General features: G+C 64.7%; 52 protein-coding genes (2 of these 52 cut by a window edge). 27 read left to right on the forward strand and 25 right to left on the reverse strand.

From position 1 onward, the window contains the following. Both ACTIFE_RS00975 and ACTIFE_RS00980 read right to left on the reverse strand, forming a co-directional pair. Window positions 1–328, reverse strand: the 5' portion of a protein-coding gene (locus tag ACTIFE_RS00975) for an HAD-IA family hydrolase (protein ID WP_439527289.1). It extends 440 nt beyond the left edge of the window; only the first 328 of its 768 coding nucleotides appear in the window; it begins with the start codon at window positions 326–328; its stop codon lies off the left edge, out of view. 7 nt (window positions 329–335) lie between these two features. Then, a complete protein-coding gene (locus tag ACTIFE_RS00980) occupies window positions 336–2,111 on the reverse strand; it encodes a methyl-accepting chemotaxis protein (protein ID WP_439527290.1) in 1,776 nt (591 codons plus the stop codon). Window positions 2,112–2,313: 202 nt separating this feature from the next. Here ACTIFE_RS00980 and rpiA point away from each other — a divergent pair, with 202 nt between their 5' ends. From rpiA to gor, 3 genes are all read left to right on the forward strand, one after another. Next, window positions 2,314–3,006 (forward strand): ribose-5-phosphate isomerase RpiA, encoded by a 693-nt coding sequence (gene rpiA, locus ACTIFE_RS00985; RefSeq protein WP_439527291.1) that lies wholly within the window; start codon window positions 2,314–2,316, stop codon window positions 3,004–3,006. 68 nt (window positions 3,007–3,074) lie between these two features. Further along, a complete protein-coding gene (locus ACTIFE_RS00990) occupies window positions 3,075–3,590 on the forward strand; it encodes a DUF2059 domain-containing protein (RefSeq protein WP_439527292.1) in 516 nt (171 codons plus the stop codon). Between the two features lie 112 nt (window positions 3,591–3,702). After that, window positions 3,703–5,079, forward strand: coding sequence for a glutathione-disulfide reductase (gene gor / locus ACTIFE_RS00995; RefSeq protein ID WP_439527293.1), 1,377 nt, complete (start codon window positions 3,703–3,705; stop codon window positions 5,077–5,079). A gap of 22 nt (window positions 5,080–5,101) precedes the next feature. On the opposite strand, the gene ACTIFE_RS01000 is transcribed toward gor, so the two are convergent. The 3 genes from ACTIFE_RS01000 to ACTIFE_RS01010 all read right to left on the reverse strand — a co-directional run bounded on the left by ACTIFE_RS01000 (window position 5,102) and on the right by ACTIFE_RS01010 (window position 9,120). After that, window positions 5,102–6,451: a flavin monoamine oxidase family protein gene (locus ACTIFE_RS01000; protein ID WP_439527294.1), complete on the reverse strand. Its 1,350-nt coding sequence runs from the start codon at window positions 6,449–6,451 to the stop codon at window positions 5,102–5,104. Then, a complete protein-coding gene (locus ACTIFE_RS01005) occupies window positions 6,441–7,943 on the reverse strand; it encodes a diguanylate cyclase domain-containing protein (protein ID WP_439527295.1) in 1,503 nt (500 codons plus the stop codon). Before ACTIFE_RS01005 ends, ACTIFE_RS01000 begins: the two co-directional genes overlap by 11 nt. A gap of 403 nt (window positions 7,944–8,346) precedes the next feature. Further along, window positions 8,347–9,120 (reverse strand): VIT1/CCC1 transporter family protein, encoded by a 774-nt coding sequence (locus ACTIFE_RS01010; protein WP_439527296.1) that lies wholly within the window; start codon window positions 9,118–9,120, stop codon window positions 8,347–8,349. Window positions 9,121–9,356: 236 nt separating this feature from the next. Between ACTIFE_RS01010 and ACTIFE_RS01015 the strand changes: the two genes are divergently transcribed. The 4 genes from ACTIFE_RS01015 to ACTIFE_RS01030 all read left to right on the forward strand — a co-directional run bounded on the left by ACTIFE_RS01015 (window position 9,357) and on the right by ACTIFE_RS01030 (window position 14,583). Continuing rightward, window positions 9,357–10,736: a class II 3-deoxy-7-phosphoheptulonate synthase gene (locus ACTIFE_RS01015; protein WP_439527297.1), complete on the forward strand. Its 1,380-nt coding sequence runs from the start codon at window positions 9,357–9,359 to the stop codon at window positions 10,734–10,736. A gap of 224 nt (window positions 10,737–10,960) precedes the next feature. Further along, complete coding sequence (locus ACTIFE_RS01020) at window positions 10,961–11,575, forward strand: response regulator (protein WP_439527298.1); 615 nt, start codon at window positions 10,961–10,963, stop codon at window positions 11,573–11,575. A 51-nt stretch (window positions 11,576–11,626) separates the two neighbouring features. Next, complete coding sequence (locus ACTIFE_RS01025; RefSeq protein WP_439527299.1) at window positions 11,627–13,309, forward strand: NAD+ synthase; 1,683 nt, start codon at window positions 11,627–11,629, stop codon at window positions 13,307–13,309. 68 nt (window positions 13,310–13,377) lie between these two features. Further along, on the forward strand, window positions 13,378–14,583 hold the full coding sequence (locus tag ACTIFE_RS01030) for an MFS transporter (RefSeq protein ID WP_439527300.1): 1,206 nt from the start codon (window positions 13,378–13,380) through the stop codon (window positions 14,581–14,583). 5 nt (window positions 14,584–14,588) lie between these two features. On the opposite strand, the gene ACTIFE_RS01035 is transcribed toward ACTIFE_RS01030, so the two are convergent. Both ACTIFE_RS01035 and ACTIFE_RS01040 read right to left on the reverse strand, forming a co-directional pair. Next, window positions 14,589–15,197: a hypothetical protein gene (locus ACTIFE_RS01035; RefSeq protein WP_439527301.1), complete on the reverse strand. Its 609-nt coding sequence runs from the start codon at window positions 15,195–15,197 to the stop codon at window positions 14,589–14,591. Between the two features lie 53 nt (window positions 15,198–15,250). Continuing rightward, window positions 15,251–15,460 (reverse strand): hypothetical protein, encoded by a 210-nt coding sequence (locus tag ACTIFE_RS01040; RefSeq protein ID WP_439527302.1) that lies wholly within the window; start codon window positions 15,458–15,460, stop codon window positions 15,251–15,253. A 121-nt stretch (window positions 15,461–15,581) separates the two neighbouring features. Between ACTIFE_RS01040 and gltX the strand changes: the two genes are divergently transcribed. Next, on the forward strand, window positions 15,582–16,943 hold the full coding sequence (gltX, locus tag ACTIFE_RS01045; protein WP_439527303.1) for a glutamate--tRNA ligase: 1,362 nt from the start codon (window positions 15,582–15,584) through the stop codon (window positions 16,941–16,943). Here the strand turns inward: gltX and ACTIFE_RS01050 are convergent. Both ACTIFE_RS01050 and ACTIFE_RS01055 read right to left on the reverse strand, forming a co-directional pair. Then, window positions 16,906–18,276, reverse strand: a complete 1,371-nt coding sequence (locus ACTIFE_RS01050) for a DUF2865 domain-containing protein (protein ID WP_439527304.1) — start codon at window positions 18,274–18,276, stop codon at window positions 16,906–16,908. The two genes, gltX and ACTIFE_RS01050, sit on opposite strands and share 38 nt — an antisense overlap. 107 nt (window positions 18,277–18,383) lie before the next feature. Beyond that, window positions 18,384–18,923, reverse strand: a complete 540-nt coding sequence (locus tag ACTIFE_RS01055) for a MarR family winged helix-turn-helix transcriptional regulator (protein ID WP_439527305.1) — start codon at window positions 18,921–18,923, stop codon at window positions 18,384–18,386. A 306-nt stretch (window positions 18,924–19,229) separates the two neighbouring features. Between ACTIFE_RS01055 and ACTIFE_RS01060 the strand changes: the two genes are divergently transcribed. Together ACTIFE_RS01060 and ACTIFE_RS01065 are read left to right on the forward strand one after the other, a co-directional pair. Beyond that, window positions 19,230–20,225 carry an MBL fold metallo-hydrolase gene (locus tag ACTIFE_RS01060; RefSeq protein WP_439527306.1) on the forward strand — a complete coding sequence of 332 codons (996 nt, stop codon included), beginning with the start codon at window positions 19,230–19,232 and terminating at the stop codon, window positions 20,223–20,225. 166 nt (window positions 20,226–20,391) lie between these two features. Then, window positions 20,392–20,922 carry a CreA family protein gene (locus ACTIFE_RS01065; protein WP_439527307.1) on the forward strand — a complete coding sequence of 177 codons (531 nt, stop codon included), beginning with the start codon at window positions 20,392–20,394 and terminating at the stop codon, window positions 20,920–20,922. A gap of 239 nt (window positions 20,923–21,161) precedes the next feature. Here ACTIFE_RS01065 and ACTIFE_RS01070 read toward each other — a convergent pair whose 3' ends face one another. From ACTIFE_RS01070 to ACTIFE_RS01080, 3 genes are all read right to left on the reverse strand, one after another. Further along, window positions 21,162–21,509, reverse strand: a complete 348-nt coding sequence (locus ACTIFE_RS01070) for an ArsR/SmtB family transcription factor (RefSeq protein WP_439527308.1) — start codon at window positions 21,507–21,509, stop codon at window positions 21,162–21,164. A gap of 134 nt (window positions 21,510–21,643) precedes the next feature. After that, on the reverse strand, window positions 21,644–21,832 hold the full coding sequence (locus ACTIFE_RS01075) for a hypothetical protein (RefSeq protein ID WP_106752103.1): 189 nt from the start codon (window positions 21,830–21,832) through the stop codon (window positions 21,644–21,646). Between the two features lie 152 nt (window positions 21,833–21,984). Next, on the reverse strand, window positions 21,985–23,700 hold the full coding sequence (locus ACTIFE_RS01080) for a L,D-transpeptidase family protein (RefSeq protein WP_439527309.1): 1,716 nt from the start codon (window positions 23,698–23,700) through the stop codon (window positions 21,985–21,987). Between the two features lie 298 nt (window positions 23,701–23,998). On the opposite strand from ACTIFE_RS01080, the gene cysS reads away from it, so the two are divergent. From cysS to ACTIFE_RS01115, 7 genes are all read left to right on the forward strand, one after another. Beyond that, window positions 23,999–25,489, forward strand: a complete 1,491-nt coding sequence (gene cysS, locus ACTIFE_RS01085; protein ID WP_439527310.1) for a cysteine--tRNA ligase — start codon at window positions 23,999–24,001, stop codon at window positions 25,487–25,489. A 240-nt stretch (window positions 25,490–25,729) separates the two neighbouring features. Next, the gene (locus tag ACTIFE_RS01090) at window positions 25,730–26,221 is read left to right on the forward strand and encodes a GFA family protein (RefSeq protein WP_439527311.1); all 492 of its coding nucleotides are present in this window, start codon (window positions 25,730–25,732) and stop codon (window positions 26,219–26,221) included. Window positions 26,222–26,224: 3 nt separating this feature from the next. Then, window positions 26,225–27,187 (forward strand): prolyl aminopeptidase, encoded by a 963-nt coding sequence (pip, locus tag ACTIFE_RS01095; protein ID WP_439527312.1) that lies wholly within the window; start codon window positions 26,225–26,227, stop codon window positions 27,185–27,187. Between the two features lie 31 nt (window positions 27,188–27,218). Then, complete coding sequence (gene cimA / locus ACTIFE_RS01100) at window positions 27,219–28,817, forward strand: citramalate synthase (RefSeq protein WP_439527313.1); 1,599 nt, start codon at window positions 27,219–27,221, stop codon at window positions 28,815–28,817. An 84-nt stretch (window positions 28,818–28,901) separates the two neighbouring features. Then, window positions 28,902–29,828 (forward strand): EamA family transporter RarD, encoded by a 927-nt coding sequence (rarD, locus tag ACTIFE_RS01105; protein WP_439527314.1) that lies wholly within the window; start codon window positions 28,902–28,904, stop codon window positions 29,826–29,828. Window positions 29,829–30,166: 338 nt separating this feature from the next. Further along, the gene (locus ACTIFE_RS01110; RefSeq protein ID WP_439527315.1) at window positions 30,167–30,532 is read left to right on the forward strand and encodes an ArsR/SmtB family transcription factor; all 366 of its coding nucleotides are present in this window, start codon (window positions 30,167–30,169) and stop codon (window positions 30,530–30,532) included. Between the two features lie 33 nt (window positions 30,533–30,565). Beyond that, the gene (locus ACTIFE_RS01115; RefSeq protein WP_439527316.1) at window positions 30,566–32,467 is read left to right on the forward strand and encodes an ABCB family ABC transporter ATP-binding protein/permease; all 1,902 of its coding nucleotides are present in this window, start codon (window positions 30,566–30,568) and stop codon (window positions 32,465–32,467) included. Window positions 32,468–32,771: 304 nt separating this feature from the next. On the opposite strand, the gene ACTIFE_RS01120 is transcribed toward ACTIFE_RS01115, so the two are convergent. After that, window positions 32,772–33,875, reverse strand: a complete 1,104-nt coding sequence (locus ACTIFE_RS01120) for a saccharopine dehydrogenase C-terminal domain-containing protein (RefSeq protein WP_439527317.1) — start codon at window positions 33,873–33,875, stop codon at window positions 32,772–32,774. A 108-nt stretch (window positions 33,876–33,983) separates the two neighbouring features. On the opposite strand from ACTIFE_RS01120, the gene ACTIFE_RS01125 reads away from it, so the two are divergent. The 4 genes from ACTIFE_RS01125 (at window position 33,984) to ACTIFE_RS01140 (ending at window position 37,338) form a co-directional block, all read left to right on the forward strand. Then, window positions 33,984–34,424, forward strand: a complete 441-nt coding sequence (locus ACTIFE_RS01125; protein ID WP_439527318.1) for an Lrp/AsnC family transcriptional regulator — start codon at window positions 33,984–33,986, stop codon at window positions 34,422–34,424. Between the two features lie 251 nt (window positions 34,425–34,675). Further along, complete coding sequence (locus ACTIFE_RS01130; RefSeq protein WP_439527319.1) at window positions 34,676–35,599, forward strand: LysR substrate-binding domain-containing protein; 924 nt, start codon at window positions 34,676–34,678, stop codon at window positions 35,597–35,599. Between the two features lie 51 nt (window positions 35,600–35,650). Then, window positions 35,651–36,397: a phosphatidylserine decarboxylase gene (locus tag ACTIFE_RS01135; RefSeq protein ID WP_439527372.1), complete on the forward strand. Its 747-nt coding sequence runs from the start codon at window positions 35,651–35,653 to the stop codon at window positions 36,395–36,397. A 29-nt stretch (window positions 36,398–36,426) separates the two neighbouring features. Further along, window positions 36,427–37,338, forward strand: coding sequence for a CDP-alcohol phosphatidyltransferase family protein (locus tag ACTIFE_RS01140; protein ID WP_439527320.1), 912 nt, complete (start codon window positions 36,427–36,429; stop codon window positions 37,336–37,338). 280 nt (window positions 37,339–37,618) lie between these two features. On the opposite strand, the gene ACTIFE_RS01145 is transcribed toward ACTIFE_RS01140, so the two are convergent. From ACTIFE_RS01145 to ACTIFE_RS01155, 3 genes are read right to left on the reverse strand one after another with little or no spacing between them, the layout of a single operon-like run. After that, window positions 37,619–41,134, reverse strand: coding sequence for an efflux RND transporter permease subunit (locus tag ACTIFE_RS01145; RefSeq protein WP_439527321.1), 3,516 nt, complete (start codon window positions 41,132–41,134; stop codon window positions 37,619–37,621). After that, window positions 41,131–42,234, reverse strand: coding sequence for an efflux RND transporter periplasmic adaptor subunit (locus tag ACTIFE_RS01150; RefSeq protein WP_439527322.1), 1,104 nt, complete (start codon window positions 42,232–42,234; stop codon window positions 41,131–41,133). The genes ACTIFE_RS01145 and ACTIFE_RS01150 overlap by 4 nt, the downstream gene beginning before the upstream one ends. Window positions 42,235–42,270: 36 nt before the next feature. Beyond that, window positions 42,271–42,828: a PadR family transcriptional regulator gene (locus ACTIFE_RS01155; protein WP_439527323.1), complete on the reverse strand. Its 558-nt coding sequence runs from the start codon at window positions 42,826–42,828 to the stop codon at window positions 42,271–42,273. A 586-nt stretch (window positions 42,829–43,414) separates the two neighbouring features. Between ACTIFE_RS01155 and ACTIFE_RS01160 the strand changes: the two genes are divergently transcribed. The 4 genes from ACTIFE_RS01160 to ACTIFE_RS01175 all read left to right on the forward strand — a co-directional run bounded on the left by ACTIFE_RS01160 (window position 43,415) and on the right by ACTIFE_RS01175 (window position 46,293). Further along, window positions 43,415–43,783, forward strand: a complete 369-nt coding sequence (locus ACTIFE_RS01160; protein WP_439527324.1) for a hypothetical protein — start codon at window positions 43,415–43,417, stop codon at window positions 43,781–43,783. Between the two features lie 153 nt (window positions 43,784–43,936). Further along, window positions 43,937–44,848: an allantoinase PuuE gene (gene puuE, locus ACTIFE_RS01165; protein WP_439527325.1), complete on the forward strand. Its 912-nt coding sequence runs from the start codon at window positions 43,937–43,939 to the stop codon at window positions 44,846–44,848. A gap of 72 nt (window positions 44,849–44,920) precedes the next feature. Next, on the forward strand, window positions 44,921–45,802 hold the full coding sequence (locus tag ACTIFE_RS01170; protein WP_439527326.1) for a helix-turn-helix domain-containing protein: 882 nt from the start codon (window positions 44,921–44,923) through the stop codon (window positions 45,800–45,802). Window positions 45,803–45,945: 143 nt separating this feature from the next. Further along, window positions 45,946–46,293, forward strand: a complete 348-nt coding sequence (locus ACTIFE_RS01175) for a hypothetical protein (RefSeq protein WP_439527327.1) — start codon at window positions 45,946–45,948, stop codon at window positions 46,291–46,293. Here the strand turns inward: ACTIFE_RS01175 and pobA are convergent. Continuing rightward, a complete protein-coding gene (gene pobA, locus ACTIFE_RS01180) occupies window positions 46,287–47,456 on the reverse strand; it encodes a 4-hydroxybenzoate 3-monooxygenase (protein WP_439527328.1) in 1,170 nt (389 codons plus the stop codon). The two genes, ACTIFE_RS01175 and pobA, sit on opposite strands and share 7 nt — an antisense overlap. A 378-nt stretch (window positions 47,457–47,834) precedes the next feature. On the opposite strand from pobA, the gene ACTIFE_RS01185 reads away from it, so the two are divergent. Then, the gene (locus ACTIFE_RS01185; RefSeq protein ID WP_439527329.1) at window positions 47,835–48,194 is read left to right on the forward strand and encodes an endonuclease domain-containing protein; all 360 of its coding nucleotides are present in this window, start codon (window positions 47,835–47,837) and stop codon (window positions 48,192–48,194) included. A gap of 546 nt (window positions 48,195–48,740) precedes the next feature. Here the strand turns inward: ACTIFE_RS01185 and pcaB are convergent. The 8 genes from pcaB to pcaD all read right to left on the reverse strand — a co-directional run bounded on the left by pcaB (window position 48,741) and on the right by pcaD (window position 55,640). After that, a complete protein-coding gene (gene pcaB / locus ACTIFE_RS01190; RefSeq protein ID WP_439527330.1) occupies window positions 48,741–50,063 on the reverse strand; it encodes a 3-carboxy-cis,cis-muconate cycloisomerase in 1,323 nt (440 codons plus the stop codon). A gap of 3 nt (window positions 50,064–50,066) precedes the next feature. Continuing rightward, complete coding sequence (gene pcaF / locus ACTIFE_RS01195; RefSeq protein ID WP_439527331.1) at window positions 50,067–51,272, reverse strand: 3-oxoadipyl-CoA thiolase; 1,206 nt, start codon at window positions 51,270–51,272, stop codon at window positions 50,067–50,069. Further along, window positions 51,265–52,044, reverse strand: coding sequence for a CoA-transferase subunit beta (locus ACTIFE_RS01200; RefSeq protein ID WP_439527332.1), 780 nt, complete (start codon window positions 52,042–52,044; stop codon window positions 51,265–51,267). Before ACTIFE_RS01200 ends, pcaF begins: the two co-directional genes overlap by 8 nt. Window position 52,045: 1 nt before the next feature. Further along, window positions 52,046–52,909, reverse strand: a complete 864-nt coding sequence (locus ACTIFE_RS01205; RefSeq protein WP_439527333.1) for a CoA transferase subunit A — start codon at window positions 52,907–52,909, stop codon at window positions 52,046–52,048. A gap of 86 nt (window positions 52,910–52,995) precedes the next feature. Continuing rightward, entirely contained in the window at window positions 52,996–53,622 is a 627-nt protein-coding gene (pcaG, locus tag ACTIFE_RS01210) for a protocatechuate 3,4-dioxygenase subunit alpha (protein WP_439527334.1), read from the reverse strand. Window positions 53,623–53,624: 2 nt separating this feature from the next. Next, complete coding sequence (gene pcaH / locus ACTIFE_RS01215) at window positions 53,625–54,380, reverse strand: protocatechuate 3,4-dioxygenase subunit beta (protein WP_439527335.1); 756 nt, start codon at window positions 54,378–54,380, stop codon at window positions 53,625–53,627. Further along, on the reverse strand, window positions 54,377–54,790 hold the full coding sequence (gene pcaC / locus ACTIFE_RS01220; protein WP_439527373.1) for a 4-carboxymuconolactone decarboxylase: 414 nt from the start codon (window positions 54,788–54,790) through the stop codon (window positions 54,377–54,379). The genes pcaH and pcaC overlap by 4 nt, the downstream gene beginning before the upstream one ends. A gap of 55 nt (window positions 54,791–54,845) precedes the next feature. Beyond that, on the reverse strand, window positions 54,846–55,640 hold the full coding sequence (gene pcaD, locus ACTIFE_RS01225; RefSeq protein WP_439527336.1) for a 3-oxoadipate enol-lactonase: 795 nt from the start codon (window positions 55,638–55,640) through the stop codon (window positions 54,846–54,848). Window positions 55,641–55,766: 126 nt separating this feature from the next. Here pcaD and pcaQ point away from each other — a divergent pair, with 126 nt between their 5' ends. Beyond that, window positions 55,767–56,191 carry the 5' end (the start) of a pca operon transcription factor PcaQ gene (gene pcaQ / locus ACTIFE_RS01230; protein WP_439527337.1) on the forward strand. The gene runs 508 nt beyond the window's last position, so the window shows 425 of its 933 coding nt (coding positions 1–425); its start codon is at window positions 55,767–55,769; the stop codon falls past the right edge of the window.

Genomic DNA, 56,191 nt, shown 5'->3' on the forward strand with positions numbered 1-56,191 from the left:
TGCTGGCATAATGGTCGAGAAACAGCGCCCGCATCGGCGTCAGCTGGGCATCATCCGGGGCAATGCCATTGTGCTCCAGCCCGAGCCGCAGCAGGGGCAGGGCGCCGAAGCCGGCATGCGGGCGTGCGATCTCTTCCGGGACAGGCTGGTGGCCGTGCAATTGCAGCGTTGCATTCAACGCGCCGACAAGGTCGCCGGCTGTATCCACAAGGGTGCCGTCAAGGTCAAAGACAAGCACTGTCACGGCTCTCTCCTTCTGGATCGCGCCTTTGGAGCAATAGGCGAGCCGCTGCCGGGGCGCAACCCCGACGATCTGCTGACCTGTCATGGTCAGGTCAGAGCCGGTACGCCGTGCGCAGACCACCCCAGTGCCGGCCAGCCACGGTGATCGGCACATCCACTTCCTGCATCCAGACGACATTTCCGTTGCCCATGTCGCGGGCATAGGTCTGGATCAGCACAGGGCGGGAGTTGCGTGCAGCGCTCAAGCCGGCCCGGTCGTCGAAGATGCGGCGGTTGCGGCAGTTGGCGGCGTTCCAAGCAGGGTCACCGGGCTTTTGCGGCTTGGAATAGACCTTGTTATGCACCGGCAGATAGCCGTTGCGGTCAACGGCCGCGCAAAAGGCCATGGATGGCTCGCTGCTCAGCAACGGCTCCAGGATGCCGGGCAGGACTTCTTCCAGTCGCGCCAGCGCCCGGGTTTCGAATTGTTGCGGGTTGGTGCCGGCAATCGGCTTGTAGGTTGTGTCGAACAGGTCGGACGGGGTCAACTTGCGACTGTCAAGCAGGCCCTGCATGGCAGCACTGATCCGGGCCGCTCCGTCCTTGGCCTTTTGCACGGCGGCCGCATACTCGCCCTGAAGCCGGGCGATGCGCTTGTCGAGCGCGTCGCTGGTGGCGGCGTCCATCTTGAGGAACTTGCAATGCAAGCCGTTGTCGGAGCGGTTGACGACCTGCAATTCCATTTCCCCGAGCCCGTCCAGCACGAGACGCGCTTCAGCCGGGAAGGGAACTTTTTCGAGGCCTTCCGGCTTCAGAAGCACGCCGGCATGGGAAATATCGCGGGTCTCGATGCGGTGGGTTTCGCCGCGGATGAGCAGCCGGCCGCTGATGCGGGCCGGCAGCCGGTCCTCGACTCGCCGGTCGCCAATGGAACTCTGGCGCACCATTATGGTGAAGCGCGGCCCCAGCCCGGCGGCGGCTTGCGCCATCTTTGCAGCGGCATCCATGGCCTGGCTGCCGCTGCCCTCGGCCCGTGCCGTCGCAGTTTCGATGTCGCCGATCCGGCTTGCCACCTGCTGCACGAAGCGGGCGGTTTCTTCAGCGCGTTCGTTGATCTGGTGTGTGGCACCGAGCTGTTCGCTGACGGCCAGTTCGACATCGGCAAAGGTGGGGCGCAGCTCCCCGATCATGTCGATGATCCGGCTCACCGACTTGATGCTCGCTTCCGCAGAGGCCTGCAGCCGGTCGATGTTCGACACGATGACATCAGTCGCCTTCTGCGTCTCCACCGACAAGGCCTTGACCTCGCTGGCAACGACCGCAAAGCCCTTGCCGGCTTCCCCGGCCCGTGCAGCCTCGATGGTGGCGTTCAGTGCCAGCAGGTTCGTCTGCTTTGCCACATCGGAGATCAGGCGGACGACATTGGCGATGTCGCCGATCGCTGATTTAAGGTCCAGCACCCCGGCATTGGCCTCATCGGCCACGGTACGGGCGTTTTCAGACAATTGCGTCGAGCGTTCCACCTGGCTGCTGATCCGGCCGGAGGCGGCGGCCAGTTCCCCGATGGATGCGGCAAGTTCTCCCGCATTCTGGGTGGCGATGGTCGCCTGGTCGCGCAGCTCCGCCCCATCGCGGCGGATCCCTTCCAGGACCGAAAACTGTTCTGAAATCTGATGCTTGAGGTCTTCCGCCTGCTTGCCGATCGCTGTCGCAGCGGCATTCAGGTCAGACTCGATGGCATCAAAGGTATGTTCAGCCTCGATCCGTTGCTGCTCGGCGTTTTCGGCGCTGTCCGGCGTTTGCATTACGCGGCCGGACTCTTCTGAGGCATTCTGTGCTGCAACGGCAACGTCGCGTGACTTCCGAATTCGCTTGAGAAGGAAGGCCATGGTTGAGGATCCGGATCGAGGAATACTGCAATTTTACATTCTGGGTCGTTGTTCTTTAGGGAGAGTTAAGAGACAGCCCCTGTTTGCATAGCCTTTAGGCAAACATGGCCCGCGCCAGATCGTCTTTGCCCTGTTCGGCCGTGCATGCTAAGCAGCGCCAACACACCGGCGTCCGGCCGGGACCTGCGATCAAGAGGTGACCATGAGCGACGACTGGAAGCGTCTGGCGGCGGAAGCTGCCCTGCAGGAGGTCCGCTCCGGAATGAAGATCGGCATCGGCACCGGATCGACCGCCGAACATTTCGTGCGCGCCCTCGGCCGCGCTGTTGCCGACGGCCTCGAAGTGACCGGCGTTCCGACGTCCGAACGCACGGCTGCCCTTGCGCGCGAGCTGGCAATCCCGCTCTCTACTCTGGACGAGATCCCGGAACTGGACCTCACCATCGACGGCGCTGACGAGATCGATCCGCAATTGCGCCTGATCAAGGGCGGCGGCGGCGCGCATCTGCGGGAAAAGATCGTGGCGGCGGCCTCTGGCACGCTGGTTGTCATTGCCGACCACACCAAGCTCGTTCCCGTTCTGGGCAAGTTCCCGCTGCCGATCGAGGTCGCTCCCTTCGGGCTCGGCGCCACACGCAAGGCGTTGGAAGCTGTCCTCACCCGCCACAACCTGCCGGCCACCCTGTCGATGCGCGGTGGCACTGACCATCCTTTTGTCACAGATGGCGGTCACTACATCCTCGACGCCGCCCTCGGCGCGATCCCCGATCCGGACCAGCTGGCAGCTGATCTGGTTGCCATACCGGGTGTCGTGGAACATGGCCTCTTCATTGGACTGGCGGGCAAAGCCTATGTTGCCGGTCCCGATGGTGTCCGCACGGTGACGGCCGCCTGAGGGCTCTGATCGAGCCCCGGGCAGGTGACCCCTGCGACCCGGTTACTTTTGAGCACTGGAGTTTGACGATGAAACTGATCCCCACCCTCAAGGCCCTGCCGATGCTGGCGGCCGCGATTGTCGCCGGCGGTCTGACCATGCCGATGGCCAGCGCCCAGGAACTCTCCGAGGCCCATCTTGCCGCCGCCCGCCGCGCCGTTCTGGCCGCTGGCGCCCTGCAGAGCTTCGATGAAATTCTGCCGATCCTGGCCGAGCAGACCAAGACCATCTTCATCCAGTCCGATCCGTCCGTGACGCCGGTGATCGAGGAAGTCACCAGCGAAGTGGCTCTCAATCTGGCTGATCGCCGTCCAGACCTGAACAAGGTCGTCTACGAGGTCTGGGCTCGCCGCCTGACCGAGGAAGAACTGACCCAGATCGGTGATTTTTACGAAAGCCCGATCGGTAAGAAGCTAACCGAACTCGGACCGCAACTGACCGCGCTGTCCATTGGCGCTGCGCAGCAGTGGCAGGACGAAATCTCCATCGAGATGGTTCGCGCTGTTCGCACCGAGCTGGAAAAGCGTGGCGTGGTCAAGCAGTAAGGCATCGCCTTCCCTTCGAACGGCCCCGAATTCCGGGGCCGTTTGTGTTTGGAGGGGTTGAAGGCGGACGGCATCCGGACGACATCAGGTGAAACAACGGCAGGACACGGACATGAGCGATTTCGACTATGATCTCTTTGTCATCGGCGGCGGATCGGGCGGTGTACGCGCGGCCCGCATCGCAGCCACCCATGGTGCGCGCGTCGCCATTGCCGAGGAATACCGCTACGGCGGCACCTGTGTCATTCGCGGCTGTGTACCGAAGAAACTGTTCGTCTATGCCTCCCGCTTTTCGGAGGAGTTCGAGGACGCCGAGGGCTTTGGCTGGCACGTTGGCGAGCGCAGTTTCGACTGGTCCCGCCTGATCGCCGGCAAGGACAAGGAAATCGCCCGGCTCGAGGGCATCTACCGTCGCAATCTGGAGCGCACCGGTGTCGAGCTGTTCGACAGCCGCGCCGTGCTCGAAGGCCCGCACACGGTGCGCCTCACGGCCAGCGACCGGATCATTTCCGCCCGCTACATCCTCATTGCCACCGGAGCCACGCCAAATGTCGATCCGGATCTGCCCGGCGGCGAGCATGTCATCACCTCGAATGAAGCCTTCCACCTGGCCGAAATGCCGAAACGCGTCGTTGTGGCTGGCGGTGGGTATATCGCCGTCGAGTTTGCCGGCATCTTCAACGGCCTCGGCGCCGAGACGACGCTGATCTATCGCGGCGAGGAAATCCTGCGCGGCTTTGACGATGACATGCGCAAGGCCTTGCATGAGGAGATGGAAAAGAAGGGCATCCGCATCCTCACCCATGACGCCTTTGTTGCCATCGAGAAGGCGGCGGATGGTTCGGTCATTGGCACCACTCGCAAGGGCGAGACGCTGGCTGCCGACCAGATCCTGTTCGCCATCGGCCGCCGCCCAAACATTGCTGGTCTCGGCCTTGAGAAGGCAGGTGTCGAGGTGACGGATGGCGGTGCGATCCGCGTCGACGCCGCCTCCTGCACCAGTGTTCCCTCGATCTACGCCGTCGGCGATGTCACGGACCGGGCCAACCTGACCCCGATTGCCATCCGTGAGGGTCATGCCTTTGCTGACACGGTGTTCGGCAACAAGCCCTGGACCGTCGATCACAGCCTGATCGCAACGGCGGTGTTCTCGCAGCCGGAGCTGGGCACGGTCGGCCTGTCGCAGGCCGAGGCGCTGAAACGCACGCCGAACCTGGACATCTACAAGACCAGCTTCCGCCCGATGAAACACACGCTGAGCGGCCGCGATGAAAAGATGCACATGAAGCTGATCGTCGATGCCGACAGCGACAAGGTGCTCGGCGTGCATATTCTCGGGCATGATGCCGGAGAACTGGCCCAGGTTCTTGGCATCACTTTGGAAATGGGCGCGACCAAGGCCGACTTCGACCGGACAATTGCCGTTCATCCGACAGTTGCCGAAGAGCTGGTGACGATGCGCGAGCCGACCGAACGCCTGCGCGGCTGATCCCGACAAGAGAACTGACGGCTCAGGCGGACAGAAGCGCCCGGGCCGCAGCCTCGCCGCTCAGCATCGCGCCGTGAACACTGGCGTGATGGGCAAACAGGCAATGTTCTCCGGCAAAGAAAAGCCGCCTGCCATAGGGCTGCGCGAGGGCGGAATAGTCCTTCGCACCACCGCCGGGCAGGGGATGCGAATACGACCCTTGCGTGAAAGGATCGGTGCTCCAGCTTGAGGCCACATGCCACGCCCGGCTTCGGTCGATGGCAGGCAGGCGGAGCCGGGAGAGCAGGGCGGAGGCCGCCGCAAGTGCCGCTTCGACTGGCATCGCTTCAAGCGCCCGTGCCCCGGGTCCGCCGGCCACCAGCATCAAGGCGGGCGACGGTGCCTGGGAAAGGGGATAGAGCCCTGTCCAGGGCGCAAGTGCCGGATCGGCCGGCTGGATCACATCCACATCCGGCAAGGCACCCGATACCGGCACCGCCAGTTTGAACAAGGTGCCCAGCCCGGTCCGCTCCATCGCCTGCCGGCGTTGCCCGAGGCTTGACCCAGGCAACACGACATCGCCTCCCTTCAACACCCCGAGGGGCAGGGCAACGACAACCTGGTCTGCGCCATGCAAGCCCGCTGTCGTGATCACGTCCAGCCCATCTCCGCGCTCCGCGACTTCGACAACCGCTTCCCCGAGCCGGACGTCGAGCCCTTTGGCTAGATGCGCCGGGATTTGATCATATCCCTCAAGGATCCAGTGATCGCCGCCGCCAAAGGCCGCGTCCTCGTCGAAGCTGCCCGCATCAAGCTCGTCCAGATCCGCACCGAGATCGCCGGTGATCTCAAGCCGCAGCAGGGCAGCTACGAGAGGTGGCAACGTCTGGCTGCGCAGGACTTTTGTCATCGCTGCCGCCAGGGACGCCCCGGCAGGGCTGTCTGTGCGGGCATCGATCCGGTCCAGCAAGCCTGTCATCTGGTCCTCGGCCGCCGCGAGCCGCGCAGGCGCAACTGGTCCCCCGCTGGCATCGAGCGCCAGGCTCTTCGCATAGGAAGTGAGGCGCAAGGTCAGCCCGGCTCGTTTGGCAAGGGCTGCAAGCGGATTGTCGGTCACGCCATGGATCCAGCCGGCGCCGCGCTCGATGACAAATCCGGCGCTGCGCGTGGTGTCGATCCGTCCGCCGATGCGCGTCCGGGCCTCCACCACGGTGACGCTGTGCCCTGCATCGGCAATCCGGCGCGCGGCGGCAAGTCCGGCAACGCCGGCCCCCAGGACGAGGATCCGGCGGGCCGGCTTGGCACTGAGGGGCAAGGGCAGGGGGCTGGCCGCGACGACCGTGAGTGCGGCGAGCGCCACGATCAGGTTTCGGCGCCGCGCGTCAGGCGACATTGGAGGACTGGTCTGGACGCGGGTGACCGCGCCTCGCGGGGCCAGGCTCGGAGTCCGGTGCCGCCATGGGCCCCCGTCCGCGATCGGCTGCCGCCTTCAACGCCTCCGTGTCCGCATCGCCGGCAAAGACGAATGAGCCAACCTGGCGCGCCTTTGCCGCATAAAGCGCGGCATCTGCTGCTGCCAGCAGCACCTCGCTGTCGGCGTCGCCGGTCTCAGCGATGGCAATGCCAAGCGACAGGCCGAAATGTGCGGTCGATGTCTCGTTCAGGGGGACAGGGGCCGGAACGGTCAGGAGGATCTGCTGTGCCAGCCGCGTCAGCTTCTTGCGGTCGCAGAATGCCGTCACGAGGATGATGAATTCGTCGCCGCCGAGCCGGCCAACCAGCCCGTGCGAGCCGACCGCATCCTCCAGTCTTCGCGCCACCTCGCGCAGGACCTCGTCGCCCGCGCCATGGCCGAAACTGTCATTGATGGCCTTGAAGCGGTCGAGATCGCAGCTGACCAGGGCAAAGGGCCTTGCGGGCAACCCTGCGACGGCATGATCAAGCGCAGCAGTGATCTGCAGCCGGTTGGCCAGCCCGGTCAGGATGTCGTGTTGGGCAAGGTGGCTGGCTTCCCGTTCCCGTTCCTCCAGCGCCTGTGTCAGCCCACTGATCTTCCAGGCGATCAGCAGCGCCGATACGGCGATGAGACTGCCGAGCAACACGATGGCCGGGACAATCATCTGCCATACGTGCTGTCCCGGGGTCTCGCTGACCCACTGGAAACTGCCGAGCTGGGTGCCGTCCAATGTTGATACGGGCAACCGTGTCAGCCCAAGGGCGGTGGATGTCTCGCGCACGAACCGGATGTCGACAAAAGACAACTGGGCATTCAGATCCGCGACAAAGGCCTCGTCGAGTGCCTTGGCCGAAACCACCACGACGGGCGGTCCGGCCGGCAGTTGCACATCGTGATCGTCCGGTACGATCGGCATGGCAACCAGCAGTGTGACGACACCGTCGAGTTCGGCGAAGCGGTAGACGGCACTTTCCTCGACCCGCGTCGCGGTCAGCGTGCCGGGTGCATCCAGGGTTGCCCCGGTTTCCGCGTGTTTGTGCGCGGTTGCCTTCGCGATCTGCATCAGGGGCGAGGCCGCTGCGAGGGGCTTGCGCCGGAAGCTCGCCTCGCCCAGACGGGATTCGGCAAGCAGGATTCCGGCCGGATCAATCAGGAACGCCTGTTCATGGCCAAAATCATACCAGAGCGAGTCGAAGAACTCGTAGCGGACGAAGCCGGAGTTGAAGCGCAGGGAGATGTTTTCGACCGAGCGGTCCCAGCGCGCCAGTGTGAACTGGTCACGGGCAATCAGTTGGCTGCGGTCGGTCAGGGCATTTTCCAGAAGCCGTACTTCGTTGCGCTGCGCCTGTTCGTCAGCAGCGCGCGAGGCAATGTGCCCGACAAAGACAAGAGACAGGGTCGCCAGGGCAATGAGAACAGCTGCAAGCAAGTAAACCTGCCGCGTCAGCGTCCAGCGGTGCCGCGCTTTGTCAGCGGCTTTATCTCTCGTGTCCCTGCGGGGCACCGTTGAACTCCCTCCTGGGGTCGTGGGCGGAAACAGTCAACGGTTTTGCCACACGCCGGATTTGTAGACAGAGGATATCCGCCTCCCGTTAATTTCCCATACGGAAGATTGGCAAATTTACCGTTAAGACATTCAATCTGAGGCTATTTATATGGGAGTTCATGCAATTATGTGGTGCATTTCGTCTCGGGATCGAGGCAGTTCGATCCTGCCTCTTTCGCAGTCTCTGGATCGGGTCTGGCAGAACCGGCATCAAGCGCTGCTTCCGGCCCCATGGAGAGGACAAAACGTTGAACCCTGTCAGCAGCCCGCTTTCTCGGTCAGGTCTCTAGCTGATCCCGAACACCCCATGCAGCAAGGCGCCGACGGCCCAGGCGATCCCGGCGGCGGACATGCCGATGGCGAGGGTCTCGTTGCCTGAACTGAGCCAGCCCCGCATTGACCAGCGTGACTTGAGCGAGCCGATGCCGAAGAATGTGAGCGCCGTCAGGCCCGTTGTCACGAGCCCCGGGTTCGCAATCGGATAGCCGGCCGAACCAATCAGAAATGGCAGCAGCGGCACCAGTCCACACATAACGAAGGCGACAAAAGTGGCCAGTGCTGCCGCCATCGGCTGTCGGTGCCCATCGCTGACACCATACTCGCCGGTCAGCATGGTCTCGATCCAGACCTCCCGCCGCGAGGTGATCAGGCTGACCATCTGTTCAAGCTCTGCACCTTCGTAGCCCTTGGCGGCGAAGATCTGGCGGATTTCTTCCCGCTCGCCTTCGGGCGCAAGCTGGATGTGGCGCTCCTCGACCCGCCGCAGGCGCTGATAGTCTTCGCCCTCCGCCTTGCTGCCGGCATAGTTTGCCGCCGCCATGGAAAAACCGTCGGCCAGGAGATTGGCAAAGCCGAGGATGAGGACGACGGATGCCGGCAGCCCGGCGCCAATCGCGCCGGCGACAATGGCAAAGGTGGTGACGGCACCGTCGATGCCACCATAGATCCAGTCGCGCAGGTAGCTGACCTTGGGACCTTCGGTCAGCCGCCGTGCAATCGCGTCCCGGCTGTGGTCATGTTCCAGCTTCTTGTGCGGGCTGGGCGGCGGAGAAGCTGGCATTGGACAACTCGTGGCTTGCGCGGCAGGGGCGCTGGCGGTTAACTCTTCAGCCCGGCTTCTTGCGAGGCCAGGATGCGGCCTTACCTGTGGTCTTGCTACCCGGACCGGTGTATAAGCCGCACGTTTCCTCCACTTCATGTAGGGCGGGCGAAACAAAGTTATCAAGGGAAGGTATCTGGGCCGGACGAAAGACGGAATAGGCACAAGCCCGGACGGTAGTAGTTGGAGAATGTGTGATGGCGGAGAAGTGGACCCCGGACAGCTGGAGATCAAAACCGATCCAGCAGGTGCCGGATTATCCCGATGCTCAGGCGCTCGCTGATGTCGAGACGCGCCTGTCGACCTATCCGCCGCTTGTTTTTGCAGGCGAGGCGCGCGCACTGAAGCGCCAGCTTGCGGATGTTGCGGCGGGCCGTGCTTTCCTCCTTCAGGGTGGAGATTGTGCCGAGAGCTTTGCGGAACATCACCCGGATCACATTCGTGACTTCTTCCGCGTCTTCCTGCAGATGTCGGTGGTGCTCACCTATGCCGCCGCCCAGCCGGTGGTGAAAGTCGGCCGCATCGCCGGTCAGTTCGCCAAGCCTCGCTCGTCCAACATCGAGAAGCAGGGCGATGTCGAGCTGCCGAGCTACCGCGGTGACATCATCAACGATATCGCCTTCACGCCGGAAAGCCGCATCCCGGATCCGAACCGCCTGTCGATGGCCTACCGTCAGTCGGCTGCGACGCTGAACCTCTTGCGCGCCTTCGCCCAGGGTGGCTTTGCCAACCTCGACCAGGTGCATCGCTGGATGCTGGGCTTCGTCAAGGACAGCCCGCAGTCGCATCGCTATCAGGAACTGGCGGACCGGATTTCCGAATCCCTGTCCTTCATGCGCGCCTGCGGCGTCTCGCCGGACAGCGTGCCGCAGTTGCGGTCGACGGATTTCTTCACCAGCCACGAGGCTCTGCTGCTCGGCTACGAGCAGGCCTTCACCCGCGTCGATTCCACCTCGGGGGACTGGTACGCCACCTCCGGCCACATGCTGTGGATCGGGGATCGCACCCGTCAGCCGGACCACGCCCATGTGGAATTTTTCCGCGGCATCAAGAACCCGATCGGCCTGAAGTGCGGCCCCTCGCTCACTGCTGACGGTCTTTTGAAGCTGATCGACACGCTGAACCCGGACAATGAAGCCGGCCGTCTGACGCTGATCTGCCGCTTCGGCGCCGACAAGGTGTTCGAGCATCTGCCGCAGCTCATTCGCGCCGTCGAGCGCGAAGGCCGCACCGTCGTGTGGTCCTGCGACCCGATGCATGGCAACACCATCACCGCTGGCGGCTACAAGACCCGTCCGTTCGACCGGATCCTCAAGGAAGTGGAAGCCTTCTTCGCCGTGCATCGCGCGGAAGGCACCCATGCCGGCGGCATCCACGTCGAGATGACCGGCCGCAATGTCACCGAATGCACCGGCGGCGCCCATGCACTGACCGCCGAGCAGCTCGGCGACCGCTACCACACCCACTGCGACCCGCGCCTCAACGCCGACCAGGCCATCGAACTGGCCTTCCTCGTCGCCGAGAACCTGAAGAAGGAACGCGAAGGCCGCAGCGACAAGATGGTCGTCAACGGCTGACGCCGCGCCAACACGTCGAGTTATTGAGGGCGAGCCACCAGGCTCGCCCTTTTTGTTTGCGTTGCGGCAGTGCACTGGAGACGCAACGTCATATTGTGGAAAACACCTAGATGCCCCGTGAAACCGGTCTTTTCTGCGATTGGCATTTCCAACAGGGGGAAACGTAATCTTGCCTTAACGGAAGATCGCCTAAGGACAGTGCAACAAGCCCGTGGGAGGGTGAGATGCGAACTCGACTAGACCTCAGCAACCTGTCGTTCCTGATCGTCGACGACAACATGCACATGCGTCAGATCCTGCGCTCGATTCTCGCCGGCTTCGGGGGACGACGGATCTATGACGCGGCGGACGGGGCGGATGGTCTGGAAATCGTCATCGACCGGCGTCCGGACCTCGTGCTCTGCGACTGGCTCATGACGCCGGTCTCGGGCGTTGATTTCCTCAATCTGATCCGGGCCGACAAGGACAAGTCGCTGTCGACCACTCCGGTGGTGATCGTCACGGCGCATGCCCGCAAGCCGGTGATTCTCGAGGCAATCCGGATTGGCATTCACGGCTTTGTCGCCAAGCCGGTCGCCCCTGCGGTCCTGTACAACCGCATCGAGACCGCGCTTGTGCATCAGGACCAGCATGGCCGGTCGCGGGGCTCCCTGCGTCTTCCCGGCTCCCGCCCGCTCGACATCCGGGGCCGTGAGGTGATCGACCTGTCGCGTCGCTCCGAGCCGGTAGATCAGCACCCCAGGCAAGCCCAGAAGCTGGCCGGGAAGCCCTCCTCGAAACAGGCCTCGGCGCAACGCCAGACCGATGCCGACCAGCAGCCCGGGCTTGCCTTTCTCTGACGCTGACAGCGCCGATTGCCAGCCTCCGCGCGGTGCGCTACTGCTTTGCCCATGACCGACGCCTCCCTTGCCTCCGCCTCCCGTCTCCGCCTTGCCACAGCCCAGCTCAACCCCGTCGTGGGCGACGTGAAGGGCAATGCAGCCCTTGTGCGGTCCGCGCGGGCCGATGCTGCCGCTGCCGGGGCGGATCTTGTTCTCTTCACGGAGCTTTTTCTCGCCGGCTATCCGACCGAGGATCTGGTGCTAAAGCCGGCCTTCGTCCGCGCCTGCCGCGAGGCGGCCGAGGATCTGGCCAAGGACACCGCCGACGGCGGCCCGGCCGTTCTCGTCGGCCTGCCCTGGTCTGATGGCGCGGGCGTGCACAATTCCGTCGCCCTGCTGGATGGCGGGCGTATCGCTGCTGTCCGGCACAAGGTCGACCTGCCCAATTACGGTGTCTTTGACGAAAAGCGGGTCTTCACCCCGGGGCCACTGCCTGGCCCGGTCGATTTCCGTGGCCTGCGCCTCGGCCTGCCGATCTGCGAGGACGCCTGGACGGACGAGGTCATCGAGTGCCTGACCGAGACCGGCGCCGAGATCCTGCTTGTCCCCAATGCCTCGCCCTACTGGGCGGGCAAGGCTGAGGAGCGGCTGCAGGTCATGGTCGCCCGCGTCGTCGAAAGCGGCCTGCCGCTGGTCTATTGCAACCAGTTTGGCGGACAGGACGAGTTGGTCTTTGACGGGGCCTCCTTTGCCCTCAACGCCGACCGCAGCCTCGCCTTCCAACTGCCGCAGTTTGCAAGCCTCGTCTCTGTCACCGACTGGGAGCGGGACGGGGAGGGGACGCTTCGCTGCGCCTCCGGTCCTGTGCATCCGCTGCCAGCGCGCGAGGAGGCCAACTGGCTCGCTTGTGTCCTGGGCCTGCGCGACTATGTCGACAAGAACCGCTTCCCCGGTGTGGTGCTCGGCCTGTCCGGCGGCATCGATTCGGCCGTCTGCGCTGCCATGGCGGTCGATGCGCTGGGCGCTGACCGTGTGCATGGCATCATGATGCCCTACCGCTACACCTCGACCGACAGCCTGCGCGATGCCAAGGCCAGCGCCGATGCGCTCGGTCTGCGTTACGACATCTTGCCGATCGAGGCCCCGATGACCGGCTTCACCGAGGTTCTCACCCCGCTCTTTGCCGGTAGGGCCCCGGACATCACGGAAGAAAACCTGCAGTCGCGCAGCCGCGGCGTCATTCTCATGGCCGTGTCCAACAAGTTCGGCGCCATGGTGCTGACCACCGGCAACAAGTCGGAAATGTCGGTCGGCTACGCCACGCTCTACGGTGACATGAACGGCGGCTACAACCCGATCAAGGATCTCTACAAGACCGAGGTCTACCGTCTGGCTGCCTGGCGCAACCTGAACCGACCGGACAGCCTGAAGGGCCCGACCGGAGAGGTCGTGCCAGCGGGTGTCATCACCAAGGCCCCGTCGGCGGAGCTGCGCGAGAACCAGACTGATCAGGACAGCCTGCCGCCCTATGACGTGCTTGATGCCATCCTCGAAGGTCTGGTCGAGAACGAGCAGTCGGTGGCCGAGATCGAGGCCAGGGGCTATGACCGCGCCACCATCCAGCGCGTCGAGCACCTGCTCTACATCGCCGAATACAAGCGCCGCCAGGCCCCTCCCGGCGTCAAGATCACCCGCCGCAACTTCGGCCGCGACCGCCGCTACCCGATCACCAACCGCTTCCGCGACCGGTAAGCGGGGCGGTTGCCCTTGACGCGTCATAGAGAGAATGCGCAGGCTGGACCTCCCTCCCGGAGTGAGTGATGTCCTTCCTCTCCTTTCTGGGCAGCAATGCCCGCTGGCTCGGTGCGGCCTTCCTGCTCACTGCCTTTTCCGGCTTTGGCCAGACGTTCTTCATCTCCTTGTCGGCCGGTGATCTGCGCGCGGCTTTCGGGCTGAGCCATGGCGAACTCGGCTCGCTTTACATGCTCGCCACCCTCGGCTCGGCCCTGACCCTGCCAACCCTTGGCCGCACCCTCGACCGCTTCTCGGTCTTGCAGGTTGCAGCCGCCGTCATTCTGACCCTTGCCGGCTTCTGCCTCGCCATGGCGCTGGTGCCAAATGCGATTGTGCTTGTGATCGTGATCTACGGTCTGCGTCTGTTTGGGCAGGGCATGATGTTAAACACCGCCATGACCGCCACCGGCCGCTGGTTCGAGGCGCAGCGGGGCCGTGCCGTGTCGGTTGTCGGCCTCGGCTATCCGGTATCCGAGGCGCTGCTGCCGATCACCTTCGTGACGATATCGGCCCTTGTAGGCTGGCGTCAGACCTGGGGCCTGGCGGCACTGGTCCTGGTGTTCGCCGTCCTGCCGCTTGTGCTGCAGCTCCTGAGCAAGGAACGGGTCCCGAAGGGGCAGGATCTCGGGCGCAGCAGCACTGCCCGGCGCAATTGGAACCGGGCCGAAGTCCTGAAAGACCCGCTGTTCTACGTCGTCACCGCCGGTGTCCTCGCCCCGCCATTCATCGCCACCGCCATCCTGTTCCACCAGGTCTATCTCACCGAGTTGCGCGGCTGGCCGAAGGAACTGTTCGCGTTGGCCTTCATGGTGATGTCGGCCACCGCGGTGATCTCGTCGCTGGTCCTTGGCGGTCTGATCGACCGATTTACTGCCCGCGCCCTGTTGCCCTTTATGCTTGTGCCGCTCACCGCCGGCTGCGTGGTGCTGGCACTCGTCCACCAGCCTGCCGGCGTTTATCTGTTCATGGCTTTGCTCGGCCTGTCCAACGGGTTTGTTGCCACGTTCATCGGTGCCCTCTGGCCGGAGCTCTATGGCACGGCGCATCTGGGCGCGATCCGCTCGGTGGTGTTTGCCGTGATGGTCTTCGCCTCGGCTCTGGGCCCCGGGCTGACCGGCTGGCTCATTGACCTTGGCGTGCCTTTCGACCTGCAGATCCTCGGCATGGGCCTTTATTGCCTTGCCATGATCGGAGCGCTGACCGCAGCTGCCCGTACCCTGAAGCGGCGCTGAGGCCGTCAGCCCTGCGTCAGATACTGGACGAGGATTGCCGTGTAGTCGCCAAAGGTGATTTCAGCCGGATCCAGTTGATGACCGCGCAGCAGCACCGGAAGCGTTGCCTGGAAAACGGCAAACTCCTGCGCCATCACCCGGCCGCCGGGCACCTTGGGGTCCCGGCTCTGCTGCCGCAACCAGGCGGCCAGGTGTTCGATCAAAACAGCCGCATCACCGCCATGGGCATGGATGTCCTGCCCGGCAATGTCCGAAATGTAGCGCTGGTAGCGGTACTGTTCGCGATCAAAAATGATGCAGCTCTTGCGGCCCTGCCCATCAGCGCCGAACTTCTTGGCGCCTAGATACAGCCCGAGTTCGAGGGGCATGTTGAAGCGCGGCAGCGGCGGGACCCCGTCACATTCCGTTCGGGAGATATCATGCACACCAAACCGGCACTGGCCGATGATGTCGCAGATCTTGTTGAACCGGTTCTCCGCTCCGTCGTCAGTTTCCAGCGCACAGCGTGGAACAAAACCTGAGCGTACGATTGTAAAGACAATCGCGTGATACAGCGGACGATAGGTATCATCAAAGGGACAGTTGACGAAGACATCGCGACTGTCAGGCAACATCCGCGCGACCCGATGAACAAAAGATCGTGTCCGCCAATCCGGTCAGAACAGAGTCATTCGGCAAGGACAGGCCCCACTAAACCGTTGCGCGGCAGCTTGCGCAAGGCAGTCCGGATCTCCCGAAGCGTGAAGTGACTTGGCTTCGCCTTCGGTTGCAGGATGTCGACGCCATCAGCCGTGGTTCCGGCCACCTTGTAGCCGGCCTTCGTGCGCTGTGGTGTCTGTACCGCAGACTTCGGTTGAAGCGTTGTTGCCTTCGACATGTACTGAATATGGCCATTTACCGCGCAAAACTCAAGGTTGGTTCAAAAGGAAAGGAGGCGATCGCCTGCAGACTGCATCTTATCCCTTGTCCCGATCCCGTAGCCGGGATACCTCATGGCCATGACCGTCACAGTCCGCTTTGCGCCCTCGCCGACGGGCCTCATTCACATCGGCAACACCCGCACCGCTCTTCTCAACTGGCTCTTTGCGCGCCGGAATGGGGGGCGGTTCATCCTGCGCTTCGATGACACCGATGTGGAGCGCTCGCGCGAGGAATATGCGCAGGCGATTGCCGCTGATCTCGACTGGCTCGGCATTCATCCGGATGCCGTCTACCGCCAGTCCGATCGCGGCGCGCTTTATGCAGCTGCAGCCGAAAAGCTGAAGGCGGCAGGCTTGCTTTATCCCTGCTACGAGACCGCCGACGAACTGGAGCGCCGCCGCACCCGGGCCCGTGCGCTCGGCCGCCCGCCGGTCTATGACCGCGCGGCGCTGAAGCTCACCCCGGAGGACCGCGCCCGGCTGGAAGCCGAGGGCCGCAAGCCGCACTGGCGGTTCCTCCTGCCCAACCATGACGGCGATCCGCTGGCGCCCCGGCGCACCGACGTCACCTGGGATGACCTCTGCCGGGGCCCGCAGGCAATCGACCTTGCGTCCCTGTCCGATCCGGTGCTGGTGCGCGAGGACGGCACCTGCCTCTACACCTTTACCTCCGTGGTCGACGATGCGGATCTGGCCATCACCCATGTCATTCGTGGCGAAGACCATGTCGCCAACTCCGCTGTGCAGATCGCCCTGTTCCGGGCGCTCGGCGCCGAGCCGCCGGTGCTGGCCCATCACAATCTCCTGACCACAGCCGATGGCGAGGGCCTGTCGAAGCGCAAGGGGGCCTTATCGGTGTCCTCCCTGCGCGAGGCCGGACTCGAACCAATGGCGCTGGCCTCGCTCGCCGTTCTCACGGGTACATCACAGGCGGTCGAGGCGGTTGCCTCCCTTGATGTGCTAGCGGACAAGCTGGATCTGGCCGGCATTTCCAAATCCTCGGCCAAGTTCGATCCGGCCGAACTCGAAACGCTCAACGCCCACCTCGTCCACGCCCTGTCCTACGCGGCCGTTGCCGAGCGGCTGGCAGCCCTTGGCATCGATGGCGGCGAGCCGTTCTGGCTGGCTGTGCGCGACAACTGCGTCAAGGTCGCCGACGCGGCCGCATGGTGGGCTGTCGTTGCAGGTGCGATCACCCCATTGATCGCGGAGGAAGACCGGGACTACATCACCAGCGCCCGTGCCCTGCTGCCGGAAGGCGAGGTGACGCCGATGACCTGGAAGGCCTGGACCGAGGCGCTAAAGGGGGCGACGGGCCGCAAGGGCAAGGGCCTGTTCATGCCGCTGCGCCAGGCGCTGACGGGCCATGACCATGGCCCGGACATGAACGCGCTGCTGCCGCTTATCGGTCGGGATAGAATTTTGGCCCGACTTGCCTGACAGGACCGCGCGGGGCGGTCGGCGCGGGCGTTGCCGTTTCCGGCGAGGACGCTCCGGCCTCCTCGGCAGATGCCGTTTCTGAACGCGCTGCGCCGCGCACCTCGAGTTCCGGTGCCGGCAGCGTTCCCAGTGTGGTTCCGGTGGCGGTGCCCGCCGGTGCCTCGAGGCTGACAAGGGCCGTTGCGTCAAAGCCTTCCGACAGGTTCTGCCGGGTATCCGGGTCCGCGTCTTCGGGAATGACATCCAGCGGTATCGGACTGATGGCAGCACGCAGGCTTCCGGTGCGCGGATCCTCCTCACCGCCCAGTCCATAGGCCCCGCGCGCGGGCAGAACAGTGCCGGCCAGGGGCGCCAATGTCATGTTCGCCGGCCCGGGAGCCTTTAGCCCGGCCGTGCCGCTCCCGGCCGGTTTCGCCTGGCAACTGCAGCCCTCGACATACTCCTTGCGATGCCGGAAGGCGTTGGGCAGGTCCTTGTAGGCGATGCCGGCCAGCGACATCATGTTCTCCGGTTCACCGCCCGGATTGGGATAGATGAACAGGTCCGTCTCGGCGGCCGGACACATCGAGGCGCAGATCTGTGCGTCCTGGGGAAACTTGTCGCTGCTGGTCGAGAAGCTGATCGGGAAAAAATATCCGTCGCAAGTTCGAACACACAGGGTGCGGAACGTGCCGCCTGTCGGCACCCGGAGCCGTGAGACACTGGTGTCGATTCCGGTCACCTGCGCCCGCGAGCGTCGCTCGCCGATGGTTTCGCTCGCGCGAGAGGTTGCGGCAAGCTGCTGTGCCGGCTGCGGCGTGGTAATCCGGACGGGGCGATCATCGGGCTCGCTGCTGCTGAAGATCCGGTTGAGCAGGCCGCTCGGCTTCTGGGCTTCCAGGGCATCGCCGGCGCGCGCCTTTTCCACCCGTGCCGGGGTCTCGCTGCAGCGGTTTCGCACCAGTGCGGTCTGCAGCCGGGCAATGTCCTTTGCCCCGCGTGCAGCGGTTGGATTGCTCTTTGCCCGCTGGCGCTCGATCTTGGCCAGGTTGCCTTTCATTCGGCCGATCTTGTCGATCAGGCCGGCGCATTTCGGGGTGCCGGGCTGGGCCTGGCAGCGAAAATACGCCGCGTCGCGTTCGGCTGCAGTGATTGCGGCCGCCTGCTGCCGGGCAGCCTCATCCCATTTGGATCCGGCGGAAGACTGGGACGCGCCCTGTGCGCGGGCGAGCTGACGCTCCAGCCCGTCGCAGGCAGCTGTGCGCGCCTCGGCAGCACCGGCTGCAAGGCAGACGGTCCCCCAGAGCACAAGCAGACGCAGCCCGCTCAGGGCCGCGTTTCCGACTGCCGTCATGGCTTGATCCCTTTGTCCGCACGAAAGCCGTCGGGGCGGTCGTGCGCCATCCCGGATCCACTATTCAACCGCTGGCCCGCAATTGCAATCGCAGGGCGGGAACGCGGTTAATCGGGCGTCGACGACGCGTCGGTCCTGGCCGTATCCGGATTGCCCAGTTGCCGTGCTGCCTCCTGCAGCCGCGACAACAGTTCATCGAGATCAGCCACCGCTGCGGCGGGCAGCGTCGCCAGCAGGGCATCGGAGAAGGCCCGCGCCTGTGGCACGAGTTCCCGGTACATCGCCTCGCCCTTTGGGGTCAGTTCCAGAAAGCTCTCCCGCATGTCATCGGGGTTGGGCGTGCGGGCGACATAGCCAAGTGCCTCAAGCGCGGCCACCGCCCGGCTGACCTTGGTCTTGTGCATGTGGCTGTGCGCGCCGACATCCCGCGCCGTGACCTTGCCATACTGGCCGATGGTTGCGACCACCCGCCATTCCGGGATGGCAATGCCGAACCGGTCCGAATAGATCCGCGACAGGGCGCGGCTCACCACTTCGGACAGGATGCTCAGCCGATAGGGCAGGAAGCTTTCCAGCCGCAGCGGCTCGCGGTCCGCCGCCAGGGCAGCGCTTTCGTCGGCAGGGTATGGCAACTTCGGCGGGGACATCCGGGCTCCGTGATTTCAAGGCCACGCGGGCATAATATTGAACGCCTTCGCGCTTGCAGCAATCGGTCTTTGCAGCAGGTCGGGCATCAGTTTGACCCGGCTCTATGCCTGGCGCAAAGCCGGATAACTCAGCAACTTGTTGATAAAACTGTCTCTGCGCCATGATTTCTCTGCATTTGTTTGCGAATCGGGGCGATCCGCATGGATCGTGCGGAAGTGAGGAGAGGATCCGGTCGCTGCCGCGGGCAGGGGCCGTGCCAGAGGGCGCTGCAGGCGATGGATCCGCCAAGCAGAAGGTGAATACCCATGAGCAAGACCAGCAGCGGCGCCGAGACGGAATCCGTCGCCATCGCAGAGGTGGGCAGAGGTTGCTTTGCCCTGGCCCGGCCCGGCCGTCCGACCCTCGGCGTTATCCGCGCGGAAGACTGTCTTGTCCTTGTCGATGCCCCGGCCAACAAGGATGACGCTGCGCCCGTGCTTGAAGCGCTGGACCGGCTGTCCGACAAGACGGTCAAGCATGTGGTCCTGACCCACTACCACGCGCGCCGCCGGCTGGGCGCCTCAGCCTTTGTTCCGGGCGAAGTCATTTCTTCCGACCTGACCCGGCGCCTGATCGAGGAGCGTGGTCGCCAGGACCTTGAGTGTGAGCAGGCCGCCCGGCAGCGCGAACAGCAGGGTCCGCTTCGCGCCACCTATGCCACTGGCCTGCCGGTGGACCCGAGCCTGACCTTTGCCTCCTCCCTGTCGCTGCGCCTGTCGGGCCGCGAGGTCCGGGTCATGCACTTGGGGCGGGGCCACACCATGGGCGATGTCGTGGTCTACGTGCCCGATAGCGGCGTCATGTTTGGCGGTGATCTGCTCGAGCCGGGCGGTTGCCCCGATACGCGCGACGGCCATCTTGCAGACTGGCTGCGGACGCTGGAGCGCATGCGTGCCTTCCGGGCGAATGCGCTGATTGCCGGCTGTGCCCCGGCCGTTGCCGGACCGACCCAGGTCGGCGAAGCCCTGAACCGCACGCGTGATTATCTCGATACCCTGCTTGGCACCGCCAAGGCCTGCGCCGACGAGCGCATGCCCCTGAAGGAGGCCTATGCCGCCATTCGTGACGCCATGGACCCGCGTTTCGGCAAGCTCGCCCACTACAATGCCCGCATGCCCTTCAACGTCGTCCGGGCACTTGACGAGGCCGGGGGGCAGGACTTGCCCCAGGTCTGGACGGCGGATCGCTTCCGCCAGATCCTCGGCCTGCTCGGCGCGCAGGATCAGGCTGCAGATCAGGGCGCGGCCAGCAACGCCGCCTGATCCACTGCACCGTGAACTCATTTGGCGAGGGGCCGGAACATTCCGGCCCCTTACGCATTTTTGCGCATGGGACGCATCGGCACTGGTAGTCCACCCTGTCCGTGCCCACATCTGGTTCGGCGCTGGAAGCGCCCTCCGGCCTCAGGACACATCCGAAGGATCACTCATGTCTCTGCGCACATCCGCTCTCGCCACCGCCGCCGCCCTGTGCGTGTCCCTGGCGCTGCCTTCCGGCGGTGCCCTGGCTGCCAGCGACGAACCGGATCTCATTTTCAAGAAATCGACCGTCTGGAAGTTCCTGACCCCCGACCACAAGTTGGCCACTTATGCCATCGACGATCCCGTGGTCGATGGCGTTGCCTGTCATTTCACCGTGCCGGAAAAGGGCGGGGTCGAAGGCTGGCTCGGCGTTGCAGAGGAAGTCTCCGACATTTCGCTCGCCTGCCGCCAGGTTGGGCCGATCACCTTCAAGGAAAAATTCGAGCAGGGCGACGAAATGTTCCGCCAGCGCCGCTCGTTCCTGTTCAAGAAGATGCGCATCGTGCGCGGCTGCGACGCCAAGCGCAACGTGCTGGTCTATCTCGTCTATTCCGACAAGATCATCGAAGGCAGCCCGAAAAACTCGACCTCGACCGTTCCGATCATGCCCTGGGGCGACCAGCCGGCCCCGCGTTGCGGTGCTTTTGCCACTGACTGAGCATCAGGGCTTCCACGAGCGAGGCGCATGGCCTTGCCACACGTCCCGCGCCGTCCCGGCCTTGTGCCGGGACCCGTTCCGCTGTCTCTGGTGATCGATCAAATACCAGCTCGGCACCCCGGCACTGGTCCCGGCACAAGGCCTGGACGGCGCGGAGTAACTGGCGACGGGAAAGGTTGCGGCTGCGTCTCAGCCGAACACGACGGTGCATTTCGGGTGTCTAAACAGGGTCTCCGCCCTCAGGCCGTCTCGGTCTCATCCACGCCGGCTAATACCGGCAGACCCTTGGCGTCGACAGCGCAGAAATGCTTGAACAGCACGCCCATGACTTCGCGTGCAGCCTCGCTGGCGAGGCGATAATAGATGGTCGTGCCGTCGCGGCGGGTCACGACAAGGCCCTGAGCCCTGAGCAGGCTGAGCTGCTGCGAAACGGTCGGCATGCGCATGCCGGTCTTTTCGGCCAGTTCACCGACGCTGCATTCCTTTTCCGCCATCTGGCACAGCAGCAGCAGCCGCGGCGCCGAGGCAATCATCTTCAGGAACTGGGCAGCCATTTCGGCCTTGGCCTCGAGTGCTTCTGGTTTCATGATCTTGAAAGTAGCAGGTTTCCGGTTGCATCGCAATCCATACCAGATTGTGACAGGCTTTGCGCGCGGCAAATCAATCTCCTGAGCCGGAAAGCTTCACCGGTCACGTCAGGCCGGTGCGATCCTGCCCCCGCTCAATGCCGCGACAGGGCCGGAAGCAGCATGTGACCGGCACCGCACCCAAGGCCCGAGGTCAGGCACATGCTTTTCTGAGCCGAAACGGCCTGCGGCACGGCCGGGCCGGCGACGAGGGCTGCCATGCCCATCAGCGGAAACAGCAGGACCGACAGAACGAAGGTGAGGGAGACGATACGCGATACCATGGGAAGCTCCGCTGCCTGCCGGGCTGCGCCCGGTCAATGACGACCTGATGGCGCTACACTGGCAGCGTGGGGCTGAACCCATGCTGAGACCGGCTTTCAGCTGCCGTTCAGCTTCGTAAACGGTCGTTAGGCCGCCGTTGCCGGCGTTCCGGTCAAAGGTTCTCCCGCATGGCACGGGCGAGCGCCTTCAGCAGCGCTTCATCGCGCTCATAGATGTCCGGGCGGAAATGCGTCGAGCCGTCCTTGTTCATCCAGGCGGTCAGATAGGTCAGATGCACTGGCACCGGTTCCTTCAACGTGATCACCTGCCGCGCGCCGCCATCGCGGATTTTCTCCAGCTTCGCCTTGTCGAAGCCTTGCGCGGACAGCAGCACTTCTCCCAGCGCGAACGGATCCGACACCCGGATGCAGCCATGGCTGAAATAGCGCTCTGAACGGTCAAACAACGCCTTGGACGGCGTGTCGTGGATGTAGATGTTGAACGAGTTCGGGAACATGAACTTGATGCGGCCGAGCGCGTTCTTGTCCCCCGGATCCTGGCGGAGCTGGTAGGGCAGGCCGGTGCCCTTGAACGATGCCCATGACACTGTCGCCGGGTTGACTTCCGTGTCGCCCTTGAACACGCGGATATTCTGGCCGGACAGCGCCGCCGGGCTCTTGATGAGCTTGGGCAGATACTCGTTCACCGCAATGGACTGCGGCACGTTCCAGAACGGATTGACCTCGACATAGGTCATGTTGCGCGAGAACACCGGCGTCGCGTGATAGGGCTTGCCCACCACCACCCGCGCTATGTGGATCGTCTTGTCGTCCTTCACCACTTTCAGCACCTGGTCGGCCAGGTTGACGAAGATATAGGTCGAACCGAGATCGTCCGGCATCCAGCGCCGGCGCTCCATGTTCAGCTCCATCTGGATCAGCCGCTGCGTGATCGAGGTATTGATCTCGGCCAGTGTCCCCGGCCCGATCACGCCATCGACGGTCAGGCCGTGATAGTCCTGAAACTGCTTCACCGCCTCCACCAGCGCCCCGTCATAGATGTCGCCCGTATGCGCGGCAGCCGTGAGATAGTCCTCCTCGGCCATCCGTTTGCGCAGGGCGTCAAGACGCGGGTCTGTCATGCCGGGCTTCAGCGTCGCACCCGCCGGCACATGGGTGAAGCCGCCCCGTGTCGCCTTGTCCCGGTACTCGGCCAGACGCTGCTTCAGCCGCGCGTAGGAGGGCGACTGCGGCGCCAGCCCCTCGAGATAGGCACCGAAGTCCGGCGACTGGCTGATCGCGTTGAGGAGATCAGCCGGGTCCGGGATCTCGGGGAAGATATTGAGCGCCTTGCTCACCACATTCGGCTGCACCCGGCCGGAGGCCAGATGCGTGCCATAGCGCACATAGTTGCGCGTCAGGTCTAGGTCGAGCGTGGCAAAGTCCTCGGCCGTCGCGGCTGCATCGGCCCGCCGGGCGAGATCAATCGGGGCATAATTGTCCGGGTTCAGCGCATGGTCATTGGCTGCGGCAAAGGCGGCGATGGTGAGATGCCCGTTTTCCGAAAGTCCTGCCTCCGCTCCGTCCGACAACACCCACAGCGGTTGCCCGCCGCGCGCGGCGTAATAGGCCGCGATGGCAGGATCGGAGACCGTGCCAAGCCGCGCCAGGATCGCTTCGGCAATCACGTTGCCGATGCCCTGATCGGTCGCTGCTGTGCTTGCTGTTTGCGCTGCCACAGGCCCCGGCGCAGTCACGAGCATCGCACCTGACAGCATCAGCCCGGCAAGCACCGCAGCTGTGAAGCCGCAAGCGGTGAAGCGAGGCCTCGATACTGCAGCGGTCATTGCCGCGCCGGTGATCCTTGCAAGTCGATACGTGCCTGTCATGTCGCGCCCCCCGGCCGTCCGGGCGATTCCCGGCCGGCAAATCCTAGCGTGTTGGCAGCCCCAGTCCAGTTTTCTGCCCTTTTTGTTTCGCAAATGACGGTCGACGTCGGTTTGCATCTCTGCTTGACCGCCGCCCTGAAACCGGTCAAAGGTTTTGCCCATGAACACGGCCAACCGGACACTCATTCCGATCACCATTATCTGCAGCTAGCGCAATCGCTGGCTGTGGCCGTTCCCTTCTTGCGTCATTTTTCCAAGAGACGGACGTCCCGGCCAGCAGGCCAGGAGACGATTTGTCATGACCCATGCGAAGCCGGACGCACCCGTCCTGCGTCTGACCAACACGCTGACCCGGTCGAAGGAGGTCTTTGCCCCCATCGATGCCGCGAACGTGCGCATGTATGTCTGCGGTCCGACCGTCTATGACTTCGCCCACATCGGCAATGCCCGTCCGGTCATCGTCTTCGACGTGCTCTTCCGGCTGCTGCGGCAGACTTATGGCGCGGATCACGTCACCTATGTCCGCAACATCACGGACGTGGACGACAAGATCAACGCAAGAGCCCTGCGCGATCATCCCGGGCTGCCGCTCAACGACGCCATCGCGCTGGTGACGAAGACCACAGCGGACCAGTTCCACAAGGATGTCGCGACCCTCGGCAACCTGGAGCCGACCCATGAGCCCCGCGCGACCCAGCACATCGCCGGCATGGTGTCGATGATCGAGACCCTGATCGCCCGTGGTCACGCCTATGTGGCGGCAACAGAAGAGGGCGGCGAGGTGCTGTTCGACACCGGCTCCATGCCGACCTACGGCCAGCTCTCCAAGCGCAATCTGGACGACCAGCTCGCCGGCGCCCGCATCGCGGTCGATGCGCACAAGAAGAACCCGGGCGACTTCGTGCTCTGGAAACTGTCGTCGCCGGAAGAGCCCGGCTGGGACAGCCCCTGGGGCCGTGGCCGGCCCGGCTGGCACATCGAGTGCTCGGTCATGAGCAAGGCGCATCTGGGCGAGGTCTTCGACATCCACGGCGGCGGGCTCGATCTCATCTTCCCGCACCACGAGAACGAGATTGCCCAGTCCTGCTGCGCCCATGGCACCTCGGTGATGGCGAACTACTGGATGCACAACGGCTTCGTCCAGGTCGAAGGCCGCAAGATGTCGAAGTCCGACGGCAACTTCTTCACCATCCACGACCTTCTGCATACGGAAGTCTTCGGCGGCCGCAAGTGGCCCGGCGAAGTGCTGCGCCTGGCCATGCTGATGACAAACTACCGCGAGCCGATCGACTTCTCCGTCCGCAAGCTGGAGGAGGCGGAGAACATCCTGACCCGCTGGTACCGCATGCTCGATCAGGCTGGCGACGTTGCACCGTCCACCGTCAGCTCTGATCTGATTGCGGCTCTGGCGGATGATCTCGACACCGGGGCTGCGGTGAAGGTCCTGCAGGGACTGTTCTCTTCATCCCGTCTTGGGGACCTTGTCTTGAGCGAAAGCACGCTCGGCTGGGACTTTTACCAGCCGGAATCGGCAGCCATCTCCCTGGCATCGGCCCAATTCCTCGGCCTCATGCAGCAGAAGCCGGAAACCTGGCTGCGCGGCGGCGATCAGTCGGAGCAGCAGGCCATCGAGGCTCTCGTCGCAGAGCGTCTCGCCTTCCTCGAGGCGAAGAACTTCGCCGAAGCGGACCGCCTGCGCGATGAGCTCACCGCCATGGGCGTCCTGCTCAAGGACGGCAAGGACCCCGCCACCGGCCAGCGCACCACCACCTGGGAGGTCAAGCGCTGATGTCCGGGTTCCCCCCACCCCCAACCCCTCCCCACGAGGGGGAGGGGAGCGGAGAGGCCTTACCCCCAGGCTGAAGTCCTCGGGCTACCTGGCTGACGTCCCAAGCGCAGGCGCTTCAGCTCCCCTCCCCCTCGTGGGGAGGGGTTGGGGGTGGGGGGCTGGCGCTAACACTTGCGATTGAACCATGCGGAGATGTCTGTGGGCTCACAGCGTTAAGATTGATCGGGGAGAGGCAAAAGCATGACGGATGAACGATCTGGCGGATGCCAGTGCGGGGCGGTGCGGTTCAGGGTGCGGGGCAAGCTCGGGCATGCCTCGATCTGCCATTGCCGCATGTGCCAGAAGGCTTTCGGCGGCTTCTATGCGCCGCTCGTCTCCGTGCGCGAGGCGGACAGCGTGGACTGGACGCGGGGCGAGCCGGCCCGGTTCCAGAGCTCCAACGTGGTTGCGCGCGGCTTCTGTTCGGCCTGCGGCACACCGCTGACCTATGAGGCCCCGGACGGCATGGCGCTCTCGATTGCTGCCTTTGACGATCCGGCCGGCATCGTGCCCGTCATTGCTTATGGCGTGGAAGGCAAGCTGCCCTACACCGACCATATGGCGGACATTGCCGTGCGCAGGACCCAAGAGGACTTTGCCGCCGCAGCCTTCCTCGCCTCGATTGTGTCCTACCAGCACCCCGACCACGACACGACCGACTGGCCGCCGCACGACCCCACCACAAAGGACTGATCAATGACCGTTCTGCGCGACCTCTACCCCGCGATCGAACCCTATGCGTCCGGCATGCTCGACGTTGGCGATGGCCATTGGATCTACTTTGAGCGTTCCGGCACACCAGGCAGGAAGCCGGCCGTGTTCCTGCATGGCGGCCCGGGTGGCGGCATCTCGCCGGCCCATCGCAGCCTGTTCCATCCCGATCACTACGACGTTCTGCTGTTCGACCAGCGCGGCTGTGGCCGCTCCACGCCCCATGCGGAGCTGGAGGCCAACACCACCTGGCATCTCGTCGCCGACATCGAGCGCCTGCGCGAGATGGTGGGCGTTGACCAGTGGCTGGTCTTCGGCGGCTCCTGGGGCTCGACGCTGGCGCTGGCCTATGCCGAAACCCATCCCGGGCGGGTGAGCGAACTTGTCCTGCGCGGCATCTACACCCTGACCAAGGCCGAGCTTGCCTGGTACTACCAGTTCGGCGTCTCCGAAATGTTCCCGGAGAAATGGGAGCGCTTCCAGGCGCCCATTCCGGCCGAGGAGCGTCACGACATGATGGCCGCCTACCAGCGCCGCCTGACCCACCCCGACAAGGCCGTCCGGATTGCCGCGGCCAAGGCCTGGAGCCTTTGGGAAGGCGAGACCATCACGCTGCTGCCGAGCCCGGCCAACACCGACCACTTCGGCGAGGACGAGTTCGCCCATGCCTTCGCCCGCATCGAGAACCATTTCTTCATGCATGGCGGCTGGCTCGAGGAGGGGCAGCTCTTGGCCAATGCCGGGCGTCTGGCCGACATCCCCGGCGTCATCGTTCATGGCCGCTACGACATGCCTTGTCCGGCGCGCTATGCCCATGAGTTGCACAAGCGCTGGCCTCGTGCCGAGTTCCACCTCATCGAGGGGGCTGGCCACGCCTATAACGAGCCCGGCATTCTTGATCGCCTGATCCGCGCCACCGACCAGTTCGCCGGCCTTCCCAGCGCCTGACCTTCAAAAAACAAGCATCCGGTATCCAGCCATGACCCGCGAGAAACTCTATCTGTTCGACACCACCCTGCGCGACGGGGCCCAGACCAGCGGCATTGACTTCTCGGTGGCGGAAAAGATTGCGATTGCCGAACTGCTGGAACGTCTTGGCGTCGACTATGTCGAGGGCGGCTATCCGGGTGCCAACCCGACCGACACCGAGTTCTTTTCGCAAAAGCGCACCAAGAAGGCCCGTTTCACCGCCTTCGGCATGACCAAGCGGGCAGGGCGCTCGGTGTCTAACGATCCCGGCCTGCAGCTGCTGCTGGAGGCGAAGGCCGATGCCAACTGCTTTGTCGCCAAGTCCTGGGATTACCATGTCGAGGTGGCGCTCGGCTGCACCAACGAGGAAAACCTCGACAGCATCCGCGACACGGTTCAGGCGGCGGTGGCCGCCGGCCGCGAAGCAATGATCGACTGCGAGCATTTCTTCGACGGCTTCAAGGCCAACCCGGACTATGCGCTGGCCTGCGCCCGCACAGCCTATGAGGCCGGCGCACGCTGGGTCGTCCTGTGCGACACCAACGGCGGCACGCTGCCGGGCGAGGTCAAGCAAATCGTCGCAAGGGTGCGCGAGGTCGTGCCGGGCACGCATCTGGGCATCCACGCCCATGACGACACCGGCCAGGCGGTGGCCAATTCGCTCGCCGCCGTCGAGGCCGGCGTGCGCCAGATCCAGGGCACGCTGAACGGCATCGGCGAGCGCTGCGGCAACGCCAATCTGGTGTCGCTGATCCCGACGCTGATGCTGAAGGCGCCTTATACCGATCTGGTCGAGCTGTCCCTGACGCCGGCGCATCTGCGCGATCTCACCGCCATCTCCCGCGCCTTCGACGAGATGCTGAACCGCGCGCCGAACCGCCACGCGCCTTACGTCGGCGAAAGCGCTTTCGCCACCAAGGCCGGCATCCACGCCTCCGCCTTGCTGAAGGATCCGAAGACCTACGAGCATGTCGAACCGGAACTCATCGGCAACAAGCGCAAGGTCCTCGTCTCCGACCAGGCCGGCAAGAGCAACCTGCTCGGTGAACTCGCCCGTCTCGGCGTCGAGGTCGACAAGGCTGATCCGAAGCTGGACGCCCTCTTGGTCGAGGTGAAGGAACGCGAGGCCAAGGGCTATGCCTATGAAGCCGCCGATGCCTCTTTCGAACTGCTGGCCCGCCGCATGCTCGGCAAGGTGCCGCGCTTCTTTGACGTGAAGTCCTTCCGCGTCATGGTCGAGCGCCGCTTCAACGCCATCGGCGAGTTGGTCACCATGTCGGAGGCGGTGGTGAAGGTGGATGTGGACGGCGAGACCCGCATGTCGGTCTGCGAGGGCAACGGCCCCGTCAACGCCCTCGACGGCGCGCTGCGCAAGGATCTCGGCAAATACCAGTCCGCCATCGAGGGACTGGAGCTGGTGGACTACAAGGTGCGTATCCTCGACGGCGGCACGGGCGCGGTCACCCGCGTGCTGATCGAGAGCCACGATCTTGCAACCCACCGCCGTTGGTTTACCATCGGCGTCTCGTCCAACATCGTCGACGCCTCGTTCCAGGCGCTCGTCGATTCCATCACTTACGCCCTGCTGAAGGCTGAGGAAGCCCGCTGACGCGGACCTCCTGGCCCTTGGCTTGCCAAGGCCTCGTCCCTCGGGATGGGTCCGGCGCCGGGCATGGCAACAGGTTCCAGGTTCATGGCCTCCGCAACTGGCGCTCCAGGCACTCCCGGCGCTTCTGACGAGACGCGTCTCGGCGTCATTCTCGCCCTCGCGGCCTATGGCATGTGGGGCGTACTGCCGGCCTATTTCAAGCTGCTCGACGGCGTCTCTCCGGATGTCGTCGTCGCCCACCGCATTCTGTGGTCGACGGTCTTCGTCGGCGGCTATCTCGCCCTGCAGGGCCGCATCCCGGAAATCATCGGCATCCTCAAGACGCCGCGGCTCGTCGGACTGCTGTTTGCTTCTGCGGTGCTGATTGCCGCCAACTGGCTGATCTTCGTCTGGGCCATTGGTGAGGCCAAGGTGCTCGACGTCAGCCTCGGCTACTTCATCAATCCGCTGGTCTCGATCCTGCTCGGCCTTGTCATCCTGCGAGAGAAACTCACGCCGGTGCAGGCGCTGGCCGTTGCCATCGCCACCCTTGCGGTGATCCTGAAAACGGTGTTCTCCGGCGGTCTGCCCTGGGTGGCGATCTCGCTGGCGGTCAGCTTTGCCTTCTATGGCTATATCCGCAAGATTACGCCGGTGGGCGCGGCGGCCGGTCTCTTTGTCGAGATCATTCTCCTGATGCCCTTCGCGCTCGGCTATGTGATTTTCTACGCGCCCGAGAGCCTCGATCCGGGCTATTTTGCCAGCACCGGCCAGATGCTGGCGCTGGCCGGCACCGGCATTATCACCGCCGTGCCGCTGATCCTGTTCTCTGGCGCCGCCCGCCGCCTGTCGATGGTGCTCATCGGCCTCATCCAGTACATCGCCCCGTCGATGCATTTCCTGCAGGCGGTGTTTATCTGGGGCGAGCCTTTGCAAATGGCGCAGCTTGGCACCTTCTCGATGATCTGGTTTGCCCTCGCCCTCGTCAGCCTCGATTCCCTGCGCCGCTGGCGGCAATCGCGGGCCGGGTGAGGGGAGAGGGCCGCAAAGCTTTTACCCATGGTGGCAAGAGCCGCAGCCTCGAAGCCCCCCTCCCCCTGGTGGGGAGGGGTAAGGGGTGGGGGGCACGGCAGCCAATTGGATCCCAACCCGTCCGAAACGCGCTTGGTCAGAAACGCAGAATCGGATTTTAGACCGCTCCCCCCACCCCCAAACCCGACCTGGATCGAGCCGACGGTCTCGCTCCGCCTTCGGCCCCCACGAGGGGGAGGGGAGCTGCCAGACCTCACTTCCCGTCTTGAATTATTTGCCTCCTTGGCAAGTCGGCAAAATCATCGTATTTATACGATGAATTTAACGCGGCCCTCGACATGTCCGACCCTGAAAGCACCACCGGCTGCTGCCGCGCGAAGGATCCTGAGGTCCAGCGGCTGGCCGAACTGTTTCGCGCCCTCAGCCATCCGGCGCGCCTCGGCATCCTGGAGGAACTGGCCCGCCGTCCTGACGCATGCTGCGGTGACATCGTCGACTGCCTGCCGCTGGCCCAGTCCACCGTGTCGCAGCATCTGCAGGTGCTCAAGGAAACCGGACTGATCACCTGCGAGGCGCGCGGCCGCACCTGCCGCTACAGCCTCGACTTGGCAACCGTCACGGGCGACCTAACCGCCGCCGCCGCGCTGCTCGCCCGCCTTGCCTCCCTTGCCGGCGCGTCCGCATCCGCATCCGAAAAAGACTGAACCGACCGGCCAAGCCGGCACCAGAGACCCGACATGACCAGCAAGACCCCGAAATCCGCCGCGCCGGCCGTAAAGGTCAGCGCCGACGAAGGCTCCACCGGCGCAACGCTCGTTGCCCTGTGGCCCTACATCTGGCCATCCGACCGGCCTGACCTGAAGATGCGCGTCGTCTGGGCACTGCTGATCCTGGTTGTCGCCAAGATCGTCACGGTGTTCTCGCCCTATTTCTTCGCCTGGGCGTCTGATGCGCTCACCGGCGAGACAGCGGGCCTGCCGGCCTTCCTCGTTGCCCCCGTGATGCTGGTGCTGGCCTACAACGCCGCCCGCGTGCTGGCGGTCGCCTTCAACCAGCTGCGCGATGCGCTGTTCGCCCAGGTCGGCCAGCACGCCGTGCGCGAGCTTGGCAACATCACCTTCGCCCATTTGCACCGCCTGTCGCTGCGCTTCCATCTTTCCCGCCGCACCGGCGGTCTCAGCCGCGTCATCGAGCGCGGCGTGAAGGGCATCGAGGCCATCGTTCGCTTCACCATCCTGAACGGCGTCCCGACCCTCTTGGAATTCGCCATCATGGCGGGGCTGATCTGGTGGCAGTTCGGCTTCTTCTACGTCGTCATCGTCGCGGTGATGATCGTTGCCTATGTCTGGTTCACGGTGAAAACGTCGAACTGGCGCATCGCCATCCGCCGCGAGATGAACGACAGCGACACGGATGCCAATTCCAAGGCGGTCGACAGCCTGCTGAACTACGAGACGGTCAAGTATTTCGGCAACGAGAAAATGGAGGCCGCTCGCTTCGACGTCTCCATGGCTGGTTATGAAAAGGCCGCCGTGCGCACCTGGACCTCGCTCGCCTGGCTCAACTTCGGCCAGTCGGCCATCCTCGGCCTCGGCACCGCCGCCTGCATGGCGCTCTCCGCCATGGCCGTCCTCAATGGCACCCAGACCATCGGCGACTTCGTCCTGATCAACGCGCTGCTGATGCAGATCGCCATTCCGCTCAATTTCGTCGGCTTCATCTACCGCGAAATCCGCCAGGGCCTGGCCGACATCGAATCCATGTTTTCCGTCCTCGCCGTGCCAGCCGAGATCGAGGACAAGCCAGGTGCCAAGGCATTGGCCGTGTCCTCCGGCGCGATCCGCTTCGAGGATGTCACCTTCCATTACGATCCGGACCGCCAGATCCTGAAAGGCCTCACCTTCGACGTGCCGGCGGGCCACACCGTGGCCGTCGTCGGTCCCTCCGGCGCGGGCAAGTCAACCCTGTCGCGCCTCCTGTTCCGCTTCTATGACGTCACCGGCGGCCGCATCACCATCGACGGCCAGGACATCCGCGACATCACGCAGGAAAGCCTGCGCTCGGCCATCGGCATGGTGCCGCAGGACACGGTGCTCTTCAACGACACCATCGCCTACAACATCCGCTATGGCCGCCCCGGCGCCAGCCTCGCGGACGTGCAGGAAGCCGCCCGCATGGCCCAGATCGCGCCCTTCATCGAGACGCTGCCGAAGGGCTTCGACAGCGAGGTGGGAGAGCGCGGCCTCAAGCTTTCTGGCGGCGAGAAGCAGCGCGTCGCCATCGCCCGCACCATCCTCAAGGCCCCGCCGATCCTGATCCTCGACGAGGCCACCTCCGCCCTCGACACCCACACAGAACGCGAGATCCAGACCGCGCTCGACCAGGTGTCGCAGAACCGCACCACGCTGGTCATCGCCCACCGCCTGTCGACGGTCGTCAACGCCGACCAGATCCTGGTGCTGGAAGCCGGCCGCATCGTCGAACGCGGCACCCACGCCGAACTCCTCGCCATGAACGGCCTCTACCACTCCATGTGGAACCGCCAGCGCGAGGCCGACGAAGCCGAAGAACGCCTGCGCGCCGCCCGCGAGGCCGACAAGCTGGGTGTCGTGGTGAGGGGGCAGAAGGCTGGGGAGTGAAGGCCTTCGTTTGAACATCTCGCCGTTTTCGACCCGTCCGGCTTTGGTCTCCCCCCACCCCTTCCCCCTCCCCACCAGGGGGAGGGGAGCTGTGGCGCCGTTCCCTTGTCGCGAGCGACTTGGATGCTGCAGCTCCAGTTCCAGAGCCCCACGGCTCAACCTCTCCGCCCCCCTCCCCCTCGTGGGGAGGGGTAAGGGGTGGGGGGGGGAGAGGTGAGGGGGGACGCCACAAGTGCAGTACTGAAATGACCGACGACCAGGCTCCATGGCGCCCAAAGTTTGGATGCGCTGAAAACCCGCTGTTTCACCCAGCCTTGCGATGCCCGGCTTCGCTCTGCGCATAGGCGCTGCCGAAGCGGTTGGCGAGGAAGCGCTCCAGCGGGATATCCTCCTGCCGGATGAAGCCGGAGCAGGGCAGCAAGCCGTTGGTCAGCATGTCGAGCACGGCGCAGATGCCGCTGGCAGTGGTGATCTGGATGGCGCTGAGCAGCTTGCCGGCCACCACGCCGCTGTAGATCTTGTTTGCGTAGGTTTCCTGCACCAGCCGGCCATTCTGGCGACCGCTAACGGTGACGAAGACGATCACCACGTCCTGCGTCGTCGTCGGCAGGGCGTTTTCGAAAATGTCCTTCAGCACCTCGCGGCGGTGTCGGAGGCCAAGGTCATTGAGCAGCGCCTTCATGATTGCCGCATGGCCGGGATAGCGAATGGTCTTGTAGTTGAGCGTCCGCACCTTGCCCTTCAGCGTTTCACACAGGGTGCCGAGGCCGCCGGAGGTGTTGAAGGCCTCGTAGGCGACGCCGTCGAGGGCGAATTCCTCGCGCTCCTCCAGTGCCGGCACCTCGATCAGGTTGCCTTCGACGATGGCCTCGCAGGGTTCGATATATTCGTTGATGACCCCGTCCGTGCTCCAGGTCAGGTTGTAGTTCAGCGCGTTGGAGGGATATTGCGGCAGGGCGCCGACCCGCATCCGCACAGCTTCCAGTCCGTCGAAGCGCTTGGCCAGATCATGCGCCACGATGGAGATGAACCCCGGTGCAAGCCCGCACTGGGGAATGAAGGCGCTTCCAGACTTGGCCGCGATCTCTTTCACTTGCCGGGTCGAGTCAACATCCTCTGTCAGGTCCAGATAATGCACGCCCGCGGCTGCAGCAGCTTCAGCAATGGTCACCGTGAGGTGGAACGGGGCGGCGGACAGGACGGCGAACTGGCCGGCAAGCACTTTTGCAAGAGCCGCCCCATCGGCAATGTCCAGCGCAACGGTGGTCACCGCCTTGTGCGCGTCAATGCCCGCCAGTTCGGCAGCGGACCTGTCCACGACCGTGACATGGTAGTCGCCGGTTGCAGCCAGAATGCGGGTGATGGTTGAGCCGATCTTGCCAGCTCCGACAACGACTACAGGCTTCATGCTGTCCCCTCCAGGATCATTTCCTGTCAGGATGTGCGAAACACTGGTCGATTCATAGCGTTGAAACGGGCATAATGCCGATCACTTTCGGGCAATATGATGAGCCACATGAGCACTGTGACGATCACCGACGCCGACCGCGCGCTTCTCGACCTCCTCGGCCAGAATGCCCGCATGCCTACGGCGACGCTCGCCCGCCGCCTCGGCCTGTCCCGCACCACGGTGCAGGCCCGGCTGGAGCGGCTGGAGCGGGAAGGCATCATCACCGGCTATGGCGTGCGCCTGTCGGACGAGTATCGCGGCGGCTTCGTCAAGGCGCATGTGCTGATCACTTTGGCACCGAAGTCCCTGCCGCGCGTGACGGCGGAACTCAACGGCATTGCCGAGGTCCGCACGCTGCACTCGGTCAGCGGCACCTATGATCTGATCGCCATCGTCGCTGCCGCTTCCATTGCCGAACTCGATCACCTGATCGATCACATCGGCGCTCTCGAGGGGGTTGAGCGGACCCTGTCGTCCATCATCCTGTCGACGCGCATCCAGCGTTGAATCGCAGTCGATCAGACGTGTCGCGGATCTGCAGCTGCGGTCTGCGCAAGCGCAGCAGGTGCCGCAGACCTTGCCAGGCTGCGTGAATGGCAAGGGCGCGCTCCGTGCGGGCGCGGCGTTCATGGTGGTCGCCTGTGTGCATCATTTGCGTGGCTCCGGATTTGTCTGGTTTTGCTGAAACGACAATCACACATTCGGAGAAATCTGATAATCTGGCTCATATCGATAGAACCTGTCGAAGGTATCGGATAATGCGGCTTGAGGATCTGCGCTTTTTCGTGAGGGCGGCGGCCCTTGGCAGCCTGTCGGCAGCGGGCCGCGAAATCGGACTCTCGCCCTCGGCGGCCAGTTCGCGCCTTGCCGCCCTGGAACGTGACGTCGGCACCCGGCTGGTGCTGCGGACGACGCGCCGGATCCAGACGACAGAAGCGGGGGAGCTGCTGTTGCGCAACGCCGGCGATGCGCTGGAGCTTCTCGACGGGGCCTTGCGGGAAATGGAGGACGGGGCCGAGACGCCGCGCGGCACCTTGCGCATGTCCCTCAACATGTTTTTCGGGCGCAAGCATGTGCTGCCGTATCTGGCCGAGTTTCGCGACCTTTACCCGGATCTCAAGCTGCATCTGGATTTCTCGGACCGGATTGTCGATCTCGTTGCCGAGGGATACGATCTGGCCTTGCGCGGCGCGCCGTTGGCCGATTCCAGCCTGATTGCCCGCCGTCTGGCCGGCAATCCGCGCGTTCTCTGCGCCGCACCCGCTTACATCGCAAGGCGCGGTGCGCCCCGGTCGCCCTCTGAGCTCAAGGACCATGACTGCCTGAGTTTTCGCTCGATGCCGGTCTGGTATTTCGAGGGGCCGGAGGGTGAGATCGCCTTTCCGGTCGAGGCCTCGATCAGCGGCGACAACGGCGACTTTGCCTATGATGCCGCCCGCCTCGGCCTTGGCCTGGCCATCAAGTCGCTGGCCCATGTCTGGGACGACTTGCGCGATGGGCATCTGGTCGCCGTCATGCCGGACTATCCGGTCACCCGCGTCGGCGCCATCTGGGCTGTCGCCCCGCCTGGGCGCTCGATGGCACTCAAGGCCCGTGTTCTGGTTGATTTCCTGCGGGCCAAGTACGGCAACCCCGCTTATTGGGAGGCCGATCACCGGATCCTTGGAGCAACGGCCACTTGAGGCAAATTGAGGGTTCAGTTGCAGGCGCAAAGGCACTAAGAGTGAAGCCGACTGCGGCTACGAAGGCCGCGCCAAGATCAACTGGAACGCCCCATGTCGCTTGTCGATTCCGTCACCAAGGCCTTTGTGCCGATCCACCGCGAAGGCTGGCCCTTCATTGCCATCGCGCTTGCCGCGACGCTGATCCTCGGCTGGTTCATCGAGCCGCTGTTCTGGATCGGCCTCTTCCTGACCGGCTGGGTCTGCTACTTCTTCCGCGATCCGCAGCGCGTCACCCCGGTGCAGGACGGCCTCGTCATTTCCCCGGCCGATGGCATTGTCAGCCAGGTCGGCCCCTGCCGCCCGCCGCTGGAGCTGGACCTTGGCGCTGAACCGATGATGCGCATTTCAGTGTTCATGAATGTCTTCAACTGCCACGTGAACCGTGCGCCCGTCGGTGGCCGCATCCTGCGTGTCGCCTACAAGCCCGGCAAGTTCATCAATGCCGAGCTGGACAAGGCCTCCGAGGACAATGAGCGCAACGGCCTCGTGATCGAGCATGGCGACACCCGCATCGGTGTCGTCCAGATTGCCGGTCTCGTCGCGCGTCGCATTGTCTGCTTCGTGCGTGAAGGCGAGAGCATTACCGCCGGCGAGCGCTTCGGCCTGATCCGCTTCGGCTCCCGTCTCGACATCTACATGCCGATGGGAACCGTGCCGAAGGTGGCACTTGGCCAGACGATGATCGCCGGCGAGACGGTTCTGGCCGATCTGACGGCGGTCTCCGGGTCTGCCCAGCCGCTGACCCGGGTCAACTGACGCGCGCGACGAGAAGGAACACGGAAGGGATGAGCGTGACCCCGCCCTTTGCCAGCTTTGATCCCGGCGATGACAATGGCGGCCGCCGCCGTCCTGGCCGGTTTTCAAAGGTTCCGCTGCGCCTGATCCTGCCCAATCTGGTCACCTTGCTGGCGTTGTGCTCGGGGCTGACCGGCATCCGCATGGCGCTGGAGGGGCGGTGGGAGTTTGCCGTCGGCGCGGTGCTTCTGGCCGCCGTGCTCGATGCCCTTGATGGCCGCGTTGCGCGTCTGCTCAAGGGCACGTCGAAATTCGGTGCGGAACTGGATTCCCTCGCCGACTTCGTCAACTTCGGCGTCACGCCGGCCTTGATGCTCTATGTCTGGCTTCTGAGCGAGGTCAAGTCGCTCGGCTGGATCGCAGCGCTCGCCTATGCCATCTGCGCTGCCTTGCGGCTTGCCCGCTTCAATGCTGCTCTGGATGATCCGGACAAGCCGACCTGGTCGGTGAAATTCTTCACCGGCGCACCGGCTCCTGCCGGCGCTTTGATAGTCTTGATGCCGATCTATCTTGAGTTTCTCGGCATCTTGCCGCACTGGCCCGAGCTTGCCCCCTTTGTCGCGCTCTACACCGTCTGCATCGGCCTTCTGATGATCAGCCGCCTGCCGACCTATTCAGGCAAGAAGGTCGGCACGCGCATTCGCCGTGATCTGGTGCTGCCGTTGTTCGTGCTGGCGGTGCTGCTCGTCGCCCTGACCGTCAGCTATCCCTATCAGATGCTGGCGCTGGCAACGCTTGCCTATCTCGCCTCGATCCCGCTTGCCCTGCGCAGCTACCAGGCCCATGTGCGGGCCGATGCCAGCGGCCAACCCTTGGCCGAGAACTCACCGGACGAGGATGAGGACGATACGCTGGGCGATGGGCCCCAAGTCGATCCGGCACCCGAGCGCAAGCCGGACTGACGCTCCACCCTCAGCTTCAAGACAGAACCACACCGCCGGATCGCTCCGGCGGTGTGGTTGATGGCAAACCCTCTATGGTCATCCCGGACGCAGCGAAGCGGAGATCCGGGACCGGAGAGCCAAGGTCTCTCGGGGTTAACTCATTGAAATACAGAGGCATCGGCTCTCCGGTCCCGGCTCGGCGCTTCGCTAACGCTCAGCTGGGCCGGGATGACGATGGGTGAGCGGGTAATCAAGCTCACCGCCGGATCGCTCCGGCGGTGTTTTTGTTCTGGCAGGATCACTCGGCGGCCAGCGGCAGCTCTATCGGCCGGGGGGCCGGCTCCTTGCGCTCCGGCAGGCTGACCACCGTTGCAGCTGGTGCGGCGGCGACGGCTGCCTCTTCGGCAACAGGTGCCGGCTCCTGCTGTACCGGCTTGCGCCGGACGATCCGCTGGAACGTCTGCACCCAGGTGCTGGGCGCTGCGATCAGCACAGGTACCATGACCAGCGTCAGGATTGTGGAGAAGGCAAGGCCCGAGATCACCGCCGTCGACAGCTGCACCCACCAGATCGCGGTGATCCCGCCGATGGCCGTCACCTGATCAAAGAAGCTGAAATTGATCTGTGTCGCCATCGGCACCAGGCCGATGATGGTGGTGATCGTCGTCAGCATGATCGGTCGCAGGCGCTGCAGCGAGGTCTTGAGGATCGCATCCAGTGTCGGCATGCCGTCGTCGCGGAAGCGATTGAACGTGTCGAGCAGGATGATCGCGTTGTTCACCACGATACCGGCCAGGGCAACGATGCCCGTTCCCGTCATGATGATGGAGAACTTCTGCCCCGTGATCCACATGCCCGCCAGCACGCCGAACACCGACAGCACCACGGTGAGAAGCGTGATGAAGGTCTGGTAGAACGAATTGTACTGGGTGAGCAGGATCAGGAACATCAGGAACAGCGAGGCGACCATCGCCTTCATCAGGAACTCGCCACTTTCCTTCTGGTCCTCATCCGCGCCGCGGAACTTCAGATGCACACTCTCCGGCCAGGTCTGGGTCTTTAGCCAGGTGTCCAGTTCCTTGACCTTGTCATCCGGCAGCATGCCCGACGCCTTGTCGACGGTGGCCTTGAGCATCATCGAGTACTGGCCATCGCGGCGGGTGATCGACGACACTTTCTGCGCCGCCGTTCGTTCGACGAAATTGGCCAATGGCACGAGGCCGAGCGGCGTCTGCAGCCGCAGCTCGTCAAAGCGGTCGAGCGTGCGCTCACTCTCCGGCAGGCGGACGCGGATATCCACCTCGTCCTCGCTGTCGCTTGGCCGGTACTTGCCGATCAGCACGCCATTGGTCACCAGCTGCACCATGCTGCCGACCGAGGCGATGCCGGCCTGGTAGCGTCCGGCCTGTTCGCGGTCGATGGCCAGCTGCCATTCGATGCCGGGCAGGGGACGGTCATCCTCCTGGTCCATCAGCCCGTCCATCTGGTTCATATGCGCCCGAATGCGTGCCACGGTCTGGACAACGGTGGCATAGTCGGTCGAGCGCACTTCCAGCTGCACGTCCTTGCCGGTTGGCGGCCCGCCCTCAATTTTGCGCAGTTCTACCTTGATGCCGGGCAGGGGGGCCGTCCGGTCGCGGATCTCCTGCGAGATCTCGACATAGCTGCGCCGGCAGCAATAGTCCGACAGGTCGAGCTGGATCTCGCCGATCACGTCGGCCGGTTTGCCCTGGATCCCCAGCGCGTTGCCGCCGCCGCCGCCGCCACCGGGAGCGAAGGCCGAGGTCACTGCATTCTCGATGCCGGCGGTCGCCAGGACTTCACGTTCCACATCGGCGACCAGATCCCGCGCTTCGGCAGCCGACAGGTTGCCGCGTCCCGAGATCAACACCACGGCCTGTTTCGGCTCCTCGTCGACGAAGAACTCGACGCCGGCGCTGTTGCTGGAAAAGCCGGTGAAAATCCAGGCGCACAGGGCAATCATGCCACCAAACGCCACAAGCGTTCCGAAGGGATTTCCGGCGAGGAACTTCAGGCTCCGCACATAGACCCCGCCGATGCCGCGCACTTCGCGGACATCGAAGGCGTGGGACCCGGACAGGATCTCCGCCTGGGCCTTGTCCTCGGCCGCCCTGATCGCGGCGCGGGCCTGCGACCAGCGCAGGCCGGGACGCAACACCAGGAATGACAGACCGCCGGCCAGCAGGAAAGCCGCGCCCGCCAGCGGCAGGATCAAGCTGCCATCGAGCACCACACCGAGAAGGGGGGCCTCGACGACCGTCATGGCGGCAAGTCCAGCGAACACCAGTGCCAGCAGAACGGCGGCGTGGCGGGAGATGAAATGCGAGATGCTGGCAAAGATGCCGCCGGTCACGGGAATGAACACCGTCGCGGTCACCAGCGCTGCCGTCAGCACGATGATCACCATGATCGGCAGGTAGCTCATGAACTCGCCGGCGACGCCCGGCCACATCAGCATCGGCAGGAAGGCGGCCAGCGTTGTCGCGGTCGACGAGATGATCGGCCAGAACATCAGCTTGGCGGCGCGGATATAGGCTTCCCGGTCTTCCATGCCTTCCGCGATCTTGCGGTCGGCGTATTCCACCATCACGATGGCGCCGTCGACCAGCATGCCCACGGTCAGCACCAGACCGAACATCACCATGATGTTCACGGTGTAGCCGAGGCCGGCCAGCATCAGGAAGCCGACCATGAAGGAGGTCGGGATCGCAAGGCCCACCAGCAAGGCCGACCGCACGCCGAGCGTTGCGATGATCAGCACCATGACGAGGAAGATCGCCGTCAGGATCGAGGATTCCAGCGAGCCGAGCACCTCGAAGATATTCGCCGACTGGTCGAGCATGAAGTCGACCCGGATCGTCTCGGGCCAGTCCTTGGACGTCTCTTCGACAATCTGGCGCACGGCCGCGTTGTTCTCGATGACGTTGGTGCCGATCCGCTTGGTGATGTTCAGTGCAATCGCCGGCTGGCCATTGACGCGGGTGTAGGATGTCGCATCCTTGAACGTGCGCCGGATCTCGGCCACGTCGCCCAGCGTCACAACGCCTTCGCCGAACTGCTTCAGCGGCAGCGAATAGACATCCTCGGCGGTTTCGACGAGACCAGGCACCTTCACGTTGAAGCGTCCGGCTCCACTGTCCAGAAAGCCTGCGGGCACCAGCTGGTTGTTCTGGGTCAGAGACGTCAGAAGCTCCTGCTGGGTGATCGCGTAGGACTCCAGCTTGCGCGTATCGATCAGGACTTCGAGCAACTCTTCCCGATGACCGGAAAGATCGGCCGAGCGGACCGTATCAATGGACTCGATCTGATCCTTCAGCTTGCGCGCATGGGTATAGAGTGTGCGTTCGGGCACGTTGCCCGAAAGGGTCACGGTGATCGTCGGGGCGAGCGCGAAATTGGTCTCGCTGATCGTCGGCTCGTCGGCTTCAGCCGGCAGTTTCGCCTTGGCCTGGTCCACCTTGTCGCGCACGTCCGACATGGCCTCGTCCTTGTTGAACGAGATGTCGAACTCCAGCACGATGCCGGCATGGCCTTCGGAGGCGATGGCCGTGAGTTCCTTCAGACCGTCGAGGCTGCGCAGCTCCGTTTCCATCGGTCGCACGAGCAGGCGCTCGGCGTCTTCCGGGGAAATGCCCTGCTGGCTGATCGAGACGAAGAACACCGGCACGTCAATGTCCGGGCTGTCTTCCTTCGGAATGCCGATATAGGTGACGGTGCCCGCGATCACGAGCGCCATCATCAGCATGAACACCGTCTTGGGACGGCGCAGGATGGCTTCCAGCATATCGATCATTGGGCTGCCTCCGCCACTTCGGTCACCGGTTCGACGACCTGGCCGTCGCCGACAAAGTCCTGCCCGACGACAATGACCCGAACCACGTCGGGCAGTCCGCCAATCCAGACACCGTCGGACTCGCCCCCAAGAATGGTGACTGGAACGAATTGCGCTGTGTTGTCATCCCGCACGACCCGCAGGCCGACGCGGCCTGCATCATTGAGGGTCAGGATGGCTGGCGAGATCTTGTGCGCCTTTTCCGCCTTCAGCGGCAAGCGGGTCAGCGCTGTGGTGCCGTCGCGGGCAAGACCATCGGCATTGGGAAACTCGATCTCGACGCGGAAGGTCCGGGTGTTCGGGTCTGCCGCCGGCGCAACATAGCGCACTTTGCCTTGCGGGGCGTGTCCCGTGATCAGGTTCACTTCGGCCGCCATGCCGACCTGGATAAGGCCGATGCTGGCTTCCGAGACCTGGCCGATGGCAATCATCGGGTCGGTGTCGACAAGGGTCCCGCAGGCCGAGCCGATGGCGAGATGGTCACCGACTTTCGCCATCGGGCTCTCGACCACGCCGGAGACGGGTGCGCGGATGATCGTCCGCTCCAGTTCCAGTTCCGCTTCCCGCAGCCGCGCGGTCGCCGCGTCAAAGCCCGCCTTCAGCGCGGTCACCCGGTTTTCCGCCGTGAACCCCTTGGAACTCAACTGAGTCGCGGCTTCGAAGTCGATCCGCGCCTGGGTCAGTTGCGCCTGTGCTTCCAGAACCCGTGCTTCGCGGGTGCCGCGATCAAGCACGCAGAGCACATCGTCCTTTGCGACGACCGTGCCTTCCCGGGCCGGGCGTTCGATGATCCGCCCGGTTGTTTCCGCCCGCACCGTGACTTTCGCATGGGCCTCCGTGATGCCGCGAATGTCGAGCACGTTGATCCGGTCGGTTGCCGTCATCTCCCGTACCTTCACCTTGAAGGGGGCATCCTTGCGGCTGTCTTGGCGCTCGGCCAGCGGACGGGCGGCATTCTCGCCGTCGCTGCGGCCACCAACCACCACATCGCCACTCCACATCCAGAAGCCCACCCCTCCGGCAATAAGGGCCGCAAGCACATAGGACATCTTCAGTTGCATAACCTGTACTCCGTCAAACGGAAGAAAAACGCCGTGTCACTCGGCTGCGGCCGGCAGCTGGCACGGTTCTGGTCTGGTCTCGGCGATCTGCTCGAGCTCCGACCGGTTCATTTCGAGAAACTTGAGATTTTGTTCCATGCAGGTGAGGCCGCAATTGATCGTCCAGCGCGTTGCCGGATGGTCGCATTTCTGCGTCATCTCCCTGAGCTGGCTGATTTCGGCGCGGATCTGGTCCATCTGCCGGTCGACGGCCCTGCGCACCGCAGCTGCCCCGACCAGGTCGGCGCACATCGCCACGAGCAGGAAGGGCGAGCGGAAGGTGTCTTCGGCCAGCGGCTCAGACAGGAGCGATTTCAGTTCAGCGCGCCCGGTGTCGGTGATGGAGTAGACCTTGCGGGCGGGTTTGCCCTCCTGCGGCTCGTGCCGCACGGTCACAAGTCCCTCGGCCTCGAGCTTGGCGAGGGTCGGATAGATGGAGCCGAAACCGGCTTCCTCGAAATAGCTGAACTCCCCCTCGGTCGACGCCTTGCGGATTTCATATCCGGTGGCATCGCCAAAGTTGAGGATCGCAAGGCATAATCTACGCACGCTCATGGTTCCAGTTATGCCCCGTATTCGGACGTGGCAGGTGTCCCGCCCGCCATCGCCCGTGTTTCGCCTTTGGTTGCCCTTACGGGCGCGACTGGCGACCGGACCAGCCGGAGCGGACACGTGTCTGTCCCGCCGGCCCGCTTCGCCTTGGATCAACTCCTGAACCGAACCGGTTGCCGCGGTGCTCCGGTCAGGAGGCAACTTGAATTCTGCGTTCCTGCACCCCACGTCTTTGGGGCCGACAGGACCCTTCCGTCGCCGTCAGCACCGACGATCCGGATCGCACGTCCTACGCGATTGACCTAATATCGGATCGATATATATCAAATCAATATAGCTTGGCAAAATAAACAGGCCACGCCCGCCGGGTTTGCTGCGGCTGTGTCGTTCTGCTGCCGGACTGATGTAAATTGCTGTTCTTGCGCTGCTTCGCCGCGCAGCTTTCGCCATTTGGCCCATTGCCGCGCCATCAAAGCTGGCGCATGCTGGCTGAGTGATTTCGGCCTTGTGCTGGCATCACGCAAAAAATGAAAACATCGAACAATCGGTGTTTCCCTGTGCGACCAGACCCGGATCTGGAGGTCCCCTGATGAAGACTGACCTGCCGTTGCTTCAGCGCCATATCGAGCGCGTCCTGCCGGAAAATCCGTTGTTCCGCCTGCTGGCCATCAATGGTGCAGTCGGCGTCCTCGTGTCCTTGCTTGTCTTTGCCGGGCTCTTGATCAGCAATGCCGCCGGCCTGCGCGACCTGATCGCCAACGCCGAGGATCCGGTTGTCCCGGTGGTGCTGCTTGGGTTTGGTCTCATCATCACCCTGGGCTCTGCTGTCATCGGCAGCGCCATCATGATGCTGCCGTCGGACGAGGACACCGGCTCCGGTCGCCGGGACCGCATCGAGGGCGAGTTGATCCCGATCCGCGTGCATGCCCGTGCGCGCCGCCCCCTGTCTCGCGACTGAGACTGCGGCTGATCGGACACCAGACTGGATGGCTGGTCGGGTCTCTGGTCGGCAATCGGATTGCTGGCCATCGGCCGGCCAGCGCATCTGCGTCTTGCCAAACCCGCGCGGGTCAGGTTCCATAGCCTGAATTTGCAGAAGGAATTCAGGCGTATGGACGCATCCTACCCCCGCGACATGGTCGGCTACGGCCGTGCCATTCCCCATCCGCAGTGGCCGGGCGAGGCCAATGTGGCGGTGCAGTTCGTCGTCAATTACGAGGAAGGCGGCGAGAACAACATCCTGCACGGCGATGCGGCCTCCGAGGCCTTCCTGTCCGAGATTGTCGGGGCGCAAGCTTGGCCGGGCAAGCGCCACTGGAACATGGAATCCATCTACGAATACGGCTCGCGCGCCGGCTTCTGGCGACTGTGGCGCATGTTCACCAGCCGCAACATCCCCGTCACCGTCTATGGCGTCGCCACCGCGCTCGCCCGCAACCCGGAGGTGGTCGCGGCCATGAAGGAGGCCGACTGGGAAATCGCCTCCCATGGCCTCAAGTGGATCGAGCACGCCGACATGCCGGAAGAGGTGGAACGCGCCCAGATCCTCGAGGCGATCCGCCTGCATGAGGAGGTGACCGGTTCACGCCCGATGGGCTGGTACACCGGCCGCTGCTCCATGAACACCCGTCGCCTCGTCATGGAAACCGGCGGCTTCCTCTATGACAGCGACAGCTACGCTGACGATCTGCCCTATTGGGTCGAGGGCCCGAACGGCCCGCATCTGGTCATTCCCTACACGCTCGACGCCAACGACATGCGTTTCGCCACGCCCCAGGGCTTCAACACCGGCGACCATTTCTTCGACTATCTCAAGGACAGTTTCGACACGCTCTACCGCGAGGGCGAGGAGGGCAGTCCGAAGATGATGTCGATCGGCCTGCATTGCCGTCTTGTTGGAAGGCCTGGCCGGGCCGCCGCGCTTGCCCGTTTCCTCGACTATGTCGCCGGCCACGACAAGGTCTGGCTCACCCGCCGCATCGACATCGCCTGGCACTGGCACGCCCACCACTCCGCCGGGTGAGAGCACTTGATGGGGCTTTGGGCGGTTCATGTCGGATCGCCCGGCCCATATCCTCCAAACCCTGAGCCCGCCATGCCGTCGCCCGCGTCCCTTCCCAGTTACCACCTCTATGGCGAGACCGAGGGCGCGGCGGAGTTCGACTTCTTTCACATCGAGACCATCCGCGCCCGCTCCCGGGCGCTCGGCTGGCAGCTCGAGCCCCATGCTCACGCCCATCTGGCCCAGGTGCTGCACATCACGCGTGGTGGCGGGCGGCTGGTGGAGGAGGGCGGCGAGCGCGAGATCCGCCCCGGCGGCCTCTGCTTCACCCCGCCGCACACGTTGCATGGCTGGAGTTTCCTGCCCGACACCGAGGGTTATGTCGTCTCCTTCACCCCCGATTATCTCGTCTCTGGCGGCACCACCCGCTCGGAGGCCGAGCAGCGCGCGCTGACCTCCAGCGGCAACACGCTGATCCATCCCGAGGCCGATGGCGCCCGCCTCGGCTTCTACTGCGCCGAGATGGCAGCCGAATTCGACATCGGCCGCCGCCGCCGCGCCCTGTTCCGCCCGCTCGTTGCCCTGACGCTGCTGGTGCTGTTCCCCGGCGAAGGTTCCGCCGGCGCGCCCGATGCCGCCCCCGGCTTTTCGCTGTTCCGCTTTCGCCAGCTGGTTGAGGAGCGCTACCGCCAGGACTGGAACGCCGAGCCCTATGCCGAAGCCATGGGCCTCACCGTGCAGCGGCTCAACCGCTACTGCCGCCTGTTCATCGGCCGCACCGCGTCCCAGGCGGTGCGCGAGCGTCTCATCATCGAGGCGCGCCGCCTGCTCGCCTTTTCCGGCCTCAGCGTGTCTCAGGTCGCCTATGAACTGGGCTTCGAGGATCCGGCCTATTTTTCCCGCGTCTTCCGCAAGGAGACCGGCGAGGCGCCGGCCGACTTCCGTGCGCGCCACCGCGACGACGGCTTGGCATGATCCATACCGCGCCAAATTAACGATGCGTCAACATTAACGATGTTTTAACAATTTGAGTTAATTTCGCGTAAAGGGTGTGGGTTTGGCGGCCTGCCTGCGTTAATCAATAGGGCAGGAGACGAACTGACCGGACCGCGCCCGCCATGAGCCGCCTGCTGACCCTGACGCCCCGCTACGCCGGGATCTATCTGACCGCGATCAATCTGATTCTCGTCGGCTGGCTCGTCGGGCTCGATCCGCGCGCGGTGAACGACGTCGCCCGCTCCGTCGTCCCGGCGGTGGTCGGGCAGGAGACGCTCCAGCTCTCCACTTCGCGACTGGTCCCGTTCAGCGAGCTGTGCCCGCCCTGCACCCGCCTCCTGCGCGATGTGATCGCCTTTGACCGGCAGATCACCGCCGATGCAGAGGCCTACATGACCAGCCTGCTGTCCACTGCGCAGGCCGACACAGCGCTTGCAGACCCGGCACAGGCCGAGGCGTTGGTTCAGTAAGGCAATCCGGCATAATTCTCCGCAAGGCTCGTCTGCGCCGCCTGCGACCCAGCGAGATAGTCCATCTCCGCCTGCTGCATCCGCTGATCGAAGGCGCCTTCCTCCGGAAACCGGTGCAACAGCCGCGTCATCCACCAGGAGAACCGCTCCGCCTTCCAGATCCGCGCCAGCGCCCGCGCCGAATAGGCATCGATCCCGGCCCTCGATTTCTCACGATAGAACTCGATCAGGCCTTCGGAGAGATAGTGGATGTCGGAGGCAGCCAGATTGAGCCCCTTCGCCCCCGTTGGCGGCACGATATGGCCTGCGTCCCCGGCCAGGAACAGCCGTCCGAAGCGCAGCGGCTCGGCGACGAAGCTGCGCAAGGGAGCAATGCTCTTCTCGATCGACGGTCCCGTCGTCATCCGCGCGGCCGCCTCCTCGCCCAGCCGGCGCTTGAGCTCGTCCCAGATCGCGTCATCAGGCCAGGCCTCCAGCGGCGTGTCGAGCGGCACCTGAATGTAATAGCGCGACAGGGCGTGCGAGCGCATCGAGGCCAGCGCGAAGCCGCGCGGGTGGTTGGCATAGATCAGCTCGTGGTCCACCGGCGGCACATGCGCCAGGATGCCGAGCCAGCCGAAGGGATAGACCTTCTCATACTCGGTGATCGCCCCCTTGGGCACGCTCGCCCGCGCCACGCCATGATAGCCGTCGCAGCCGCAAATGAAGTCGCAGGCGATCTCCTGCGTCACCCCGTCCTGCACATAGCTCACCCGTGGCTGGTCGCCGTCGAAGTCGAGCGGCGTCACCGCCTCGGCCTCGTAGATCACCGGGGCATTCCGCGCGGCATGCGCCTGCATCAGGTCCCGCGTCACCTCGGTCTGGCCATAGACCATGACGGAACGCCCAGTCAGCCGCTTCAGGTCGATCCGCAAGGCTGTCTCGCCCACGGCAAGGCGGAAGCCGTCATGCGGCAACCCGATCTCGTGCATGCGCCGGCCCAGTCCGGCGCGCTCCAGCATGTCCACCATGCCCTGTTCCAGCACGCCGGCACGGATGCGCGACAGCACGTAGTCGGCGCTCTTGCGCTCCAGCACCACGCAATCGATGCCGCTCAGATGCAAAAGCTGCGACAGCAGCAGGCCCGACGGCCCGGCTCCAATGATGACGACCTGCGTGCGCACGGGGATCTCCTCCAGAGATACCGGCTGCCCCTCCGCCGCCGGTGAGGGACACTTTCGCCCATGCGCTTTGCCGGCTGAATGGACGATCCGGGCATTCGCTTGGACAATTTCGCCAGCCCTGCCCCGCTCGGCTTCTGACTCATTTCCTGAAGCGCCTGACTCAGTTTCGCAACCACCGGACTCACCACATCAGCTCGCAAAAGCCGCTGCGGAAACAGGGTCTTGTCCAATGAAACGGAATCGGATTGTGACCCGGCTGACTCAATCTGCGAGGCGGCTCAAGTGGATCAGATGACGGGGGTGACCGGATCCGGCAGACTGGATCCCGTCGTGTCAAATGGCCGGTCGCAAGGGAAGGGGAGCCGGAAGAGCCGGATCATGGATAGGACCCGCAAGCGGGCCAGGGACCTGCGCCGCGACCAGACCTTTCAGGAACGCGCGCTGTGGCCGCATCTTCGCGGTTTGAAGGCGCACGGCCTTCATGTCCGTCGCCAGGCACCCATCGGCCCCTACATCGCCGACTTCGCCCTCTTGTCCCATCGCCTCGTCATCGAGATCGACGGCGACAGCCACGGCGCTCCTGGTCAGTCCCGCCACGACGCCACCCGCGACCAGTGGCTCACGTCCCAGGGCTTCACGGTCTGGCGTTTCTCTGCCCGCGACGTCGAACACAATCTGGAAGGCGTCGTCGAAACCATCCTTCTGCGCCTTGGACTGTTTGGCGCGGAGAATGATTGACGTTTGAACCCTCTGGACCCCGCCGAGCCCCCCACCCCCAACCCCTCCCCACCGGGGGGAGGGGGGCTGAAGCGCCGAGGCTGGATCGCCCACGAAATCGAGTTCAGCACTCTGGTGTCAGCGATCCTGGTCCCATGGCACAACCTCTCCGCGCCCCTCCCCCTCGTGGGGAGGGGTGAGGGGTGGGGGGAGCCCCACGCTCAGGCTTAAATGGGACTACGCAGCACGCTAGGCCAAGAGAACTTTCGATCACCGCACCCCTCCGCCCCGCCGAGTTCCCCACCCCCGACCCCTCCCCACCAGGGGGAGGGGGGCTGAAGCGCCGAGGCTGGATCACCCACGAAATCGAAACCAGAGTTCTGGTTTCGCCAGTTCGCGCCCCCATTGGCACGACCTCTCCGCCCCCCTCCCCCTCGTGGGGGCCGAAGGCGGGGCGAGGCCCGTGGCTCGACCCCGGCAGGGGTGAGGGGTGGGGGGAGCCCCACGCTCCGGCCTTCATTGCCTTTGGTTTTGTTCCAGACGGAGTATGGGGTGGGGGGATACCCCTTACCCCCGCCGCAATTCCCCCAGCGCCCGGTCAATCAGCGCATCGGCCGCGCCCATATGCCGGGCGGGGTCCGTGAGGCTGTCCCAGTCAACCGGGGCGAACGTCTTCGCACGGAGGACGTCGATGAGGTGCTGGCCGGAGGCAAGCGCCTCGGCGCAGGCGGTCTTGACGAGGGCTTGCGCCGCGCTGCGCGGCATGTGGTCGGCGAGGGCGAAGCTGGCGGCCTCGGCCAGCATCAGGCCTTGGGCAGCCTCGAAGGTCGCGCGCATGGCCGTTTTGTTGACGCGTAAGTCTGCAACAAGCTCAGCCGCCGTGGCAAGGGCGGCACCTGTCTGCAGAAGCATCGCGGGCAGGTGCAGCTGTTCGATCAGCCAGGCCGCGCCGCTGCGCTCCTGTTCGGCAAGGGCAGCCTGATTGAGCACGCCGGCGAGGCCCCCGGTGCTGCGGGCGAGCGCGATCAGCACTTCGGCCGCCACCGGATTGGCCTTGTTCGGCATGGTCGAGGAGCCGCCCGCCCCGGCAAGGCTGACCTCGCCGATCTCGTTCTGGGCGAGCAGCACCACATCTTGGCCCATCTTGCCGAGACTGCCGGTGATGAGCGCCAGCAGGCTGCCGAGTTCCAGCATCGTGTCGCGCGCCGTGTGCCAGGGCAGGGCCAGGGTCGTCAGCTTCAGCCGGGCGGCAAGCCGTGCCTCGACGTCGAGCCCTTTGTGTCCAAGCGCCGCCAGATTGCCCGAGGCCCCGCCGAGCGAGACGGCGAGAAGCCGGGGGCGAATTTCGTCCAGCCGGTCAAGATGCCGCATCAGCGGCAGCATCCAGCCGGCGACCTTGAGGCCGAAGCTCGTTGGCGTTGCCTGCTGCATCCGCGTGCGCGCGGCGATGGGCGTTGCCCGGTGCGTCTCCGCCAGCGCACCGAGGGCAAGGGCGAGAGCCTTGAGGCGGACCTCAAACAAATCGAGGATCCGGGCGAGGCGCAGCACCAGCGCCGTGTCGACGATGTCCTGGCTGGTCGCGCCCCAATGGACGTAGCCGGCATCTTCCGCTGGCACTGCCTTACGCAGGGCGGCAACGAGGGCGGGAACGGGGACGCCGTCGCGCCCCATGCCTGCCCTGAGAGCCTCAAGGTCCGGCGTCAGCAGCCGGGCGGCATCCGCGATCCGCGCCGCCGCCGCCGCCGGGATCAGGCCGCAGTCAGCCTCCGCCAGCGCCAGTGCCGCTTCCACCTCCAGAAGGGCCGCGACCTCGGCCGGCGCCCCGAGCAGGGCTTCGGTCTCGGGATCGCGGATCAGTCCGGCGAGGAGGCAATCGCGGCTTGAGGACATGGCTCAGACCGCCTCGATGGCGATGGCGATGCCCTGTCCGACGCCGATGCACATGGTGGCCAGCGCCAGCTTGCCGCCGCGCTGCTTCAGCTCCAGCGCCGCCGTGCCGGTGATGCGGGCGCCCGATGCGCCGAGCGGATGGCCGAGGGCGATGGCGCCGCCATTCGGGTTCACCTGCGGTGCATCGTCGTCAAGGCCGAGATCGCGCAGCACGGCAAGGCCCTGCGAGGCGAAGGCTTCGTTCAGCTCGATCACGTCGAAGCTGGCCGGCGACAGGCCGAGCCGGGCGCAGAGCTTGCGCGTTGCCGGGGCCGGGCCGATGCCCATGATGCGCGGCGGCACGCCGGCGGTGGCACCGCCAAGCACGCGGGCAATCGGCGTCAGGCCGTATTTCTCCACCGCCTCGCGCGAGGCAAGGATCAGCGCCGCCGAGCCGTCGTTGACGCCGGACGCATTGCCGGCCGTTACCGAGCCACCGTCGCGGAAGGGCGCCTTCAGCTTGGCAAGGCCGTCCAGCGTGGTGTCGGCGCGCGGGTGCTCGTCCTTGTCGATCAGGATCGGATCGCCCTTGCGCTGGCTGATCGAGACGGGGACGATTTCCCTGGCCAGCCGGCCGTTCTCCTGGGCGGCGACGGCCTTCTGCTGGCTCCGAAGCGCAAAGGCGTCCTGGTCGGCGCGGGAAATGTTGAACTCGGTGGCGACGTTCTCGGCCGTCTCGGGCATCGAGTCGATGCCATACTGCCTCTTCATCAGGGGGTTGACGAAGCGCCAGCCAATCGTGGTGTCGTGGATCTCGGCATTGCGCGAGAAGGCGGTGTCGGCCTTCGGCATGACGAAGGGCGCGCGCGACATGCTTTCCACGCCGCCGGCGATCATGATCTCGGCCTCGCCGCACTTGATGGCGCGGGCCGCCGTGATCACCGCATCCATGCCGGAGCCGCAGAGCCGGTTCATGGTGGTGCCCGGCACGGTGTCGGGCAGGCCGGCGAGCAGGGCGGCCATGCGGGCGACGTTGCGGTTGTCCTCGCCCGCCTGGTTGGCGCAGCCGTAGATCACCTCGTCGAGTGCAGCCCAGTCCACATCCGGATTGCGCGCCATCAGCGCGGCAATCGGCACGGCCGCCAGATCGTCGGCGCGCACGCCGGACAGGCTGCCGCCAAACCGGCCGATCGGGCTGCGCACATAGTCGCAGATGAAGACGTCACGCATCAGAACCTCCTCCATGGGCAGCCTTGGTGCGCGCATGCAGGTCGCGCAGCACCTCAAGCTCCTCTTGCGTCGGGGCAGGGGTCTCGCCCACCTCCGCCGCGAATCTGGCTTTCCAGCCGACCGTATCCGCGACCATCTCGCGGGTCACGCCCGGATGAAGCGAGGTGACGGTGAATTCTTTCGTTTCGGCGTCCGGTTGCCAGATGGCCAAATCGGTGATGAGCCGGGTCGGGCCCTTGGTCGTGACACCATGGTCGGCCCGGTCGGTGCCGCCCTTGCCGTGGCCGAGCGAGGTGACGAAGTCGAGCTTTTCGACGAAGCCCCGGCTCGACTGCTTCATGGTGATGAAGATCTCGCGGCAGGAGATCGCGATCTCCGGCGCTCCGCCGCCACCCGGCAGCCGCACCTTCGGCGTCTCGTAGCTGCCGACGACGGTGGTGTTGAGGTTGCCGAAGCGGTCGATCTGCGCTCCGCCGAGGAAGCCGATGGTGATCCGCCCGCCCTGCAGCCAGTAGCGGAACATCTCCGGCACCGATACGGTGCACAGCGCGGTCTCGCAAAGTTCGCCGTCGCCGATGGACAGGGGCAGCACGTTCGGCGCGGTGCCGATGGTGCCGCTTTCGTAGATGAGGGTGATGTCCGGCGCATGGGTCAGCCGGGCGAGGTTGCAGGCGGCCGAGGGCGCACCGATGCCGACGAAGCAGACATCGTCGTTGGTCAGCGCACGGGCCGCAGCGATGGTCATCATTTCGGTCGGGGTAAAACTGGTCATCTCACGCGGCTCCCGTGGTCTTGAGCGGCGCGACCCGGCCGGCGAACACGTCAGGGCTGACATTGGTCACGTTTTGGGTCATCCAGGACAGGAAAGTGTCGCGGTCTGACGCGATCTTGTCCCACTCGATATAGGCGGCGTTATCGCGCGGATAGACGCCCTGCACATAGGACGGATGCGCCCCGCCAGGCACCTTCACCACCGAGGAGACGGTCCAGGACGGCAGGATGCAGGCATTGGGGCTGGGGCTTGCGAGGTCCTCGACGATCTCCTCGACGGTCACGATGGCGCGCCTTGCCGCCAGCACAGCCTCCTTCTGCACCCCGACAATCCCCTCCAAGAGCACGTTGCCTTTGCGGTCGGCCCGCTGGGCGTGGATCACGGTCACGTCCGGGCGGAGCGCCGGAACGGCGGCCAGTTCCTCGCCAGTGAAGGGACACTTGATGAAGCGGATGTTGGGGTTAACCCGCGTCAGCTCCGCGCCGCGATAGCCACGGAAGATGGCGCAGGGCAGGCCCGACGCGCCCGCCTCATAGGCATTGGCCATGGCCGCGTGGCTGTGCTCCTCGATCTCGATCGGATGCGGCCAGCCGTTTTCCACCGCATCGCGCAAACGGCGCAGGAGGCCGACGCCCGGGTTGCCGGCAAAGGAGAAGATCAGCTTCTTCACGCAGCCCATGCCGATCAGCTGGTCGTAGATCATGTCCGGCGTCATCCGAATCACGGTCAGATCCTTGCGCCCCTGACGGATCACCTCATGCGCGGCCGCATGTGGAATGAGATGGGTAAAGCCTTCAAATGCAACGGAATTTCCGTCCTGGATGTTCTCCGCAACGGCATCGTGCAGGGACTGGATTTTCGCCATGGCTGGTCGCTTCAACTCGTCAGCTTGAGTGGATTGGATTGGGGATCGGGACCGGACCGGTGGGCGGTCCGGTCCCGGCAGGGCGGTCAGATGTCGAAGAAGACAGTTTCCCGATCGCCCTGCAGATGGATGTCGAAGCGGTAGACAATTCCGTCCGGCGTCTCCTGCCGCTCCGCGATCAGCGTCTTGCGGCGGACCTCCTGCTCGATCAGCCGGAGAACCGGGTCAGACGCGTTGGCGGCTTCTTCGTCGGAGAAGTAAAGCCTTGTGTTCAAACCGATATTGATGCCGCGCGCGACAATCCAGAGGCTGATGTGCGGCGCCTGCGGCCGGCCGTCGCGCCAGGGCACCGAGCCCGGCTTGATGCTGTCGAAGACGAAGACGCCGGTGTCAAAATCCGAGCAGGAGCGGCCCCAGCCGCGAAAATCCGGGTCGAGCGCCTTGGTCTGGGTGTCGTCCGGATGGTTGAACCGGCCCTCGCTGTTGGCCTGCCAGCTCTCGACCAGCACGTCGCGCACCGGCGTGCCCGTGCCATCCAGCACGCGGCCCTCGATGCGGAGGCGGGTGCCTCTTGTCTGAGGGCCTGCAACCACATGTGAGAAGTTCTTCTCGAAGATGTCGAAGCCGGCGGCCGCCGGTGCGAGGCCGATATGGACGTAAGGGCCGGCCGTCTGGCTGGTCGTCTCGGAGAGGTAGTTGAGCGGCTGCACCATGGTCAGTTTCCTTCCAGCCGGTTCTCGAACAGGGTGGACCGCCGCCCGCGCAGGACGATGTCGAACTTGTAGGCGCGGCAGTCGAGCGGCACGGTGGCACGCAGGTCCAGTGGTGCGATCAGGCGCTTGATCGCCTCGGGGTCCGGGATCGTCTTGACGATCGGGCAGACGTCGATGAGCGGATCGCCCTCGAAATACATCTGTGTGATCAGGCGCTGGGTGAAGGAGCGGCCGAAGATCGAGAAGTGGATATGCGCCGGGCGCCAGCTGTTGACATAGTTGCGCCAGGGATAGGGGCCCGGCTTGATGGTGCGGAAGTAATAGTAGCCGTTCTCGTCCGTCAGGCAGCGGCCGCAGCCGCCGAAATTCGGGTCGATCGGCGCGAGATAGGTATCCTTCTTATGCCGGTAGCGGCCGCCGGCATTGGCCTGCCAGAACTCGACCAGCGTGTGCGGCACCCCGCGCCCGTTCTCGTCCAGCACCCGCCCATGCACGATGATGCGCTCGCCGATGGGCTCGCCGGTCTTGGCGTAATTGAGGATCAGGTCATTGTCGAGCGGCCCGAGGTCATCGGCGGTGAACACCGGGCCGGTGATCTCGCCGATGCCCTGTTCCAGCGACAAGAGCGCCTTCTGCGGCGAGCGCGTGACCGACGTCTTGTAGATCGGAGTAAAGGCCGGCGGATGAACGGTCAAGTCGCGCTGGTAATAGTCGCCCTCGCGAGGCCCCGAGGGGCGGTTGGTGCCGAAGCTGCTCACGGCTGCTCTCCCTTGTGGCGAACGGTGTTGCCGTCCTCCGGTTCACGCAATTCATCATCCAGCCGCCCTGCCGCAGCCAGCGCTTCCCGGGCAATGCGGAAAGCGGTGTTGGCCGCCGGTACCCCGGCGTAGATGGCCACATGCATCAAGGCTTCGCGGATGTCGCGGGCAGATGCGCCGGTGTTGATGGTGGCCCTGACATGCATCGCCAGTTCCTCATGATGGCCGAGCCCGGCCAGAAGCGCGATGGTGACGAGGCTGCGTTCACGCGTTGTCAGCGTGTCGTCGCTCCACACCGTCCCCCAGGCGCCCTCGACGATCAGGGTCTGGAAGTCGGCGTCAAAGGGGGTCATGCTGGCGACCGAGCGGTCGACATGGGCATCGCCCAGCACGGCGCGGCGTGTTGCCATGCCGCCGGCGTGGCGCGACCCGGGCGAGCGGACCTTGGGGGCTGCGGGCACGGGATCAGACAACGGCGGTCTCCTCAAGAAAGGCATCAAGGGCAGCGCAGAAGGCGTCCGGGGTCTCGATGCAGGGCAGGTGGCCAGCGCCTGAGATCAAGGTGAAGCGGGCGTCCTGGATCAGCCGGGCGGTGGCCTCGACCAGCGCCGGCGGTGTCGCGCCGTCCTCGCTGCCGGCGATCACCAGCGTCGGCATGGTGAGCTGCGATGTGCTGTGTGTCAGGTCGGCGGCGGCAAGGGCGGCGCAGGTGGCGAGATAGCCTGCGCGCGGCGTGCGCGTCAGCATCGCGCGCCAGCCGGCAAGTGCGACGGGCTCCGCGCTGCGGAAGGCGGCCGAGAACCAGCGTTCCAGGATCGGATCAGCGATGGCCTCGATCCCGCCTGCCTCGATCAGGCGGATGCGGTCCTGCCAGGTCTCGGCCGTGCCGATGCGGGCGGCGGTGTTGCTGAGGACGAGCGCTGGCACCTTGTCCGGATGACGCGCCGCAAAGCCCTGCGCCACAAGCCCGCCGACCGACAGGCCGACGAGAATGCAGCGGTGGATGCCAAGCTGCGCGAGCACCGCCGTAAGGTCATCGACCAGATCGTCGATGGAGTAGGGGCCTTCGGGACAATCGGAGAGGCCATGGCCGCGCGCATCGTGACGGATGACACGCATGCGGCCTTTCAGGTGATCTGCGACCGCATCCCAGCTGCGCAGGTCGGTTCCAAGCGAATTGCACAGAACGACTGCCGGCAAGTGCGTCTCGCCGCTATCGTCCACATGCAAGGCCAGACCGTTTGCCGCGATCATGCGCATGGTTTGTTCCCTGGGGCTCCCGGCTGATGCGGTGTCCGATCAGCCTGTTCTTGTGCTTGCCCTATATTTCATCCATGCTTCGGTTATGTAAAATGAGAAATCAGGTCATTTGTATAACTGAAAGGAATGAAAGTGATCGATCCGCGGGTGAAATACCGGCACATCCAGTGCTTCCTCGAGGTCGCGCGCCTGCGCAGCCTGGTGAAGGCGGCTGAGGAATTGTCGATCACCCAGCCCGCCGTTTCCAAGACCCTGCGCGAGCTGGAAGAGATCCTTGAGGTTCGCCTCTTCGACCGTTCCCGCAAGGGCGTGGTGCTGACGCAGTTCGGCGAAGTGCTGCTGCATTACGCCGGCGCCAGCCTGGCGGCGTTGAAGCAGGGGCTGGACAGCGTCGCCCAGGCGCGCATGTCGGGAGAGTCCTATCTCAACATCGGCGTGTTGCCGAGCGTGGCGGCCCGGATTGTGCCGACAGCGGTGCAGCGGTTCCTCGCCGAAAGCGTCGAGACCACGCTGACGCTGATCACCGGGCCGAACACGTTCCTGCTCAGCCG

This window comes from Pannonibacter sp. (genome assembly GCF_051860505.1).
Lineage (GTDB): Bacteria > Pseudomonadota > Alphaproteobacteria > Rhizobiales > Stappiaceae > Pannonibacter.

Coding starts and splice junctions, on each gene's coding strand:
- ACTIFE_RS00980 (WP_439527290.1), bottom strand. CDS start 2,111: ATGGCCTTCCTTCTCAAGCGAATTCGGAAGTCACGCGACGTTGCCGTT.
- rpiA (WP_439527291.1), top strand. CDS start 2,314: ATGAGCGACGACTGGAAGCGTCTGGCGGCGGAAGCTGCCCTGCAGGAG.
- ACTIFE_RS00990 (WP_439527292.1), top strand. CDS start 3,075: ATGAAACTGATCCCCACCCTCAAGGCCCTGCCGATGCTGGCGGCCGCG.
- gor (WP_439527293.1), top strand. CDS start 3,703: ATGAGCGATTTCGACTATGATCTCTTTGTCATCGGCGGCGGATCGGGC.
- ACTIFE_RS01000 (WP_439527294.1), bottom strand. CDS start 6,451: ATGTCGCCTGACGCGCGGCGCCGAAACCTGATCGTGGCGCTCGCCGCA.
- ACTIFE_RS01010 (WP_439527296.1), bottom strand. CDS start 9,120: ATGCCAGCTTCTCCGCCGCCCAGCCCGCACAAGAAGCTGGAACATGAC.
- ACTIFE_RS01015 (WP_439527297.1), top strand. CDS start 9,357: ATGGCGGAGAAGTGGACCCCGGACAGCTGGAGATCAAAACCGATCCAG.
- ACTIFE_RS01020 (WP_439527298.1), top strand. CDS start 10,961: ATGCGAACTCGACTAGACCTCAGCAACCTGTCGTTCCTGATCGTCGAC.
- ACTIFE_RS01025 (WP_439527299.1), top strand. CDS start 11,627: ATGACCGACGCCTCCCTTGCCTCCGCCTCCCGTCTCCGCCTTGCCACA.
- ACTIFE_RS01030 (WP_439527300.1), top strand. CDS start 13,378: ATGTCCTTCCTCTCCTTTCTGGGCAGCAATGCCCGCTGGCTCGGTGCG.
- ACTIFE_RS01035 (WP_439527301.1), bottom strand. CDS start 15,197: ATGTTGCCTGACAGTCGCGATGTCTTCGTCAACTGTCCCTTTGATGAT.
- ACTIFE_RS01040 (WP_439527302.1), bottom strand. CDS start 15,460: ATGTCGAAGGCAACAACGCTTCAACCGAAGTCTGCGGTACAGACACCA.
- gltX (WP_439527303.1), top strand. CDS start 15,582: ATGACCGTCACAGTCCGCTTTGCGCCCTCGCCGACGGGCCTCATTCAC.
- ACTIFE_RS01050 (WP_439527304.1), bottom strand. CDS start 18,276: ATGACGGCAGTCGGAAACGCGGCCCTGAGCGGGCTGCGTCTGCTTGTG.
- ACTIFE_RS01055 (WP_439527305.1), bottom strand. CDS start 18,923: ATGTCCCCGCCGAAGTTGCCATACCCTGCCGACGAAAGCGCTGCCCTG.
- ACTIFE_RS01060 (WP_439527306.1), top strand. CDS start 19,230: ATGAGCAAGACCAGCAGCGGCGCCGAGACGGAATCCGTCGCCATCGCA.
- ACTIFE_RS01065 (WP_439527307.1), top strand. CDS start 20,392: ATGTCTCTGCGCACATCCGCTCTCGCCACCGCCGCCGCCCTGTGCGTG.
- ACTIFE_RS01070 (WP_439527308.1), bottom strand. CDS start 21,509: ATGAAACCAGAAGCACTCGAGGCCAAGGCCGAAATGGCTGCCCAGTTC.
- ACTIFE_RS01075 (WP_106752103.1), bottom strand. CDS start 21,832: ATGGTATCGCGTATCGTCTCCCTCACCTTCGTTCTGTCGGTCCTGCTG.
- ACTIFE_RS01080 (WP_439527309.1), bottom strand. CDS start 23,700: ATGACAGGCACGTATCGACTTGCAAGGATCACCGGCGCGGCAATGACC.
- cysS (WP_439527310.1), top strand. CDS start 23,999: ATGACCCATGCGAAGCCGGACGCACCCGTCCTGCGTCTGACCAACACG.
- ACTIFE_RS01090 (WP_439527311.1), top strand. CDS start 25,730: ATGACGGATGAACGATCTGGCGGATGCCAGTGCGGGGCGGTGCGGTTC.
- pip (WP_439527312.1), top strand. CDS start 26,225: ATGACCGTTCTGCGCGACCTCTACCCCGCGATCGAACCCTATGCGTCC.
- cimA (WP_439527313.1), top strand. CDS start 27,219: ATGACCCGCGAGAAACTCTATCTGTTCGACACCACCCTGCGCGACGGG.
- rarD (WP_439527314.1), top strand. CDS start 28,902: ATGGCCTCCGCAACTGGCGCTCCAGGCACTCCCGGCGCTTCTGACGAG.
- ACTIFE_RS01110 (WP_439527315.1), top strand. CDS start 30,167: ATGTCCGACCCTGAAAGCACCACCGGCTGCTGCCGCGCGAAGGATCCT.
- ACTIFE_RS01115 (WP_439527316.1), top strand. CDS start 30,566: ATGACCAGCAAGACCCCGAAATCCGCCGCGCCGGCCGTAAAGGTCAGC.
- ACTIFE_RS01120 (WP_439527317.1), bottom strand. CDS start 33,875: ATGAAGCCTGTAGTCGTTGTCGGAGCTGGCAAGATCGGCTCAACCATC.
- ACTIFE_RS01125 (WP_439527318.1), top strand. CDS start 33,984: ATGAGCACTGTGACGATCACCGACGCCGACCGCGCGCTTCTCGACCTC.
- ACTIFE_RS01130 (WP_439527319.1), top strand. CDS start 34,676: ATGCGGCTTGAGGATCTGCGCTTTTTCGTGAGGGCGGCGGCCCTTGGC.
- ACTIFE_RS01140 (WP_439527320.1), top strand. CDS start 36,427: ATGAGCGTGACCCCGCCCTTTGCCAGCTTTGATCCCGGCGATGACAAT.
- ACTIFE_RS01145 (WP_439527321.1), bottom strand. CDS start 41,134: ATGATCGATATGCTGGAAGCCATCCTGCGCCGTCCCAAGACGGTGTTC.
- ACTIFE_RS01150 (WP_439527322.1), bottom strand. CDS start 42,234: ATGCAACTGAAGATGTCCTATGTGCTTGCGGCCCTTATTGCCGGAGGG.
- ACTIFE_RS01155 (WP_439527323.1), bottom strand. CDS start 42,828: ATGAGCGTGCGTAGATTATGCCTTGCGATCCTCAACTTTGGCGATGCC.
- ACTIFE_RS01160 (WP_439527324.1), top strand. CDS start 43,415: ATGAAGACTGACCTGCCGTTGCTTCAGCGCCATATCGAGCGCGTCCTG.
- puuE (WP_439527325.1), top strand. CDS start 43,937: ATGGACGCATCCTACCCCCGCGACATGGTCGGCTACGGCCGTGCCATT.
- ACTIFE_RS01170 (WP_439527326.1), top strand. CDS start 44,921: ATGCCGTCGCCCGCGTCCCTTCCCAGTTACCACCTCTATGGCGAGACC.
- ACTIFE_RS01175 (WP_439527327.1), top strand. CDS start 45,946: ATGAGCCGCCTGCTGACCCTGACGCCCCGCTACGCCGGGATCTATCTG.
- ACTIFE_RS01185 (WP_439527329.1), top strand. CDS start 47,835: ATGGATAGGACCCGCAAGCGGGCCAGGGACCTGCGCCGCGACCAGACC.
- pcaB (WP_439527330.1), bottom strand. CDS start 50,063: ATGTCCTCAAGCCGCGATTGCCTCCTCGCCGGACTGATCCGCGATCCC.
- pcaF (WP_439527331.1), bottom strand. CDS start 51,272: ATGCGTGACGTCTTCATCTGCGACTATGTGCGCAGCCCGATCGGCCGG.
- ACTIFE_RS01200 (WP_439527332.1), bottom strand. CDS start 52,044: ATGACCAGTTTTACCCCGACCGAAATGATGACCATCGCTGCGGCCCGT.
- ACTIFE_RS01205 (WP_439527333.1), bottom strand. CDS start 52,909: ATGGCGAAAATCCAGTCCCTGCACGATGCCGTTGCGGAGAACATCCAG.
- pcaG (WP_439527334.1), bottom strand. CDS start 53,622: ATGGTGCAGCCGCTCAACTACCTCTCCGAGACGACCAGCCAGACGGCC.
- pcaC (WP_439527373.1), bottom strand. CDS start 54,790: ATGGCAACACGCCGCGCCGTGCTGGGCGATGCCCATGTCGACCGCTCG.
- pcaD (WP_439527336.1), bottom strand. CDS start 55,640: ATGCGCATGATCGCGGCAAACGGTCTGGCCTTGCATGTGGACGATAGC.